The organism is Pseudomonas sp. NFR02, from assembly GCF_900119375.1.
Classification (GTDB): Bacteria; Pseudomonadota; Gammaproteobacteria; order Pseudomonadales; family Pseudomonadaceae; genus Aquipseudomonas; species Aquipseudomonas paracarnis.
Map to the genome: position 1 here is coordinate 55,942 of NZ_FPJJ01000002.1, position 55,592 is coordinate 111,533.

Genomic DNA, 55,592 nt, shown 5'->3' on the forward strand with positions numbered 1-55,592 from the left:
CACCAGGAAGGGGCCGAAATACACCAGACGTTGCTGTTCCTGATAAGTGGAGGCAGGTACAAACACCACAGTGAGTTTTTGCGGGTTATCCACCGCTGTGGTCATCCCGGGAATACTGCTTGCCACCATTCTGCGGACCCGCGCACGGATGTTGTCGGGATCCAGGCGGGGATCATGCTTGATAAACACGGAGGCAGATGCAGGTTGGACCGGCTCTCCTGGCGCAATGCGCTCGGGCAACACCACATGCACGCGTGCGACAATAACGCCATCGATCTTGGACAAGGTGGTTTCAAGCTCTTGGGATAAGGCATAGATGTAGCGGGCACGCTCTTCCAGGGGGGTGGAAATGACCCCTTCCTTGCGAAATGTATCCCCCATGGTGGTCCGGGCAAGTCGAGGAAGGCCTGCCGCTTCCAAGGTACGTACGGCGCGCCCGATGTCGTTTGTATTGACCGTTACGACGACGCCATCTTTGGCCGGGGTCTTTTGCGCACGAATATGTTTATCAGCCAATTCGGCGACGACCTCATTGGCTTCTTGCTCGGACAATTGGCGATGAAGTTCCACTCGGTCACCGCATCCGCTCAGTATAAAAGCCATGATCAAAACTAAAACGACACGCAGAGAGTTATTCATGCTCAGGACTGCATGTTACTGATCTTGTCGATGCACTGTGTTGTCTTGGCCAGACATTTCACCATGAGTTGTGATGTGAGTTGTGCGCTATATAACTCTCGTGGGTAAGTACTGATGGCCTCAACATCTATACCTTTTTTGGTTGAGCGGATTATTTTTGCGAAGCCATCTCTTGAGTGACTGAGGTGCTTTGAGGCCTCTGTCAAAAGGAGCGAGACTTCAGGCTTGGCAGAAGTCGCGTTGGTGGGGCGTTCAAGCATCGATGTGAAAAAACTGGCATCCATACCGTCTGGCGACTGTTCCTGGGCTGCACGGGTATGTTCCGTACTGCTGCCTTTCTGTGAGAAAGGGTCGTTTGCTATTCGCATGGCGGTTTACTCGATCAAAGTGGGCGCAGCTTTACAGGCGTACACACTGGCCTGTCGGGAGGGGGGATGATTACCTTTCGGACTAGAGAGCCTGAAAGGTAATCGATCACCCGATAATTATTGACCGGACCCCGACCGGATCAACCCTTGAATGTTTTTCACTTCAGCGCTTCTCCAGCCGTTTTTTATGGCATCAGCCTTCATCTTTTCGAAGATGCCTTCGGCGCCATCTTCGCCACCTCCAGCAAATCCTTCTCCTGTGCCTCCGTTAAATTTAGTGAATGGGTTAGACGTGTTTTCCAACGCTCGTGAATAGATCGCACTTGAGGTAATAGTTGACATATAAGGGTCCTTTGTGAATTAAGAATTGTATTCGCTGCCCGTAACATCATCATAGATATGACGCTGTTGACATATTTTGCAGCTATAATTGTGTGGCCTATAAAACGGATGCGTTCCAAAAGTTTTGAGCGGAGGTGTAACGAAATATGATCCTCAATATTTGAGAAACTATCGGCTCTTCATGTGCTGGCTCGTATCATTGATGTTTTGACTATAAGATTTTTGAACCGGGCGTCATCAAGCTTATGCCAATGATATGTTCAATTGTTTCATTTTGTAATACAGCGTGCGCTTCGCAACCCCCAGCTCAATGGCTACGGTATCCACACAGTGGTGGTGACGGTACATCGACTCTTCAATCAACGCTTTTTCAATTTGTTGAAGGCGTGCCTTCAGGTCCGTCTGAGGGGGCGGCTGACGGCAGGCGGGCGCTGAGAGCGGCGGGAGGCCCAGGACGAACCGTTTCGCCGCCGAGCGTAGCTCGCGAACATTACCCAGCCAGGGGTGGCAGAGCAGTTCATGCAACAGGCCGTCAGAAGGCGATGGAGGTGTGCAATTGAACTGGTCTGCTTCTTCCTGAATCATCTGCAGAAACAACGGGATGATGCGCTCGCGCCGATCGCGCAGGGCGGGCAGTTCGATGTTCACGACATTCAGCCGAAAGTAGAGATCACGCCTGAAGGCGCCCTGGTCGACCATGATTTGCAGGGATTGCTGGGCCGATGCAATGACGCGCATGTCCACGGAAATGAACCGAGTCGAACCCAGGCGCTCCACCCCGCGGCACTCCAGCACACGCAGTAGCTTGGCTTGCAGGCTCAAGGGCATGCTGTCGATCTCATCAAGGTACAGAGTACCCAAGTGGGCGGCTTCGACAAATCCAGCCCTTGATTGCACTGCCCCGGTGTAGGCGCCGCTGTTGACACCGAACAGCTGGCTTTCCGCCAGGCTTTCAGGGATGGCCGCACAGTTCACGGCGACAAAATTACCTCGTCGACCCGATAAGCGATGAATCCGTTGTGCAAGCGTATCTTTGCCGGTACCCGTTTCTCCCAACAGCAGGATGTCAACGTTAAGCGCGGCGGTGTTGTTAAGTGTGGTTTCAATTTCCTGACCATCGATGAGTGAAACGTCTGTTGTATTATCCTTCTGGACGTAGGCCGACATCGATGTGTACTCCCTGTTCGCTAGTACTTCACTGTGGAAGGACGGTGTGCAAGCGCCAACTCAGTAGAACGCAGAATATAAAAGTTTTCACGCGGCGAAGAGGTAGTTATGTGCCGGAATAATGTAGGAAAATAACTGTAAGTTTAAGTTTTTAATGTGTTCGGCTTTAGTTTGGTTAATGCGTCGAAAAAGGTAAGTAGGAGGATTCTGAGATATTTGAGTATTTGGATATGTGTTTTTATTTGTAAGCTTAAATGCCGGCCACAAAAAAGCCGATGCAATGCATCGGCTTTTTGTTCGCAGTCAATACTGCGGTGGTGCTTACACGTTAAAGCGGAAGTGCATCACATCGCCATCTTTAACAATGTAGTCCTTGCCTTCCAGGCGCCATTTACCGGCTTCCTTGGCACCGGCTTCACCCTTGAACTGGATGAAGTCGTTGTAAGCGATCACCTCAGCTCGGATAAAGCCTTTCTCAAAGTCGGTGTGGATCACGCCAGCAGCTTGTGGCGCGGTGGCGCCGACCTTGACGGTCCAGGCGCGGACTTCTTCGACACCGGCGGTGAAGTAGGTCTGCAGGTTGAGCATTTCGTAGCCGGCGCGGATCACGCGGTTCAGGCCAGGCTCTTCCAGGCCCAGGGCCTCGAGGAACATGTCCTTTTCTTCGCCGTCATCGAGCTCGGCGATTTCCGCTTCGATCTTGTTGCACACCGGAACAACGATGGCGCCTTCTTCGTCGGCAATAGCCTTGACTACGTCGAGCAGCGGGTTGTTCTCGAAGCCGTCTTCGGCAACGTTGGCGATGTACATCACAGGCTTGGTGGTCAGCAGGTGGAAGCCCTTGATCACGGCCTTCTCATCGGCCCCCATGTTCTTCATCAGGCTGCGCGCAGGCTTGCCTTCGGTGAAGTGCGCGATCAGTTGCTCCAGCAGGCCCTTCTGGACCACTGCATCCTTGTCGCCGCCCTTGGCGTTACGCGCGACTTTCTGCAGTTGCTTTTCGCAGCTGTCGAGGTCGGCGAAGATCAGTTCCAGGTCGATGATCTCGATGTCGCGCTTGGGGTCGACGCTGTTGGAGACGTGAATCACGTTCTCGTCTTCAAAGCAGCGGACCACGTGGGCGATAGCATCGGTTTCGCGGATGTTGGCCAGGAACTTGTTGCCCAGGCCTTCACCTTTCGAGGCGCCGGCGACGAGGCCCGCGATGTCGACGAACTCCATGGTGGTCGGCAGGATGCGCTTGGGATTGACGATGGCCGCCAGTGCGTCAAGACGCGGGTCCGGCATCGGCACGATGCCGCTGTTGGGTTCGATGGTGCAGAAGGGGAAGTTCTCCGCCGCAATACCGGACTTGGTCAGGGCGTTGAACAGGGTGGACTTGCCGACGTTGGGCAGGCCGACGATGCCGCAATTGAATCCCATGGTGTTTCCCCTCGGATAAGAGTCAGGCCTTCTGGCTGTGCAGGTTTTTCATCGCACGGTTCCATTCACCGGCGAAGATATCCGGCAGCACGCCGAGGGCAAAATCGATGCTGGCATCGAGTTTTTCCTGTTCGGCGCGTGGCGCACGACCCAGGACGAAATTTGAAACCATACTGGCAACGCCTGGGTGGCCAATGCCGAGCCGCAGACGGTAAAAATTATTCTGATTGCCCAACTGCGCGATGATGTCACGCAGGCCATTGTGCCCACCATGCCCGCCGCCGAGCTTGAGCTTGGCTACGCCGGGTGGCAAGTCCAGTTCGTCATGGGCCACCAGGATTTCTTCGGGTTTGATCCGGAAGAAGCCCGCAAGCGCCGCGACAGCCTGGCCGCTGCGGTTCATATAGGTGGTGGGAATCAGTAGACGAACATCCTGACCCTGGTGCGAGAAGCGCCCGGTCAGGCCAAAATATTTGCGATCGGCCACCAGGTTGACGCCTTGGGCGTGGGCGATGCGCTCAACAAAAAGGGCCCCCGCGTTATGCCGGGTCTGTTCGTATTCGGCGCCTGGATTTCCCAGGCCAACGATCAGTTTAATGGCAGTCACGACAGGAGCCCTTCCTTTGGAGTTGTGGATAACATCGCCGTACCCAGGTGCGGCGAAAGTGGACGACACTACATCATTTACTCAAGAGTAAACGCCGCGTTATCGCCCGCTTTCTCGCTACGTTTCGGTCCGCGATGTTTCCTCAAGCTCCGGCAATACAGAGTGAATTACTCTGCAGCGCCTTCTTCAGCTTCTTCTGGAGCAACGCGTGGAGCGTGAACGTTGGCAACAGCTTTGTCATCACCGTGAGCCAGTGCGACAAACTCAACGCCTTTAGGGGCCTTGAGGTCGGACAGGTGAACGATGGCGCCGATTTCCAGAGCCGACAGGTCGACTTCGATGAACTCAGGCAGGTCTTTCGGCAGGCAGGTCACTTCGATTTCGTTCAGGACGTGAGAGATCTCGCCGCCTTTCTTGACCGGAGCTTCTTCACCCACAAAGTGCACAGGCACGATGGCGGTCAGTTTCTGGCCAGCTACAACGCGAACGAAGTCAGCGTGCATGATGAACTGCTTGGAAGGGTGACGCTGCATCGCTTTAACGATGACGTTCTGCTTGGCGCCGTCGACGTTCAGCTCGATAACGTGGCTGTAGGCAGCTTCGTTTTCGAACAGCTTGGCGATTTCCTTGGCCAGGATGGTCACGGATTCAGCAGGCTTGTTACCACCGTAGACAACGGCTGGGATGTTGGCGGCGTGACGCAGGCGGCGGCTCGCACCTTTCCCCAGGTCAGTACGCGCTTGGGCGTTCAGAGTAAATTCGTTCATGTTGTATCTCCAAAATAGCCATCATCGAGGGGCGTTTGCGACCAGCGCCGAACTCGATATGGGCAAAAAAGCCCCGCCCCAGCGGAATGCTGGGGCGGGGCGCTTTTCGTCAGTGAGGTGATCCGTTGGTTTGACCCTTAACGGAACATCGCGCTGATCGATTCTTCATTGCTGATGCGGCGAACCGCTTCGGCAACGACCGGTGCAATATCCAGTTGGCGGATACGTGCACAGGCTTGAGCTGCGGCGGACAACGGGATGGTGTTAGTCACCACCAGTTCGTCCAGCACGGAGTTCTCGATGTTTTCGATCGCTCGGCCCGACAGCACAGGGTGTGTGCAGTAGGCGAAGACTTTTGCTGCACCGTGCTCTTTCAAGGCTTTCGCCGCGTGGCACAGCGTGCCGGCGGTGTCGACCATGTCATCAACCAGAATACAGGTACGCCCTTCGACATCACCGATGATATGCATCACTTCAGAGTGATTGGCTTTCTCGCGGCGTTTGTCGATGATCCCGAGGTCCACGCCCAGGGATTTGGCAACAGCCCGTGCACGCACGACGCCACCAATGTCCGGGGACACGATCATCAGGTTTTCAAAGCGCTGGTCTTCGATGTCATCCACCAGGACGGGGGAGCCGTAGATGTTATCTACCGGAATATCGAAGAACCCCTGGATTTGGTCAGCGTGCAGGTCAACCGTGAGCACACGGTCGATACCTACCACGGTCAGCATGTCAGCAACGACTTTCGCGCTGATAGCTACACGTGCGGAGCGCGGACGGCGATCCTGACGGGCATAACCAAAGTAAGGGATTACAGCTGTGATTCGAGTCGCTGAGGAGCGGCGGAAGGCATCAGCCATCACGACGAGTTCCATCAGGTTATCGTTGGTCGGAGCGCAGGTCGGCTGAATAATGAAGACGTCTTTACCGCGGACATTTTCATTGATCTCGGCTGTAATTTCGCCGTCGGAGAATTTACCGACAGAGATGTCACCGAGAGGGATATGCAGCTGACGTACGACACGTCGAGCCAGATCGGGGTTGGCATTCCCCGTAAAGACCATCATCTTGGACACGCGCAGTACCTAGAGGCTGAGGGTAACCTGGATGAGTATTAGAAAATGGCAGGGGCGGCTGGATTCGAACCAACGCATGGCAGGATCAAAACCTGCTGCCTTACCGCTTGGCGACGCCCCTGTATCTGTTGCAACGAGTGCCTAACACTCGGTTCCTTTTAGAGCAGACTTTGCAGCTTGCGATGCAACATCGAAACGTTGCTTCCTTTTGCTACAAACCCTGTAAGGGTCTCTGTAAGAAGGGCCGAGACTTTATCAGCTTCAGCTTTGCTTGGGAAGCCCCCAAACACACAACTTCCAGTGCCGGTTAATTTTGCTTCGGTAAATTTACCTAACAAATTCAAAGCGTTACGTACCTCTGGATAACGCCTTGCTACAACCGTTAAGCAGTCATTTCGACTGTTTCCCTTGGGAACGGGGCGCACTTTAATGGGAGAAGAGTTACGTGTCAACAACGGATCTGAAAAAATTTCTGCTGTACTTACAGATACTTGCGGCACCAGCACGACATACCAAGGTTCTTCGGGCTCTACAGGGGTGAGTTTCTCCCCAACGCCTTCAGCAAATGCGGCGTGCCCCCGCACGAAAACCGGGACGTCGGCGCCCAGCGTGAGGCCCAGCGCAGCAAGGCGATCGTGGTCCCAGCCCAGTTGCCATAAGTGATTGAGGCCCAACAAAGTGGTCGCGGCATTGGAGCTGCCGCCACCGATACCCCCGCCCATGGGCAGGATTTTGTCGATCCAGATATCAATGCCAAGTGGGCAGCCGGATTGTGCCTGAAGTTTTTTGGCTGCCCGCACAATCAGATTGCTGTCGTGGGGCACGCCGTCGAATTCGGTGTGCAGTTGGATTACGCCATCCTCACGCACGGCAAAGGTCAGCTCATCGCCGTAGTCGAGAAACTGAAACAGCGTCTGCAACTCGTGGTAGCCATCTTCACGACGGCCAAGGATGTGCAGCATCAGGTTGAGCTTGGCCGGGGAGGGCAGGGTCAATTTTTGTGCGGACACGTTATTGCCCCAGTTTGCGCGGTTGCCAGTCCTTGATCACCAGCGTGACATCAAGGTCGGTGCCATGCAGCTTGATACGTTCGGGAAGCCAATAGCCGCTTTGCTCCACGTAGCTCAAATATTCGACCTGCCAGCCATCCTGCTCCAGGGTGGCGAGGCGGCTGTCGCCATTGAGGCTCAGCCGGCTCTTGCTGTCAGGTGCCGGCAGGCCGCGGACCCACCAGACCAGATGAGAGACGGGCAGCTTCCAGCCAATCTGCTGCTCCAGCAGTTCTTCCGGAGAGGTTGCCTCGTAGCGGCCCTGATTGGCCACTTCCAGGCTTACTTGCCCTGGCCTGCCAGTCAGGCGGGCTGCGCCACGACCCAGGGGGCCCGAGAGGCGAATGTCGTAGTAGTCCTGGCGTTGCAGCCAGAACAGGGTGCCGCTGCCGGAGTCTTTCGGCGCACGCACCCCGACCTTGCCCTCGATCTGCCAGCCATCGATGCTGCTGAGCTGGTCCTTGTGTTGTTTCCATTGTGCCGGGTTGCCCTGGCCTTCAACGGATTCACGGCTGCCGATGCCCGCGCAACCGGCGAGCAGGGCGATGAAACTGAAAACGATAATGTGGCGCAAGAACATAAGCTTAAAGGGTCTCGGATCCGGTCAGGCGCTTGATGGTGCTGCGCAGGATAGGGCTGTCGGGTTGTTCCTTGAGGAATTTTTCCCAGATTTGTCGGGCTTCGCGCTGCTTGCCATTGGCCCAGAGCACTTCGCCCAGGTGTGCGGCAACTTCCTGGTCCGGGAAACGCTCCAGCGCCTGGCGCAGCAAGCGCTCGGCCTCGTCGAGGTTGCCCAGGCGGTAATTCACCCAGCCCAGGCTGTCGAGTACGGCCGGGTCTTCCGGGTTGAGCGCGTGGGCTTGTTCGATCAGCACCTTGGCTTCGGCGTAGCGCGTGGTGCGATCGGACAAGGTGTAGCCCAGGGCGTTAAGGGCCATGGCGTTGTCCGGGTCACGCTTGATAATCAGGCGCAGGTCTTTCTCCAACTGCGCCAGATCATTGCGTTTTTCCGCCTGCATGGCTCGGGTGTACAGCAGGTTCAAATCGTCGGGGTATTGCAGCAACGCCTGTTGCAATAACTTCCAGGCGCGTTCGCCCTGCTTGTTGGCCGATAAGGTCTCTGCCTGGATCAGGTACAGCTGGATGGCATAGTCCGGCTCGGCATCGCGGGCCGCGGCCAGGCGTTTTTCCGCTTCGTCGGTGCGGCCATTGCTCATCAGGATGTCGGCTTGGCGCAACTGCGCTGGCAGATAATCATTGCCGGGGCCGACTTGGGCGTATTCAAGCAGGGCCGCCTGCGGGTCGTTGCGCTCTTCAGCGATGCGGCCCAGGTTCAAGTGCGCCGAATCCACGTGGCTGTCACGTTCGATCAGCTCTTGCAGGTAGCCCTTGGCCTCGTCCCAGGCCTTGGCTTCCAGGCACACCAATGCCAGGGAATAACGCAGTTCGTCGTCGTCCGGGTATTGCTGGACCAGGTTGGCGAACTGCACTTTGGCGTCTTCCATACGGTCCTGCTCAACCAGCATGCGTGCATAGGTCAGGAGCAGGCGCTTGTCGCCGGGGTATTTCTTGATGCTTTTTTCCAGCAGCGGAATCGCTTCCTTGCCGCGGTTAAGGCTTTGCAGCAGGCGTGCACGCAACAGGATCGGCGCGATTTCGCCTTCTTCCGGCGGGTTCTGTTCCAAGAGGTTGAGCGCGGCGTCGGCTTCATCGTCCTGTTGCAGCAGCAGGGCCTTGCCGAAAATCAACTGGCTGTTCTTTGGATGCTTTTGCAGCAGGCGATCGAAACTCTTCATCAGGCCGTTGCGCGTGTCCTGGTCGGTGTCGGCGGCCGACAGCGCAAGAAAGTCAAAATGTGTGTCGCCCTTGCCCTGCAGAACCTTCTCCATATAGACCATGGAGTCGTCATAGCGCCCGGCACGCGCCAGTTGCACCGCCGCGGCGCGTTGGGCTTCCAGATCATCCGGCGCGTTTTTGGCCCAGATCAGCGAGGTGTCCAGCGCTGCCTGGTCGGCGCCCAGGTATTCGGCGATGCGAAACGCTCGCTCGGAAATCCCCGGGTCCTGGGTGTTGATGGCCTGGGTCACGTAATTATCCAGTGCAATATCGAAGCGATTGCGCTGGCCGGCCAGTTCAGCGGTCAGCAGGCTGTAGATCGTTTCTTCACTGAACGAGGAATAAACCTTGGGTTTTTCAGGGGCTGGAGTGCTGTCTTCCACCGGCGACGTAGCGTCCGGCGACACGGGTGCCATGGCCTGGCAGCCGCTGAGGAAGACAAAAGCGAGGAGCAACGCGGAAGATCTATTCATATAGGAAGAGGACGACTAACCTGCGGTCGGATCATCATGACACAAGCCTTCGGCCAAACATAACCGGGGCACTCGGAATACGACTATTGCTGCCTTTTGCCTTTCCTTTGTAGGCGCGAGCTTGCTCGCTCCTACAAAAGTGCATTGATAGGCATAAGATATAGGGACAATAGACGACGGTGGTTGTTCTGGATCTTTCGAAGTAGGACAATTGTCGGCTTCCCGACATCATCAGCGATATTGAATGGCCTTCCTCGCACTCGGTATTAACCACAAGACTGCCTCCGTAGACGTGCGCGAGCGCGTGGCGTTTACGCCAGAGCAGTTGGTTGAGGCCCTGCAGCAGCTCTGCCGGCTTACCGACAGCCGCGAAGCTGCGATTCTTTCAACCTGCAATCGCAGCGAGCTCTATATAGAGCAGGAACATCTCTCGGCGGATGTGGTGCTGCGCTGGCTGGCCGATTATCACCATTTGAGCCTCGATGACCTGCGCGCCAGCGCTTATGTGCATGAAGAGGATGCGGCAGTTCGTCACATGATGCGCGTGGCGGCCGGTCTCGACTCGCTGGTGTTGGGTGAACCGCAGATTCTCGGCCAGATGAAGTCCGCCTACGCCGTGGCGCGTGAGGCCGGCACCGTCGGCCCATTGCTGGGCCGCCTGTTCCAGGCCACCTTCAATTCCGCCAAGCAAGTGCGTACCGATACGGCCATCGGCGAAAACCCGGTGTCCGTGGCTTTTGCCGCTGTGAGCCTGGCCAAGCAGATTTTCAGCGACTTGCAGCGCAGCCAGGCCCTGCTGATCGGCGCTGGTGAAACCATCACCCTGGTAGCCCGTCACCTGCACGATCTTGGCGTGAAGCGCATCGTGGTCGCCAACCGCACCCTGGAGCGCGCCAGCATTTTGGCCGAGCAGTTCGGTGCGCATGCGGTGCTGCTGTCGGACATTCCCGCTGAACTGGTACGCAGTGATATCGTCATCAGTTCCACCGCCAGCCAATTGCCGATCCTGGGCAAGGGCGCGGTCGAGAGCGCGTTGAAGCTGCGCAAGCACAAGCCGATCTTCATGGTGGATATCGCCGTTCCCCGGGATATCGAGCCCGAAGTCGGCGAGTTGGACGACGTTTACCTCTATAGCGTTGATGATCTGCATGAAGTGGTCGCTGAAAACCTCAAGAGCCGGCAGGGTGCCGCCCAGGCCGCCGAGGAAATGGTCAGCACCGGTGCCGAAGATTTCATGGTGCGCCTGCGTGAACTGGCGGCAGTGGATGTGCTCAAGGCGTATCGTCAGCAGGGTGAACGCCTGCGTGATGAAGAGTTGCTCAAGGCCCAGCGCATGCTGGCCAATGGCAGTGGCGCCGAAGAGGTGCTGATGCAATTGGCCCGTGGCCTGACCAACAAACTGCTTCACGCGCCTAGCGTCCAGTTGAAAAAGCTTACCGCCGAAGGCCGCCTCGATGCGCTGGCCATGGCCCAGGAACTCTTTGCCCTCGGTGAGGGCGCGTCAGACAGCTCTTCGGATAAAAAACCGCAATGAAAGCGTCACTGCTCAATAAACTGGACGTGCTCCAGGACCGTTTCGAAGAACTGACCGCCTTGCTCGGCGATGGCGAGGTCATTTCCGATCAGACCAAATTCCGTGCCTATTCCAAGGAATACGCCGAAGTTGAGCCCATTGTGGCCACCTATAAAAACCTGCTGAAAGTCCAGGCCGACCTCGAAGGTGCCCAGGCCCTGCTCAAGGACAGCGACCCGGACATGCGTGAAATGGCCGTGGAAGAAGTCCGCGAAGCCAAGGACAAACTCGCTGAGCTTGAGGGTGACTTGCAACGCATGTTGCTGCCCAAGGACCCTAACGACGGACGCAACGTGTTCCTCGAAATCCGCGCCGGCACCGGTGGCGACGAGGCGGCGATTTTCTCCGGCGACCTGTTCCGCATGTATTCGCGTTATGCCGAGCGTCGTGGCTGGCGGGTGGAGATCCTCTCCGAGAACGAGGGCGAGCACGGCGGCTATAAAGAAGTCATCGCCCGGGTTGAAGGCGACAACGTCTATGGCAAGCTGAAGTTCGAGTCCGGTGCGCACCGCGTACAGCGGGTGCCGGCCACCGAGTCCCAAGGCCGTATCCACACCTCGGCGTGCACCGTCGCGGTGTTGCCTGAGCCGGACGAACAGGAAGCCATCGAGATCAACCCGGCGGACTTGCGCGTCGACACTTACCGCTCATCCGGCGCGGGTGGCCAGCACGTTAACAAGACCGACTCGGCGATCCGTATCACTCACTTGCCGTCGGGCATTGTGGTGGAGTGCCAGGAGGAACGTTCCCAGCACAAGAACCGTGCACGGGCCATGTCCTGGTTGTCGGCCAAGTTGAACGACCAGCAGACCAGCGCCGCGGCCAACGCAATTGCCAGCGAACGCAAGCTGCTGGTGGGCTCCGGCGACCGCTCCGAGCGTATCCGCACCTACAACTTTGCCCAAGGCCGGGTTACCGACCATCGGGTCAACCTCACCCTGTACTCCCTCGACGAAATTCTCGCCGGTGGCGTGGATGCGGTGATCGAGCCTTTGCTCGCCGAATACCAGGCCGACCAACTGGCAGCGATAGGTGACTAAATGACCATCATCGCCAGCCTGCTGCGCGCCGCTGACCTGCCCGACTCGCCGACGGCGCGCCTGGACGTGGAGTTGCTGCTGGCCGCTGCCCTGGGCAAATCGCGCAGCTACCTGCATACCTGGCCGGAAAAGATCGTCAGCAGCGAAGACGCGCTGACCTTTTCCGGCTACCTGCAGCGCCGCCGCAGCGGCGAGCCGGTGGCCTATATCCTCGGCCAGCAAGGCTTCTGGAAACTCGACCTGGAAGTAGCACCGCACACCCTGATCCCGCGCCCGGAAACTGAATTGCTGGTGGAAGCTGCCCTGGAATTGCTGCCCGCCACGCCCGCCCAGATCCTGGACCTGGGCACCGGCAGCGGTGCCATCGCCTTGGCCCTGGCCAGCGAACGGCCGGCCTGGCAGGTCACGGCGGTCGACCGTGTGCTGGAGGCCGTGGCCCTGGCCGAGCGCAATCGTCAACGCCTGCACCTCACTAACGCCACGGTGCTCAACAGCCACTGGTTCAGCGCCCTGCAAGGCCAGCGCTTCGACCTGATCATCAGCAACCCGCCCTACATTGCCGACAATGACCCGCACCTGGCGGCCGGCGATGTGCGCTTCGAACCGGCCAGTGCGCTGGTGGCGGGGCACGATGGCCTGGACGATTTGCGCCTGATCACCCTAGAGTCTCCTGACCACCTGAACGACGGAGGCTGGCTGTTGCTCGAGCACGGTTACGACCAGGCCCAGGCCGTGCGCGAATTGTTGCTGAACCAGGGTTTCGAAGGCGTACATAGCCGCATCGACCTCGGCGGTCACGAACGCATCACCTTGGGGCGCCGCCCGTGCTGACCGATCAGGAGCTGTTGCGCTATAGCCGGCAGATTCTGTTGCAGCCTGTCGACATCGACGGCCAATTGCGCCTGAAGCAGAGTCGCGCGTTGATCGTCGGCCTGGGTGGCCTGGGCGCTCCGGTGGCGCTTTACCTGGCCGCTGCCGGGGTGGGCGAATTGCACCTGGCGGATTTCGATACAGTCGATTTGACCAACCTGCAACGCCAGATCATCCATGACACTAACAGCGTGGGGCAGACCAAGGTCGATTCGGCCATGGGGCGCCTGAGGGCGATCAACCCTGAAGTCACCCTGGTCGCCTATCGTGCTGCGCTGGATGCCGACTCGCTGGCCGCTGCGGTCAACGCAGTGGACCTGGTGCTCGATTGCAGCGACAACTTCTCTACCCGCGAGGCGGTCAACGCGGCCTGCGTCGCCGCCGGCAAACCCCTGGTCAGTGGCGCGGCCATTCGCCTTGAGGGGCAGTTGTCGGTATTCGACCCCCGTCGCGCCGACAGCCCCTGTTACCACTGTTTGTACGGGCACGGCAGCGACACGGAACTGACCTGCAGCGAAGCCGGCGTCGTCGGGCCGTTGGTGGGGGTGGTTGGCAGCCTGCAAGCGCTGGAAGCCTTGAAGCTGCTGGCCGGTTTTGGTGAGCCGCTGGTGGGGCGCCTGTTGTTGATCGATGCGCTGACCACGCGTTTTCGCGAGTTGCGCGTCAAGCGTGACCCAGGCTGCAGCGTCTGCGGGACACAGCATGGTTAAGGGCGCGCCTATTGGTGTGTTCGATTCCGGCATCGGCGGCCTCACGGTGCTGGAAGAAATCCAGCAGTTGTTGCCCCACGAGTCACTGTTGTACGTGGCTGACTGCGGGCACATTCCTTATGGCGAGAAAACGCCGGCGTTCATTCTTGAGCGTTCTCGCTCGGTCGCTGAGTTTTTCCGCGAGCGGGGCGCCAAGGCCTTCGTGATTGCCTGCAACACGGCCACGGTCGCCGCGGTGGCCGATTTGCGCCAGCACTACCCCGACTGGCCGCTGGTAGGCATGGAGCCTGCGGTCAAACCTGCTGCCGCGGCCACGCGCAGTGGCGTGGTGGGTGTGCTCGCCACCACCGGCACCCTGCAAAGCGCCAAGTTCGCCGCCTTGCTCGACCGCTTCGCCACCGATGTACGGGTGATTACCCAGCCGTGTCCAGGCCTGGTGGAGCTGATTGAAGCCGGCGACCTCAACAGCCCGGCCTTGCGCGCCCTGCTGCAAGGCTATGTCGAGCCGCTGCTCAGCGCCGGTTGCGACACCATCATCCTGGGTTGCACTCATTACCCCTTCCTCAAGCCACTCCTGGCGCAGATGCTGCCCCCCAGCATCATCCTCATTGATACCGGCGCCGCCGTGGCGCGCCAGCTCAAGCGCTTGCTGGGTGAGCGCGACCTGCTGGCCGTTGGCGAACCTGAACCTGCACAGTTCTGGACCAGCGGCGATCTGTGTCATCTAAGAAATATCCTACCGACACTTTGGAAACATCCTGGAGTTGTGCGAAGCTTTGGCTCGTGAAAATTTCGTGAAATAACACTGAAAAAAAGCTGAACTTCTGGCTATGCGTCGGCTTCTATAGCCCGTTAGCCTGTACATAACCCAATTATTCCGTTTGCAAAGGACGTTTCACATGAAGCGCTTGTTCTGTTTGGCTGCGATTGCGGCCGCTATGTTGGGACACTCTGTTTCAGCCCAGGCCGCCGGCCTGGAGTTCGGCTTGGGGAGCACCAGCGATTCGACGCTGACCTACCGCCTGGGCCTGACCTCCGATTGGGACAAAAGCTGGATGCAGAGCAATGTCGGCCGACTGACCGGCTACTGGAGCGGCGCCTATACCTATTGGGAAGGGGACGACCGTGCAGGCGCCAGCAGCCTGTCGTTCTCGCCGGTGTTTGTGTATGAGTTTGCCGGCGAGTCGGTCAAGCCCTACATCGAAGCCGGTATCGGCGTGGCGTTGTTCTCTCGCACTCGGCTGGAAGACAACAACATCGGCCAGTCCTTCCAGTTCGAAGACCGCCTGGGTTTCGGCCTGCGGTTCAACGGCGGGCATGAAGTGGGCATTCGTGCCACGCATTATTCCAATGCCGGCATCAGCAGCAATAACGATGGGGTAGAGAGCTACTCGCTGCACTACACCATGCCGCTCTAATCTCAAGAACACTTGGCCCCCCTGTGGGCGGGCTTGCTCGCGAAAGCGGTGTATCAGCTAGCACATACTTAGACTGACCCACCGCATTCGCGAGCAAGCCCGCTCCCACACAAGCCCGTGATCGTCACGAAGTTCGGGGTCAGCGATAGGCCGTGGTAATACCTTCGCGCTCTTCAAGGCATTCCGGCGCCCCCATCTCGAACTCCCGGCAAATCAACGGCCGAAGCTCATAGATCGTGCACATCATCGTGTCGCGGTCCAGCGCTGCGCACCAGCCGTCGTCCAGGCGCAGCATCACCTCGCCCCCCCAATCGTCGGTATCGATAAAGCGTTGCGGCACGCCGGTGTCGGTGATCAGCATGACTTCCAGCTGGCAGCAACAGGCCGCGCACGTCGAGCAGGTGACGGGTTCGGTGATTTGAATGTGAGGGATGTTGGTCATAGGCGCGCAGTGTAAGGCAAGTGCGCTAGACGCGTATGAATGCTCGGACGGGCGTCAGTATTCCAGCCTCTGTGCAACCCCGTGCAACAGCGGAAAGAGCATGGCCCATAACAGCGCCAGGCCGATCAGTGTTGGGGTGGTGCCGTACGCAAAACTCACGCCTGCCAATTGGCTGCCGGCGTAATAAGACAACGGCCCGCCCACCGCGCCTAGCAGGCTGGCCAGCCACCAGGGCCGTGCGCTCCAGGCCAGGCAATGGCGCAAGGTGGTGGCCAGCAAGGCCCATAACAGTATCAGCCACAGCGGAATCAGTGCCCCCGGCGTATTGAACTCAAACACGCCGAGCCCACGCAGTGCCGTATCGACCAGTGTTCCCAGCACCGTAACGGCCAGAATCACTTGCCCCTCTCTTGCCCAAGCACTTATCCACAGCAAGTGTGCGCCCAGCACCGCGACGCCGATCAGCAACCAACGGCTATCGCCGCCGAGTACGCAGGCAAACCAGCCGCACTGAAACAGCACGGCATTGGCCAGGGATTTAAGCACTGAAACGCCCGAGCAGCGGCGGATTGATGGCCGCCGGTTTGGCCAGCAGCAACTGCGCGGTGCCGATGGTGCGCTCCATAAAGCCGCCTTCGCAGTAGCACAGGTAAAACTCCCACAGGCGCAGGAAGTATTCGTCATAACCGAGTTCCGCAAGACGGCCATGGGCGCGGCGAAAGTTTTCATGCCACAGGCGCAGGGTGCGAGCGTAGTGCAGGCCGAAGTCTTCCATGTGCAGCAGGTTCATGTCGGTGTCGCGGCTGACGATCTGCAGCATGTTTTGCACACAGGGCAGCGCGCCGCCGGGGAAGATGTAGCGCTGGATAAAGTCGACGCTGCGCTTGGCCTGTTCAAAGCGCTGTTCACGTATGGTGATGGCTTGCAGCAGCATCAGGCCGTCGGGCTTGAGCAACTGGGCACATTGTTTGAAATAGGTGGGCAGGAAACGATGGCCCACCGCTTCAATCATTTCGATCGACACCAGCTTGTCGTACTCACCGGTGAGGTCGCGGTAATCGCTCAGCAGCACGGTCACTTGATCTTGCAGGCCCAGCGCCTCGATACGCTGGGCGGTGTAGGCGAACTGCTCCTTGGACAAGGTCGTGGTGGTGACCCGGCAACCATAATGCTGCGCCGCATACAACGCCATGCTGCCCCAGCCGGTACCGATTTCCAGCAGATGGTCGCTGGGCTTGAGCGCCAGTTTCTGGCAGATGCGCGCTAATTTGTTCAGTTGTGCCTGTTCCAGGGTGTCATCGGGGGTCAGGAATTGCGCGGCCGAGTACATCATGGTGGGGTCGAGAAATTCTTCGAACAGGTCGTTGCCCAAGTCGTAATGGGCGGCGATGTTTTTTTGCGAGCCTTTGCGTGTGTTGCGGTTGAGCCAGTGCAGGCCCTGAGTGAACGGCCGCGCCAGGCGTGCCAGGCCACCTTCCATGGCGTCGAGCACCTCCAGGTTGCTGACCATCACCCGCACCACGGCGGTGAGGTCGGGGCTGGTCCAGTAACCATGGATAAACGCTTCGCCGGCGCCGATCGAGCCATTGGCCGCCACCAGCCCCCATACCGCCGCGTCGAGAATCTGAATCTCGCCCAGCAGGTGCGCTTCCCGTGCGCCGAAGACTTGCCGCTCGCCATCCTCGATGATCACCAACTGGCCGTGGCGCAATTGGCTGAGCTGGCGCAACACGCCTTTGCGCAACAGCGCAGCGGTCATGCCGTTGACGTTCAGGCGGTTAGCCTTGACCGATAAGCTAGGGGATTTCATGGTGGCGATCCTTGGTATACCCGACTGCGGTGCGAGAGGCGCCATCGGCGGCCTGGTGGGAAAAAATCGGTGTGCGTTTGAGCAGCAGGCGCAAGGCTTGCCAGTAGATCGCAAGGCCGGTCTTGGCGGTCATCCAAGGAAAGCGCCACAGATAGCGATGCAGGCTGGCGCGGCTCAGTGCCTGTTTTTCCAGGCTCAAGGTGGCGTCGAAGACTTTTTGCGTGCCCTGCCAATCGGCCATATGCACGCCGAGCCTGGCTGCGGGCGGGCTGAAACTCATGCGGTATTCCAGCTCGCGAGGCAAAAACGGCGACACATGGAAGGCCTTGGCCACGGCGAAATGCTGGTGCTCATCGGCGCCCAGTGCCTGGGCGGGCAGCACGTAGTGATAGCGCTCGCGCCATGGGGTGTTGGTCACTTCACACAGGATCGCGGCCAGTTGCCCGTCAGCCTCGAAGCAGTAGAAGAAACTCACCGGGTTAAAAGCCAGGCCCCAACTGCGGGCCTGGGTCAGCAGGCAGATAGCGCCCTGGGGTGTTTGCCCCAGGGCCTTGCCGACTTCCTGGCGCACGGCATCGCTCAGGCTCATGCCGTGGCGTGTGAATTCACGCAGGTAATCCTGCTGGCGGAAACCGAAGGGCGCCAGGCGCCCCGTGCCGGCCAGCGGCGAGAGCCCCAGTACTTCGTCCTCTTCGCTGAGGTCCAGGTACAGCAGGCCGATGCGGTAGCGAAAGGCGTGGGCCTTGGGCTTAAACCGCCGATGGGCGATCCAGCCGCTGTACAGGGCGCTGTTCACAGGGTTTCCCCAAACGCCTGGGCCACGCGCAGAGCGCTGACCACGCCGTCTTCGTGAAAGCCGTTGGCCCAGTAGGCCCCACAGTAGAAGGTATTGCGCACGCCGTTCAATTCTTCCCAGCGTGCCTGTGCGGCGACTGCGGCCAGGCTGTATTGCGGATGGGCGTAGGTGTAGCGCGCCAGGATCTTCAGCGGGTTGATCATCGGCGTCTGGTTGAGGCTGACGCAAAAGGTAGTGGCGCTGTCGATGCCTTGCAGGATGTTCATGTCATAGGTGACGGCGGCCTGTTGTTGCACGTTGCCCGTCAGCCGATAGTTCCAGCTGGCCCAGGCCAGTTTGCGATCGGGCAGCAGGCGTGTGTCGGTGTGCAGCACCACGTCGTTTTCGGCGTAGGGCAGGGCGCCGAGGATCTGCTGTTCGGCCTGGCTGGGGTCATCGAGCAAGGCCAGGGCCTGATCGCTGTGGCAGGCGAATACCACGCGGTCGAAGGTTTCGCTGCCGGCCGGGCTGTGGATAACTACACCTTCGTCGCTGCGTTGCACCTTATGCACAGGGCAGTTGAGTCGTATCTGTTCGCGAAAGCTGCGGGTCAGCGGCTCGATATAACAGCTGGAGCCGCCTTCGATCACGCACCATTGCGGGCGGTTGCTCACCGAGAGCAAGCCGTGGTTCTTGAAGAAACGCACAAAAAACTGCAGCGGAAACTTGAGCATATCGGCCAGGGACATCGACCAGATGGCCGCACCCATCGGCACGATGTAATGCCGGATAAACCGCGGCCCATAGCCGCCGGCGGTGAGGTAATCGCCCAGGGTCATGTCGGCGCTGATGCGCTGCTCTTGCAAGTCCAGGGGCGCCTGGCGATTGAAGCGCAGGATATCGCGCAACATGCCCCAGAACCCCGGTGACAGGATGTTGCGGCGCTGGGCAAACAGGCTGTTGAGGTTGTTGCCGTTGTACTCAAAGCCAGTGCTTTGGTCACACACCGAAAAGCTCATCTCGGTGGGTTTGAACCTGACCCCGATCTGCTCCAGCAGACGGATGAAGTTGGGGTAGGTCCAGTCGTTGAACACAATGAAGCCCGTGTCCACCGCATAGCTTTTGCCGTCGACCGTCACCTTGGCCGTGTGGGTATGCCCGCCAATGCAGTCACTGGCCTCGAACAGCGTAATGTCGTGTCGACGGCTGAGCAGGTAGGCGCTGGTCAGCCCGGCGATGCCGCTGCCGATAATGGCGATCTTCACAGGTCGTCCTTCTTCGGTGGCGGGCTGCGCAGCATGCGTTTGCCGATGATCAGTTGCGCGCGGTTGGGCAGCTTCGACAGCGGCCACAAGGTGGCAATGAACAGGGCCGGAAAGGCGATTTCCAGCGGGCGTTTTTCCAGCTTGGCGAAGATGTGTTTCGCGGCTTTGTCGGCCGGCCAGCTCAGGGGCATCGGGAAATCATTGCGCTCGGTCAGCGGCGTGTCGACGAAGCCTGGGCTGATCACCGTGACATTGATGTTTTCTGGCGACAGGCCGATACGCAGGGATTCGAACAAGTAACGCAGGCCGGCCTTGGACGCGCCGTAGGCTTCGGCGCGAGGCATGGGCAGGTAGGTCACGGCACTGGCCACGCCCACCAGATGCGGGGTACGCCCGGCGCGCAACAGCGGCAGCGCGGCCTCGATGCAATAACTGCTCGCCAGCAGGTTGGTACGCACCACGTGCTCGATGATCGAGGCGTCAAATTGCCGGGCGTCGACGTATTCACAAGTGCCGGCGTTGAGGATCACCGTGTCCAGCGAACCCCAGACCTCGCTGATACGCTCACCGATCTCGCGCACGGTCTGGCTGTTGGTCAGGTCGCCGGCCACCACCAGCACCTGGCCTGGATATCGAACGGCGAGGGCATCCAGCGGGCCTTGGGTGCGGGAACTCAGGGCCACTTGGGCGCCGCTCTCGAGCAACTCCACGGCCAGCGCCGCACCGATACCACTGCTGGCGCCGGTCAGCCAATAACGACGGGGCGGTGTAAGGCTCATCCCATTCTCCTTTTCAGCCAACGAATAACGCGACCCAGTAGGGGGACATGTTCATAGAGCAGGGCGCCGGCATCGAAGTAGTCGCGATGGCGGTAAACCTTGTCGTGCCACATCAAATGGGAACAGCCTGGCACCTCGATCACCTGGCCGCCGGCCAGGCGTGGGTGACGAAAACGCATAGTCCAGCGCAGGTAGCCCTCGCCTTCGGCCACGGTATCGAAGCCGTGGAAGTCAAAATTCAGCTCGCTGACGTTGCTGTACAAGTCGGCAAAGTAACGCTGCAACGCTGGCAGGCCCTGAACTTCATGCAGGGGGTCGGCGAAGGCGACGTCCTCGCTGTACAGGCGGCCGAGCAGGTGCAGGTTGTGCTTGTCCAGCGTGGCGAAGGTGGGGGCGAACTGGCGCAGGAAGTCACTCATGTTCGGCCATCTCCTGACGCGAAGGCAGCCGGCGAAATGCGGCCAAGGCGCGCTCGCGAGACTGTTTCAAATCGACGATGGCACGCGGGTAATCCGCCACGCCGAACAGGCCGCCAGCCGCTTCGGGGTTGTGCACTTGTTTTTTATTCAGCGCGGCCAGTTCCGGGAGCCAGCGTTTGATGAACACGCCGTCGCCGTCGAATTTTTCCGATTGGCTCAGCGGGCTGAATATCCGGAAATACGGCGCCGAGTCGGTGCCGGTGGACGAACTCCACTGCCAGCCGCCGTTGTTGGCCGCCAGATCACCGTCGATCAGGTGGCGCATGAAGAAGCGCTCGCCTTCGCGCCAGTCGATCAGCAGGTTTTTGGTCAGGAACATCGCCACCACCATGCGCAGGCGATTGTGCATCCAGCCGGTTTCCAGCAATTGGCGCATGGCCGCGTCGATGATCGGCAAGCCGGTGCGCGCCTGTTGCCAGGCGGCCAGGTCTTCGGGCGCCTTGCGCCAGGCCAGCGCTTCGGTTTCCGGGCGAAACGCGCGGTGGCGGGAAACCCGTGGGTAGCCGACCAGGATGTGCTTGTAGAACTCGCGCCACAGCAGCTCGTTGATCCAGGTGATGGCGCCGATGTCGCCGCTTTCGAACTCGCCCTGGTTGGTTTGCAGCGCGGCGTGCAAGCACTGGCGCGGCGAAACCACACCGGCGGCCAGGTAGGCAGAAAGCTGACTGGTGCCGGGCTTGGCCGGGAAGTCGCGTTCGTCCTTGTAATAGCTGATCTGCTGATCAGCGAAGGCATCGAGGCGACGGCGCGCCTCGTCTTCGCCAGCGGGCCAGAGGGCACGCAAGGTTTCGCTGGGTGTCTGGAACCCTTCGACTGCCGTCGGCACAGGGTCGCTTTTCACGCCAGGCTCGGCCTGGGCCTTTGGCGTCGGCACCACGCGGGGCAGGGCGCTGTGCAGGCGGCTGTAGCAGACCTTGCGGAACTGGCTGAACACCTGGAAGTAGGTGCCGGTCTTGGTCAGCACACTACCCGGCTGGAAAAACAGTTGGTCCAGGTAGCTGTGGAAGGTCACGCCGTCAGCTTCCAGGGCCTGGGCCACGGCGCTGTCGCGGCGGCTCTCGTGAATGCCGTATTCCTCGTTGACGTGTACCGACTCCACCGACAGCTCGCGGCACAGTTGGCTCAGTACCGTCGGCGCCTGGTCCCAGGTCGCGGCGTGGCGGATTAACAGGGGGATGTTGAGGTTGTCCAGTGCCTGGCTCAGGTGCTGCAAGTTGCGCAGCCAGAAATCGACTTTGCACGGCGCGTCATCATGCGCCTGCCATTGCTCGGGCGTGATCAGGTAAACAGCCGCGACGGGGCCGCGCTGGCTCGCGGCCGCCAGGGCAGTGTTGTCGTGCAGGCGCAAGTCGGTGCGCAACCAGATCAGATGCATTCAGACAATTCCACGCTGGATCAATAATTGATGGGCCGACAACAGGTCCTCGGCCACGGACAACTCAGGGATGTCCTGGGTTAATACGCCCAACTCGGCGTGGTGGATGCACACCGTTGGTCCGGCAATCACGGTTGGGCAACGGATGCCGCCCAGCAGTTTGCTGAGTGCCGGCACCTGCAACGCCTTGCTCGAATACAGCAGCACCGCACGCGGTTGCAGGTGTTCCACCGCCAGGGCGAGTTCGCCCACCGGCAGCGGCCAATCGAACACTTCCACCGGGCAATCGGCACTGCTGGCCAGCCAGGCGCTGAGCCACAGGTGGGGTTCCAGGGGCAGGTCGGAATGATTGACCAGCAACAGCGGCGCGCCGTGGAGTTGACGATTGTTGTGATAGATCCGTGCGCCAAACTTGCTGCGCAGCCAGGACAGGAAGAACACCCGCTCCATCTGCGCGCCGAACTGGCCCTGCCAGCGTTGTTCCAGCTCGTTGAGCAGCGGCAGCATCAGTTGCTCGCACAAGGTGCGTGGCGGGTAGAGCGCCATGGCCTGGTTGAAGGCGTCATCGACCCGGCGCTCGGCCAGTTCACTGATGGCACTCACCAAATGCTGGCGCAGGCTCTGCCACTCGTTTTCCATCGGCTCCGGGCTACCTTGGGCGGAGTCGATCAGCCCTTTGACCTGGCTGACCGGCACGCCGCGATTGAGCCAGGTGAGGATGGCCTGGATGCGTTGTACGTGTTCGGCGCTGAACAACCGATGCCCTTTGGGCGTGCGCTGGGGCACGATGAGGCCGTAGCGGCGCTCCCACGCGCGCAGCGTCACCGCATTCACGCCGGTCTGGCGCGCCACCTCGCGGATCGGCAGCCAGCCGTTTTCCAGGGCCAGAGCGATGTCTTCGCCGGGTTCGTCGAGCAGGGCAGGTTTCATGGGTTAGATCGCATTACGCAGGCTGAGGTTTTCCGGGTGCGGTTGCAGGTAGGCCTGCTGCGCGATGTAGCGGTCCGGATGTTGGCGAAAGTGGTGCTTGAGCAGGGTCAGCGGCACCACCAGTGGCACGATGCCGTGGCGGTATTGGCCGATGACGGTCTGCATTTCCTGTTTTTCATCGGCGCTGATGGCCTGCTTGAGGTAGCCACTGATGTGTTGCAGCACATTGGTATGGGTACCGCGAGTCGCGCATTTTTTCAGGCCCGCCATCAGTTCGCTGAAATAGCCGTCGGCCAAAGCTTGCAGGTCAATGCCCTTGCCCATGCTGCCGAGCAAGTGGCCCAGGCTTTTGTAATGCGCCGGGCTGTGGGCCATCAGCAGGTACTTGTAGCGCGAGTGAAACGTCAGCAAGCGGTGACGGGTAAGGCCGTCGGCCAACAGTTGCTGCCAACTGGCGTACACGAATACGCGGGTGAGGAAGTTTTCTCGAAGCACCGGGTCGTTCAGGCGACCGTCCTCTTCCACCGGCAGGTTGGGGTGGCGGGCACAAAACGCCTGGGCGTAAATACCGCGCCCGCCACCGTCGACGGGCGTGCCGTTGTCGCGGTACACCTTGACCCGCTCCAGCCCGCAAGACGGTGACTTTTGCATGAAAATGTAGCCGCACAGGTCGGTATGTTCCCGGGCCATTTGCTGGCCGTAATCGTCCAGTGGCTGAGTGACATTGAGCGCAGGGTTTACGCTGCCCACAGCCTGCGGTTGGTTGGGATCGCCGACCAGGCGGATCGCTTGCCGAGGAATGCCCAGGCCGATGGCAACTTCAGGGCACAACGGGACAAAATCGAAGTAGTCACTGAGGGTCTGGCTGCATAGCAGGGACTGTTTATGACCGCCATTGAAGCGCACGTTCTCACCCAGAAGGCAGGCGCTGATGGCGATCTTCGGTTTCACATGGCTGGACATAAGCAAACCTCTGCAAGAATCCTGTACAAGCTAAAAATCTTGTACAACTAAATCTCATCATAGGCTCGATGTTGTACAAGTCAAATAATTTGTACAGGTTTGTGCCGCCGCTTTATTTCCAGCCGATTTTCCAGTCTTCAGCGTTTTTCAGGGTCTGCCAGGGCAGGCGTTCGGCGCGCCGAGTCAGGATGGCCTGCAGTTCGATGTCCAGCACCGTGCCCTCGTCGTCACGGAACAACTCGGTGACCAGGAAGTGTTTTTCCTTGTGGCGAGGATGAGCTGCCGTCCATTTTGACAGCAGCAGTTTGGCGGGGTTGATGCGGTTCATTGCAGGTGCTCGATCAAGCGTCGCGCCGCTTCCTGGCCACTCAACCAGGCACCTTCCACCCGACCGGACAGGCACCAGTCGCCGCAAACGAACAAGCCCAGGTCGGCGTCGGCCAGCACACCGAACTCATGGCTGCTGGAGGGGCGTGCGTAGAGCCAGCGATGCGCCAGGCTGAACGACGGCGCGGGCATGGCGCTGTGCAGCAATTCGGCAAAGGCGCCGTGCAGGTGTTCGATCACCGCTTCCTTGGGCAGGTCCAGGTGGGCCTTGCTCCAGGCGCTGGTGGCGTGCAGCACCCAGGTGTCGAGGGTGGTGTCGCGCCCAGGCTTGCTGCGGTTGCGCGCCAGCCAGTCGAGGGGGCTGTCTTGCACGAAGCAGCCTTCCATCGGCGTATCCAGGGGCTTGTCGAACGCCAGGGCGATGGCCCAGGTCGGGTCCATTTTCACTCCGGCGGCGGCGCTCGCCAGCTTGGGCGCGGCGGCCAGCAGGGCGGTGGCTTGGGGCGCCGGCGTGGCAATGATCACGTGACTGAAAGGGCCGTGATTGCCGCCGTCCGCGTCGAGCAGGTTCCAGTGCTGCGTGCCCTGGAAGACTTCGGTGATGCGGCAACCGAACTCCACCGGCAAGTCGTCGAGCAGGGCGCGGGTGATGGCGCTCATGCGCGGTGTGCCCACCCAGCGGATCTGCTCATCGGGGGAGGGCGTCAATTGCCCGGACTTGAAGTTATACAGCTGGGGCTTCCACTGCTCGGCCCAGCCGTTGGTTTGCCAGCGCTGCACTTCGTTGACGAAGCGCCGGTCGCGGGCGGTGAAATATTGCGCGCCCATGTCCAGCGCGCCGGCGTCGCTGCGCTTACTGGACATGCGGCCACCGCTGCCGCGGCTTTTATCGAAGAGTTGTACTGCGTGCCCGGCGTCTTGTAACGCTCGGGCGGCGGAGAGACCGGCGATGCCGGTACCAATGATCGCGATGGGAACAGTCATGGGAGGCCTCGTTTTACCGTTGGGTACAGACTACGCCGACACCAATAGCTGTACAATATTGTTTTTTGGTATAAGTTTTGGCGTGCCTGATTGTGTGGCGTGACCTATGGTTAAGCTAAGGCTTGAACCCCCGTCACGCTCAATTATCAAATTGATCCCTGCTTATAAAATAGACCAGTGAGCGGCGGCGAACGTTACATGAGGAGAGTCCCATGCATATTTTGCTGACCGGCGGTACCGGCTTGATCGGTCGCCAACTCTGCAAGCACTGGCTCGCGCAAGGCCATCGCCTGACGGTGTGGAGCCGGCAACCGGAAACGGTCGCCCAGGTGTGTGGTGCGCAGGTGCTCGGGGTGGCTCGTCTACAAGAGGTGATTGGCGCGGTGGACGCGGTGGTCAACCTGGCAGGCGCGCCTATCGCCGACCGGCCTTGGACCCACAAGCGCAAGGCAGTGCTGTGGAACAGTCGCATTCACCTCACCGAAACCTTGCTGGCCTGGATGGAAAGCCTGGAGCAAAAACCGGCGGTGCTGATCTCCGGTTCTGCGGTGGGTTGGTACGGCGACGGCGGCGAGCGCGAACTGACCGAAGCCAGCGGCCCGGTGCTGGATGACTTCCCCAGCCAGTTGTGTATCGCCTGGGAGGAAACCGCCCAGCGTGCCGAAGCCTTGGGCATTCGCGTGGTGCTGGTGCGTACGGGGTTGGTGCTGTCTGCCGAGGGCGGCTTTTTGTCGCGCCTGCTGCTGCCGTTCAAACTGGCGCTGGGCGGGCCGGTTGGCAATGGACGGCAGTGGATGCCCTGGGTGCATATCAAGGATCAAATCGCCCTGATTGATTTTCTTCTGCACAAGCAAGACGCCAACGGTCCTTATAATGCCTGCGCGCCACACCCGGTGCGCAACCGCGAATTTGCCAAGACCTTGGGCCAGGTGCTGCACCGCCCGGCGTTCATGCCGATGCCGGCATTTGCGTTGAAGGTTGGCCTGGGTGAGTTGTCCGGCTTGTTGCTGGGCGGGCAAAAGGCTTTGCCTGAACGGCTGCAGGCCGAAGGTTTCACTTTCCAGTTCACTGAGTTGCGTGCGGCTCTGGACGACTTGTCCAGCCGCCTCTAAAGATAGGATGTTGCATGACCGATCACGCGTTGTTACTGGTCAACCTGGGTTCGCCAAAGTCCACTTCAGTGGCCGATGTGCGCAGCTACCTCAATCAGTTCCTGATGGACCCTTATGTGATCGACTTGCCGTGGCCGGTGCGGCGCTTGCTGGTGTCGCTGATCCTGATCAAGCGCCCCGAGCAATCGGCCCATGCCTATGCGTCGATCTGGTGGGACGAAGGTTCGCCGCTGGTGGTGCTGAGCCGCCGCCTGCAACAGCAGATGACCGCGCAGTGGACCCAGGGCCCGGTGGAACTGGCGATGCGTTACGGCGAACCGTCCCTGGAAACGGTCCTGACGCGCCTGGCCGCCCAGGGTATTCAAAAAATCACACTGGCGCCGTTGTACCCTCAATTTGCCGACAGCACCGTCACCACGGTGATAGAGGAGGCCAAGCGAGTGGTGCGCGACAAGCAACTGAATGTGCAGTTTTCGATCCTGCAACCGTTCTACGATCAGCCTGAGTACCTCGATGCGCTGGCGGCGAGTGTGCGCGCTTATGTGGAGCAGGATTACGATCACTTGCTGCTCAGTTTCCATGGTTTGCCTGAGCGTCACCTGACCAAGCTCGACCCTACCGGCCAGCACTGCTTCAAGGACGCCGACTGCTGCAAGAACGCATCCCCTGAAGTGCTTGCCACCTGTTACCGCGCGCAGTGCTTCAGCGTGGCGCGGGATGTGGCCGAGCGGCTGGGTTTGCCGGAGGGCAAATGGTCGGTGGCGTTCCAGTCCCGCCTGGGCCGGGCCAAGTGGATCGAACCCTACACCGAGGCGCGCCTTGAGGCATTGGCCCAGCAAGGGGTGAAGAAGCTGCTGGTGATGTGCCCGGCGTTCGTCGCCGACTGTATTGAGACGTTGGAGGAAATTGGCGATCGCGGTCGCGAGCAATTTCGTGAAGCGGGGGGCGAGGAGTTGGTGTTGGTGCCTTGCCTGAATGACGAGCCGCAGTGGGCGGCGGCGCTTAATACCCTGTGCGAACGGGCGCCGGTTGCCTTGTAATCGAGCCCTGCGGTGATCCAATTGTGGGAGCTGGCTTGCCTGCGATGGCGGCCTAACCGCGACGCTTCCCTACTTGACCCCCCGCGGACCAACTGTGGGAGCGGGCTTGCTCGCGAAGGCGGCATGGCAGTCAACACAGTTGGATTGTGTACATATCCATTCCTGCGGTAACGGCTGCTTAGGGTTCCGCTTTTACAGCGGGTCACTTTGGAAAAGAGCCGGAATGCCGGCCCAGCCCAAAGTAACCAAATGGCTCTTGCCCCACCACTCGGCACCTCGCCTAGGCTCGGTGTGCCCGAACACAGGCTTGAATCCGTGGGCCGCCGCCACGCGCCATCCATGGCGCGGGGCGGCTAACCCGGCGTCCTGCCGGGTTACCCACGAATTCAAGCCTGCGTTCGGCCAGCGTGGTTTAACGGGGCGCCTGAGATCAAGATCACAAGCAGATCAAGATCAAGAGCGGCTCGCTTCGCATCGTGATTACCTATGGTCATCGCAGGCAAGCCACACATTTTGACTGTATCTACAGATTAAGGGTCAGGCTAACCGTGAAGTTGCGCGGCTCGCCGGGGTTGACCCAATAGTTGCTGTAGGACCGCTCGTAGTACTTTTCATTGAACAGGTTGTTGAGGTTCAGCCCCACCGTCACGTTCTGCGTGGCCTTGTAATGGGCCAGCAAATCCACGGTGTGGTAGGCGGGCAGTTCGAAGCCTGTGCCGGCTTCGCCTGAGCGGTCACCTACATAGGTGAACGCTGCGCCCAGGTCTGAGCCACGCAATGCGCCGTCCTGGAATTCATACACACCCAACACACTGCCGCTGCGCTTGGCCACGCCGAGAATGCGGCTGCCCGTGGGGATGATTTTGTCGCCCTTGGTCACTTCAGCGTCGATGTAGGCCAAGGCGCCGATCACGCGGACTGCGTCGGTCACTTGCCCGGTTACTTGCAGGTCGAAGCCCTGGCTGCGGGCCTTGCCCATGGCGCGGTTGAGGTTGGTCGTCGGGTCCAGGGTCAGCACGTTTTCCTTTTCGATATGAAAGGCCGCCAGGGTGGCGCTGAGGCGGTCGTCAAACAGCTCGCTCTTGACCCCCACCTCATAACCCACGCCTTCTTCGGGCTTGAAGGACTTGCCACCGGCATCCAGGCCGCTATTGGGCTTGAACGACGTGGAGGCGTTGGCAAACACGCCGACTTCTGGCGTGAGCTGGTAGAGCAGGCCGGCGCGCTGAGTGAAGGCGTCGTGGGTTTGGCGGCCCTTGGCGTGGTTGCGGGTGAAGTCGTCGGTGCTTTGTTCGAAGTGTTCGAAGCGCGCACCGATCATGCCGCGCAGGCGGTCGGTGAAGATGATCTGGTCTTGCAGGTTCAGTGCGTGGCTTTTGGTTTGTTCGAAGAAGTCAGTGCCGGAGCGTATGCCGTTGGGTTTGGGCTGGCCGTACACCGGTTTGTAGATGTCGATGGGATAGTCGCTAGCGATCGTCGTCACACGCTCTTTCTTGCGGTAATCCTCGTATTCGGTGCCGATCAACAGCTCATGTTGCCAACTGCCGATATCGAACACCCCGCGCAGTTCCAGCTGGGTGATGCTGTCATGCCAACCGGTGGAGCGTTCACGGTAGCGGCGATTGACGCTGTGGCCGTCTGCGTTCAACGCTCGGCTTTCCGAAGCATCGCCCCACAGGCTGCCTTGCTTGTAATGGCTGGCCAGGCGCAGTTTCCAGGCGTCGTTGAGGTGGTGTTCCAACGCCGCCTGAATGCGGTTGTTGTGGTTGCGGATATTGCCGTCGTTGGGCTCGCCGAGGAAGGTGGAATGGGACATGCCGGTGTTGGCGACGATGCCCCGGTCGAAGGTGGAGCTGTGGCGCACGAATTCGCTTTCCACCAGCAGCGTGGTGTCCGGGTCCAGTTGCCAGCTGAAGGAGGGCGCGACGAACACACGCTTGGCGTCGACGTGATCGCGAAAGCTGTGGTTGTCTTCAACGGCCAGGTTCACTCGCGTCAGCACGCGCCCCTCGCTGTCCAGCGGCGTATTCACATCCAGCGCCGTGCGGTAGCGGTCCCAACTGCCTGCGCTGGTTTGCAGCGTGGTGAAGGCCTCGGGCTGAGGTTTCTTGGTGACGATATTCACCGTGCCGCCGGGATCGCCACGCCCATAAAGGCTGGCGGCGGGGCCTTTGAGCACTTCAATGCGCTCGATATTCGCCGCGTCCGGGGTGCTGGGGTAACCACGGTTGGCGCTGAAACCATCCTGGTAGAACTCGGATGTGGTGAAGCCGCGCACGCTGTATTCGTAGAGGGTCAGGCCGCCGAAGTTGTTTTGCTTGGACACACCGCCTGCGAATTCCAGGGCGCGTTCAACGCTGGTACTGCCCAGGTCTTTGAGTACCGTGGCCGGAATCACGCTGATCGACTGCGGGATGTCGCGCAAGGCCGTGTCGGTCTTGGTCGCACTGGCAGAGCGGGTGGCACGGTAGCCGTCGACCGGACCGGTAGCGGATTCATAGGCGTCGGAAGTGACGCTGATGGTGTCCAGTTCCAGGGTGTTTTCTTCGGCGTAGGCAGGGTCGAGCAGCAAACCCAGGGCCAGGCCGGCCAAGGGCACAAACTTTCGAGACGACATGATAGAGCGTTCCAATAGCGATATTGAAACAATATAACATGCCTAATGAGAATGAATCGCTAAGAAATATGGCCTTACAAGCGCCCGCGAACGGGCGCTTGGGTCGCGACGGTTATTGCTCTTCTTTCACTGGCGCGGTCGCCGGTGGTGGGCGCAGGCCGATTTCCGCCGACAGTTTGATCTCCTTGCCGTTGCGCATCACCAGGATCGCCACCTTGTCGGTCGGCTTGATCCGCGCCACCTGGTTCATGGACTTGCGGCCATCACCCGCCGGCGCGCCGTCGATGCTGAGGATCACATCGCCCAGTTGCAGGCCGGCTTTCTGCGCCGGGCCGTCGCGGAAGATCCCCGCTACCACGATGCCTGGACGCCCGGTCAGGCCAAATGACTCGGCCAGTTCCTTGGTCAAAGGCTGTACTTCAATGCCCAGCCAGCCGCGAATCACCTGGCCGTGCTCAATGATCGACTTCATCACTTCCATCGCCAGCTTTACCGGGATGGCAAAACCAATGCCCTGTGAACCGCCAGACTTGGAAAAAATCGCGGTGTTGATGCCAGTCAGGTTGCCATTGGCGTCCACCAGCGCACCGCCCGAGTTGCCGGGGTTGATCGCCGCGTCGGTCTGGATGAAATCTTCGTAGCTGTTAAGGCCCAACTGGTTACGCCCGGTGGCGCTGATGATGCCCATGGTCACCGTTTGCCCCACTCCGAACGGGTTGCCGATGGCCAGCGCCACATCGCCCACGCGCAAACCGTCGGAGCGGCCGAGGGTGATGGCCGGCAGGTTCTTCAGATCAATCTTGAGTACCGCCAGATCCGTTTCCGGGTCGCTGCCCACCACACGGGCCAGGGTTTCGCGGCCGTCACGCAGGGCCACCACGATCTGGTCGGCGCCCGTGGTCACGTGGTTGTTGGTGAGGATGTAGCCTTCGGGGCTCATGATCACGCCGGAGCCGAGGCTGGATTCCATGCGGCGCTGCTTGGGGCCGTTGTCACCGAAGTAGCGGCGAAATTGCGGGTCTTCAAACAACGGATGCGCAGGTTTGTTGATGACCTTGGTGGTGTACAGGTTGACCACCGCCGGAGCGGCGATGACCACGGCATCGGCATAGGTCACCGGCCCTTGCACCACTGTGTTGGTCTGCGGCGCCTGTTGCAGGTTCACATCCAGTGTGGGCAGGCCCACCCACTGGGGATAACGCTGGATAATCAGCATCGCGATCAGCACGCCAGCCAACAATGGCCATCCAAAAAAACGCAGTGCCTTGAGCATCAAGTAAGTCCTGACAGGTTGCAGGGGGCGGGAGAGCGCCCATAATGTCGCGCATTATACGAGGCTGTGACGCCTGCGAACGGGATATTTAGGAGTCTTTTATGGCCGTGCCCCTTACTACCCTCGTCGAGGAAGCCGACCGCTACCTCGGCAGCGCCAAAATTGCCGATTACTGCCCCAATGGCCTGCAGGTCGAGGGCCGGCCCCAAGTGATGCGCATCGTCAGCGGCGTGACCGCCAGCCAAGCCCTGCTGGACGCCGCTGTCGAAGCCAAGGCCGACCTGGTGCTGGTGCACCACGGTTACTTCTGGAAGGGCGAAAACCCATGCATCACCGGCATGAAGCAGCGCCGCCTCAAAACCCTGCTCAAGCATGACATCAGCCTGCTGGCTTACCACTTGCCCCTGGACCTGCACGCCGATGTCGGCAACAACGTGCAACTGGCTCGCCACCTGGACATCACCGTCGAAGGCCCGCTGGACCCCGGCAACCCAAAAATCGTCGGCCTGGTCGGCTCCCTGGCCGAGCCCTTGTCACCCCGCGACTTCGCCCGCCGCGTGCAGGAAGTGATGGGCCGCGAACCGCTGCTGATCGAAGGCAGCGAGATGATTCGCCGCGTCGGCTGGTGTACCGGTGGCGGCCAGGGCTACATCGACCAGGCGATTGCCGCGGGTGTCGATTTGTACCTGAGCGGTGAAGCGTCCGAACAGACCTTCCACAGCGCCCGGGAAAACGACATCAGCTTCATCGCCGCCGGCCATCACGCCACCGAACGCTATGGCGTGCAGGCGCTAGGCGACTATCTGGCGCGACGCTTTGCCCTGGAGCATCTGTTCATCGACTGCCCCAATCCGATCTAAAGCACAGCATGAACACCGTGGACGCTGGCTTGCCTGCGATGGCATCACCTCGGTCAGCCTGAAGGAGCACGGCGCCTGTATCGCAGGCAAGCCAGCTCCCACATTGAGCGAGTTGGGCGCCAAACTCGGCGGCATATTCATATACCGTTTCGGTCTAGCTGGCTCCCTAAATAGAAGAAGTTGCTGTGCTAGCATGCCTCGCTCGAACACGGCCCGCTGGCCGTCCACAAGATCGTTTTTCCGTGAGTAACCATGGTCGACAAACTGACGCATCTGAAACAGCTGGAGGCGGAAAGCATCCACATCATCCGCGAGGTCGCCGCCGAGTTCGATAACCCGGTGATGCTCTACTCGATCGGTAAAGACTCCGCCGTGATGCTGCATCTGGCACGCAAGGCCTTCTTCCCAGGCAAACTGCCATTTCCGGTGATGCACGTCGACACTCGCTGGAAATTCCAGGAGATGTACAAGTTCCGCGACAAGATGGTCGAGGAGCTGGGTCTGGACCTCATCACTCACATCAACCCCGATGGCGTGGCGCAGAACATCAACCCGTTCACCCACGGCAGTGCCAAGCACACCGATATCATGAAGACCGAGGGCCTCAAGCAGGCGCTGGACAAGCATGGTTTCGACGCAGCATTCGGCGGTGCCCGTCGCGATGAAGAGAAATCCCGTGCCAAAGAGCGCGTGTACTCGTTCCGCGACAGCAAGCACCGTTGGGACCCGAAGAACCAACGCCCGGAGCTGTGGAACGTCTACAACGGCAACGTCAACAAGGGCGAGTCGATCCGCGTGTTCCCGCTGTCCAACTGGACCGAGCTTGACATCTGGCAGTACATCTACCTGGAAGGCATCCCGATCGTGCCGCTGTACTTCGCCGCCGAGCGCGAGGTGATCGAGAAGAACGGCACGTTGATCATGATCGACGACGACCGCATCCTCGAGCACCTGTCCGACGAAGACAAAGCCCGTATCGTCAAAAAGAAAGTACGTTTCCGCACCCTTGGCTGCTACCCGTTGACGGGTGCGGTGGAGTCCGAAGCCGAGACGCTGACGGACATCATTCAGGAAATGCTCCTGACGCGAACTTCCGAGCGCCAGGGCCGTGTCATCGACCACGATGGTGCAGGCTCGATGGAAGATAAAAAACGTCAAGGCTATTTCTAAGGGGCTGTCATGTCGCATCAATCTGATTTGATCAGCGAGGACATCCTCGCCTACCTGGGCCAGCACGAGCGCAAAGAGATGTTGCGCTTCCTGACCTGCGGCAACGTCGATGACGGCAAGAGCACCCTGATCGGGCGCCTGCTGCACGACTCCAAGATGATCTACGAAGATCACCTGGAAGCCATTACCCGCGACTCGAAGAAGTCCGGCACCACCGGTGACGATATAGACCTGGCGTTGCTGGTCGATGGCCTGCAGGCCGAGCGTGAGCAGGGCATCACCATCGATGTTGCCTACCGCTATTTCTCCACCGCCAAGCGCAAATTCATCATCGCCGATACCCCCGGCCATGAGCAGTACACCCGCAACATGGCCACCGGTGCGTCTACCTGTGACCTGGCGATCATCCTGATCGACGCCCGCTACGGCGTGCAGACCCAGACCCGTCGTCACAGCTACATCGCCTCGTTGCTGGGCATCAAACACATCGTGGTGGCCATCAACAAGATGGACATCAACGGCTTTGACCAAAGCGTATTCGAGTCGATCAAGGCCGATTACCTGAAGTTCGCCGAAGGTATCGCCTTCAAGCCGAGCACCCTGGCCTTCGTGCCGATGTCGGCGCTCAAGGGCGACAACGTGGTGAACAAGAGCGAGCGTTCGCCCTGGTACACCGGCCAGTCGCTGATGGAGATCTTGGAGACTGTCGAGATCGCCAACGACCGCAACTACACCGACCTGCGTTTCCCGGTGCAATACGTCAACCGCCCGAACCTGAACTTCCGTGGGTTTGCCGGCACCCTGGCGAGCGGCATCGTGCACAAGGGTGACGAAGTGGTGGTATTGCCGTCGGGCAAGAGCAGCCGCGTCAAATCCATCGTCACCTTTGAAGGTGAGCTGGAACACGCAGGCCCAGGCCAGGCCGTGACCTTGACCATGGAAGATGAGATCGACATCTCCCGTGGCGACCTGTTGGTGCATGCCGACAACGTGCCGCAAGTGACCGACGCCTTCGATGCCATGCTGGTGTGGATGGCTGAAGAACCGATGCTGCCGGGCAAGAAATACGACATCAAACGCGCCACCAGCTACGTGCCGGGTTCCATCACCAGCATCGTGCACCGCGTGGACGTAAACACCCTGGCCGAAGGCCCGGCGAGTTCGCTGCAGCTCAACGAAATTGGCCGGGTCAAGGTCAGCCTGGACGCCGCCATCGCCCTGGACGGTTACGACAGCAACCGCACCACCGGCGCGTTCATCGTGATCGATCGTTTGACCAACGGCACGGTCGCCGCGGGCATGATCATCGCGCCACCGGTGGGTCATGGCGGCGCTGCGCAGCACGGCAGCCTGGCGCATGTCGCCACCGAAGAGCGCGCCTTGCGTTTCGGCCAGCAGCCGGCCACGGTGTTGTTCAGCGGCTTGTCGGGCGCAGGCAAGAGCACTCTGGCCTATGCGGTCGAGCGCAAGCTGTTCGACATGGGCCGTGCGGTGTTCGTACTGGACGGCCAGAACCTGCGTCACGACCTGAACAAAGGGTTGCCGCAGGACCGTGCCGGGCGTACCGAGAACTGGCGTCGTGCCGCTCATGTGGCGCGTCAGTTCAATGAAGCCGGCCTGTTGACCCTGGCAGCCTTCGTTGCGCCGGATGCCGAAGGCCGTGAACAGGCCAAGGCGCTGATTGGTGCGGACCGACTGCTGACCGTCTACGTGCAGGCATCGCCGTTGGTGTGCGCCGAGCGTGACCCGCAAGGTTTGTACGCGGCCGGTGGGGATAACATCCCTGGCGAATCCTTCCCGTATGACGTGCCGCTGAATGCCGACCTTGTGATCGACACCCAGGCGTTGTCGCTGGAAGACAGCGTCAAGCAAGTGCTGGAACTGTTGCGTCAGCGCGGCGCGATCTAAGCTTTATTGCCGCACAAAAAAGCCCGCCACCGGTTACCCGGTGGCGGGCTTTTTACATATTCTCAAATATGGACTCGGTCAATGTGGGAGCTGGCTTGCCTGCGATGGCGGACTGTCAGTTTATTGATCCTTAGCTGATCCACCGCTATCGCAGGCAAGCCAGCCCCCACATTAAATTGCATCCACATGTTGATCAGCGGCTGGCCGGAAAGTCTTTGTGCAGCTGTTCCAACAATGCATCCTTGTCTTGCCACAACTGGTTGATCCAGCCCTGGAACGCCAGTCGATATTCCCCATCCTGCTCATAATTCTTGCCGATGAATTCGGCCGGTATCTGCACCTCTTCAAAGTGCACCACCACGTCCTTCACGTTACCGCACAGCAAATCCCAATAACCTGGGCGCCCGGCGGGGTAGTGGATGGTCACATTGATCAGTGACTTGAGCTGCTCGCCCATGGCATCCAACACAAACGCAATGCCGCCCGCCTTGGGTTTAAGCAGGTAGCGAAACGGTGACTGCTGCTGCGCATGCTTGCCCGGCGTAAAGCGTGTGCCTTCGGCAAAGTTGAAAATCCCCACGGGGTTGTCGCGAAACTTCGCACAGGTCTTGCGCGTGGTTTCCAGGTCTTTGCCTTTCTTCTCCGGGTGCTTCTCCAAATAAGCCTTGCTGTAGCGCTTCATGAAGGGGAAGCCCAGCGCCCACCACGCCAGACCAATCACCGGTACCCAGATCAGCTCTTGCTTGAGGAAGAACTTCAGGGGGCGAATGCGCCGATTGAGCACGTACTGCAACACCATGATGTCGACCCAGCTCTGATGGTTGCTGGTCACCAGGTACGAGTGCTGGTAGTCCAGGCCCTCAAGGCCAGTCAGGTGCCAGCGCGTACGGCGCACCAGGTTCATCCAACCCTTGTTGTTGGTGACCCAGGCTTCATGGGTGTGGTTCATCAGCCATTCGCTCAGGCGCTTGGCGAACGGCAGCGCCTTGAACAGCGCCACGATAAACAGGAACGAACACAGCAGGATCGTGTTCAGCGCCAGCAACAGCGAAGCGATCACCCCGCGCACGGCGGCAGGTAGAAAATCCAGCATTTAGATATCCATGGGTCGGTTGGCGGCTTGGATCGCCGTCAGGGCGATGGTGTACACGATGTCGTCCACCTGGGCGCCTCGTGGCAGGTCATTGACCGGTTTGCGCAGGCCCTGGAGCATCGGCCCCAGGCTCACGCAATCGGCGCTGCGTTGTACGGCTTTGTGGGTAGTGTTGCCGGTGTTCAGGTCCGGGAATACAAAGACGGTGGCCTTGCCTGCCACCTGGCTGTTGGGCGCCAGTTGTCGGGCGACGTTTTCGTTGGCGGCAGCGTCGTATTGCAACGGGCCGTCGATCAGCAGCGAGCTTTGTTGTTCGTGGGCGAGCAGGGTGGCTTCGCGGACTTTTTCCACCTCCTCGCCGCTGGCCGAGTCACCGCTGGAATAGCTGATCATCGCCACCCGTGGCGTGATGCCGAACGCGGCCGCCGAGTCGGCGCTTTGCAGGGCGATTTCCGCCAGTTCCGCAGCGCTTGGGTGCGGGTTCATCACGCAGTCGCCGTACACCAGTACCTGCTCGGGGAACAACATAAAGAACACCGACGACACCAAGGTGCAGCCCGGCGCGGTCTTGATCAGTTGCAGGGCAGGGCGAATGGTATTGGCGGTGGAGTGAATAACGCCGGAGACCAGGCCATCCACTTCGTCGAGAGCGAGCATCATGGTGGCGATCACCACGGTGTCTTCCAGTTGTTGCTCGGCCATGGGCGCATTGAGGCTTTTGCTCTTGCGCAAGGCGACCATCGGCTCCACGTAGCGTTGGCGAATCAGGTCGGGGTCGAGAATCTCCAGGCCTTCGGGCAGGTCGATACCCTGGGCGCGGGCGACTGCCTCCACATCCGCAGGCTTGGCCAGCAGCACGCAACGGGCAATGCCGCGGGCCTGGCAGATGGCGGCGGCCTGTACGGTCAGCGGCTCGCTGCCTTCGGGCAACACGATGCGTTTGTTGGCGGCCTGGGCGCGTTGGATCAACTGGTAACGGAACACCGCCGGCGACAGGCGCATCTCCCGCGGCGTGCCGCAACGCTGGTGCAGCCAGCGCGCATCGAGGTGGCTGGCGACGAAGTCGGTGATGATTTCCGCACGCTCGCGGTCATCGATAGGGATTTCCTTGTTGAGGCTATTGAGCTGGTTGGCGGTGTCATAGGAGCCGGTGCTCACCGACAACACCGGCAACCCGGCCTGGAAGGCGCCCCGGCACAGATCCATGATGCGTGGGTCGGGCAGGGTGTCGCTGGTCAGCAGCAGCCCGGCCAGCGGCACGCCATTGATGGCGGCCAGGCTGACGGCGAGGATGATGTCATCGCGATCTCCCGGGGTCACCACCAACACGCCGGGTTTGAGCAGCTCGACAGTGTTACGCATGGTGCGTGCGCAAATGATGATCTTGGTCATGCGCCGGCTTTCGTAGTCGCCGGCGTTGAGGATCTGCGCGCCCATCAGGTCGGCCACGTCGCGGGTGCGCGGGGCATTCAGCTCGGGTTGGTAGGGGATGCAGCCGAGCAGCCGGAAATCGCCGCTGCGCAACAGCGGCGAATGCTCTTTGAGGCGCGCCGAGAAGGCTTCCATGCTTTCGTCGGTGCGTACCTTGTTGAGGATTACGCCCAGCACTTTCGGGTCTTTGGGACCGCCAAACAGTTGGGCCTGCAATTCCACACGGCCGGAAAGCTCGGTGAGCACTTCATTTTCCGGCGCCGAGACCAGGATCACTTCGGCGTCCAGGCTCTTGGCCAGGTGCAGGTTGACCCGTGCCGCGTAGCTGGCGCTGCGGGTCGGCACCATGCCTTCGACGATCAGCACGTCTTTGCCTACGGCTGCCTGTTGGTAAAGGGTGATGATCTCTTCGAGCAGCTCATCGAGCTGGCCGTCGCCGAGCATGCGCTCCACGTGAGCCAGGCCCAGGGGCTGCGGCGGTTTCAGGCCGTGGGTGCGCGCCACCAGCTCGGTGGAGCGTTCCGGCCCGGTATCGCCAGGGTGTGGCTGGGCGATGGGTTTGAAAAAACCGACTTTCAGGCCGGCCCGTTCCAGGGTGCGCACCAGCCCAAGGCTGATGGAGGTCAGACCCACACCAAAATCGGTGGGCGCGATAAAAAAAGTCTGCATGCGAATTCTCTGGAGGTGCATGGCTTGGGTGGCGCTCTATGGGTGAGTGCCTACCGCGAATCAGGCGCCAAGGTTATCGTTATTCGTGCCCTTGCGCACACCAGCCGCACGCAAAGGCCTGGCCTATTTTTTCAAGGCGTTGCGCGGGGTCGAGCACCCAGGGGCGCGACTGCCAGGGCGGTTGGTGGCGCAGGTGCTGGGTGTGGCCGCAGGACAGCTCGGCCACCCAGTGGCCATCGTCGTCCTGATGAAAACCTGTGATCGTGACCGTTGATCGGCCCCGTCCGTCCGGGTTCCGTTCGCTTTCGGGCAAATCCTTGTTTAGACTTGTCCGTTCTTCATTCTTTTGCAAAAGGTCTCGCCCCATGACGATCGCCGCTAACAAGGCTGTCTCCATCGACTATACCCTGACCAACGACGCTGGTGAGGTCATCGACAGCTCCGCCGGCGGCGCGCCGCTGGTTTACCTGCAAGGCGCAGGTAACATCATCCCGGGCCTGGAAAAGGCTCTGGAAGGCAAGAACGTCGGTGACGAACTGACCGTCGCCGTAGAACCTGAAGATGCCTACGGCGAATACTCCGCCGAACTGGTCAGCACCTTGAGCCGCAGCATGTTCGAAGGTGTTGATGAGCTGGAAGTGGGCATGCAGTTCCACGCTTCCGCGCCGGACGGCCAAATGCAGATCGTCACCATCCGCGACCTGGACGGCGACGACGTTACCGTTGACGGCAACCACCCTCTGGCTGGCCAGCGCCTGAACTTCCAAGTGAAGATCGTGGCCATCCGCGACGCTTCCCAGGAAGAAGTGGCTCACGGCCACGTCCACGGTGAAGGCGGTCATCACCATTGATTGTGGTTTGATCAATCGGTATCAAAAACGCCCCGACTGGTTCGGGGCGTTTTTTTGCCTTGAGAATATTCCCGGTCAACTTTCTGTAGGAGCGAGCTTGCTCGCGAAAAACCTGAGAACCCCTCGGGCGCCAGGCTTCCCGCGTCATCGTTAACGATCTTCGCGAGCAAGCTCGCTCCTACAGTTTTCAGGGGGCAAACAAAAATGCCCCGGACCTTTCGGTACGGGGCATTTCTTAACTGTTACGCAACCTGGGCTACGTGGCAGTTGTTACCACTTAGGCTGCAGCAGGAACGCTCAGAGCCTTGATGTGGCCATTCAGGCGGCTCTTATGGCGAGCGGCCTTGTTCTTGTGGATGATGCCTTTATCGGCCATACGGTCGATAACAGGCACAGCCAGAACGTAAGCTGCTTGAGCTTTTTCAGCGTCTTTGGTGTCGATGGCTTTGACTACATTCTTGATGTAGGTGCGAACCATGGAACGCAGGCTGGCGTTGTGGCTGCGACGCTTCTCAGCCTGTTTTGCACGTTTTTTGGCGGAAGGTGTGTTGGCCACCGTCGAGCTCCTCGAAAGACTTTTTAGGAAATAGCAAACAAAATAGGCCGCGAATCATGCCGATGACTTGACGGGTTGTCAAGGGCGGCTGATGCGAACTGCTGAGTGGTCGATCTGAAGAGGCGGGTGATTTATTTCCGGCGCTTGACCTGTAAACTCGCGAGCTTTGGCTCTGTGCTGTTGCAGGCGCGCAGTATCGCATAAGTGGGCGCGTAGTTCGCCTGCTCTTTATCTATAGGCGCAAACTCTTTCAATGAATCTGCTCAAATCGTTGGCTGCCGTCAGCTCTATCACGATGATTTCCAGGGTGTTGGGGTTCGTGCGTGACACCCTGCTGGCCCGCATCTTTGGCGCCAGCATGGCCACGGATGCGTTCTTTATTGCCTTTAAACTGCCCAACCTGTTGCGGCGGATCTTTGCCGAAGGCGCGTTTTCCCAGGCGTTCGTGCCGATTCTGGCCGAGTACAAGACCCAGCATGGCGAGGAGGCGACCCGTACGTTTATCGCCTACGTCTCAGGTTTGCTGACGCTGGTGCTGATGCTGGTAACCATCGTCGGGATGCTCGCCGCGCCCTGGGTGATCTGGGCCACGGCGCCCGGTTTTGCCAATACGCCGGAAAAGTTCGCGCTGACCACTGATCTGCTGCGGGTGACCTTTCCTTATATATTGCTGATTTCCCTGTCTTCGCTCGCCGGGGCGATCCTCAATACCTGGAATCGTTTCTCGGTACCGGCCTTTGTGCCGACCTTGCTGAACGTCAGCATGATTATTTTTGCGTTGTTCCTTACGCCGTATTTCGATCCGCCCGTCATGGCCCTGGGCTGGGCGGTCCTGGCCGGCGGCCTGGCACAGTTGCTGTACCAGCTGCCGCACCTGAAAAAAATCGGCATGCTTGTACTGCCGCGCTTGAACCTCAAGGATTCCGGCGTCTGGCGCGTGATGCGCAACATGCTGCCGGCGATCCTCGGGGTGTCGGTCAGTCAGATTTCCCTGATCATCAACACCGCGTTCGCCTCGTTGCTGGTATCCGGCTCGGTGTCGTGGATGTACTACGCCGACCGCCTGATGGAATTGCCATCCGGTGTGCTGGGCGTGGCGTTGGGCACCATCCTGCTGCCGACCCTGGCGCGTACCTACGCCAGCAAGGATCGCCAGGAATACTCACGCATACTCGATTGGGGCCTGCGCCTATGCTTTCTGCTGGTGTTGCCGTGCGCCCTGGCCCTGGGCATCCTCGCCGAACCGTTGACGGTCTCGCTGTTTCAATACGGGCAGTTCGACGCCCATGACGCCTTGATGACCCAGCATGCGCTGGTCGCCTACTCCGTCGGTCTGCTCGGCATTATCGTGATCAAAGTGCTGGCGCCCGGCTTCTACGCTCAGCAAAACATCCGTACCCCGGTGAAAATCGCGATTTTCACCCTGGTGGTTACGCAACTGCTCAACCTGGTGTTTATCGGCCCGCTGGCCCACGCCGGCCTGGCTTTGGCGATCAGCGCGGGGGCATGTATAAACGCAGGCCTGCTGTTTTACCAATTGCGTAAACAGCAGATGTACCAACCACAGCCCGGCTGGGGCGTGTTTGCGCTCAAGCTGCTGGTGGCGGTCGCCGCGATGTCGGTTGTGCTCTTTGCCCTGATGCACCTCATGCCGGCCTGGGACCAAGGTAATATGCTGGAGCGCTTCATGCGCCTGGGTGTATTGGTGGTCGCGGGCGTGGCGGTGTACTTCGGGATGTTGCTGTTGCAGGGTTTCCGCCTGCGTGATTTCAATCGCAAGTCGTTGGGATAGAGACTTTGCCGCGATAAAACGGTTGTTTTATCGATTCGACCCATTTGGCCTGCGCAGTTGCCTGTCGTCCGGGGCTGGGTGTGGTTATAATCGACCACTTTATGAGCAAGAAGCGCGTTATGCAGCTGGTTCGAGGTCTCCACAACCTGCGCCCCGAGCATCGGGGCTGCGTCGCCACTATTGGCAACTTTGACGGTGTTCACCGTGGCCACCAGGCTATCCTGGCTCGGCTGCGCGAGCGTGCGGTCGAGTTGGGCGTGCCCAGCTGCGTGGTGATTTTTGAGCCACAACCGCGGGAGTTCTTTACCCCCGAAACCGCGCCGGCCCGCTTGGCGCGCTTGCGGGACAAGCTGCAGCTGTTGGCGGAGGAGGGCGTGGACCGTGTCCTCTGCCTGGCATTCAACCAGCGTTTGCGCAGCCTCAGCGCCGCCGAGTTCGTCGACCGCATCCTGGTGGACGGCTTGGGTGTACAGCACCTGGAGGTCGGCGACGACTTCCATTTCGGTTGTGATCGGGTCGGGGATTTCGATTTCCTGCAACATGCCGGCGTCAATCAGGGTTTCACTGTCGAAGCCGCGCAAACCGTCGAACTGGACGGCCTGCGCGTGAGCAGCACCCAGGTGCGTAACGCCCTGGCCGCCGCCGACTTCGACCTGGCCGAGCGTTTGCTCGGTCGCCCGTTCCGCATTGCCGGACGGGTATTGCACGGCCAGAAGCTGGCGCGCCAATTGGGCACGCCAACCGCCAACGTGCAACTCAAGCGCCGTCGTGTGCCGCTGACCGGGGTTTACCTGGTAAGCGTCGACATCGACGGCCAATCGTGGCCAGGAGTCGCCAATATAGGCGTCAGGCCCACGGTTGCAGGTGATGGCAAGGCCCACCTGGAAGTTCACCTTTTGGATTTTGCCGGTGATTTATACGACCGGCGTTTGACGGTGGTTTTCCACCAGAAGCTGCGTGAAGAGCAGCGTTTCGCCTCCCTGGAGGCGTTGAAAACGGCGATCAATGCGGATGTCGCCGCCGCCCGTGCACTAGCCGCACCTAGCGCCCATCGCTAACCGAAGAGCCTTAAATGACCGACTATAAAGCCACGCTAAACCTTCCGGACACCGCCTTCCCAATGAAGGCCGGCCTGCCACAGCGCGAACCGCAGATCCTGCAGCGCTGGGACAGTATTGGCCTGTACGGAAAGTTGCGCGAAATTGGCAAGGATCGTCCGAAATTCGTCCTGCACGACGGCCCTCCTTATGCCAACGGCACGATTCATATCGGTCATGCGCTGAACAAGATTCTCAAGGACATGATCCTGCGCTCCAAAACCCTGTCGGGCTTTGACGCGCCGTACGTTCCGGGCTGGGACTGCCATGGCCTGCCGATCGAGCATAAAGTTGAAGTGACCTACGGCAAGAACCTGGGCGCGGACAAGACCCGCGAACTGTGCCGTGCCTACGCCACTGAGCAGATCGAAGGCCAGAAGTCCGAATTCATCCGCCTGGGCGTGCTGGGCGAGTGGGACAACCCCTACAAGACCATGAACTTCAAGAACGAGGCCGGTGAAATCCGCGCCTTGGCTGAAATCGTCAAGGGCGGTTTCGTGTTCAAGGGCCTCAAGCCCGTGAACTGGTGCTTCGACTGCGGTTCGGCCCTGGCCGAAGCGGAAGTGGAGTACGAAGACAAGAAGTCCTCGACCATCGACGTGGCCTTCCCGATCGCCGACGACGCCAAGCTGGCCGAGGCCTTTGGCCTGGCAAGCCTGAGCAAGCCAGCGGCCATCGTGATCTGGACCACTACCCCGTGGACCATCCCGGCCAACCAGGCGCTGAACGTGCACCCGGAATTCACCTACGCCCTGGTGGACGTCGGTGATCGCCTGCTGGTGCTGGCCGAAGAAATGGTCGAGTCGTGCCTGGCGCGTTACGAACTAAAAGGTTCGGTGATCGCCACCACCACTGGTTCTGCGCTGGAGCTGATCAACTTCCGTCACCCGTTCTATGACCGTCTGTCGCCGGTGTACCTGGCTGACTACGTCGAGTTGGGTTCGGGTACCGGCATTGTCCACTGCTCGCCTGCCTATGGTGTGGACGACTTCGTGATCTGCAAGAAGTACGGCATGGTCAACGATGACATCATCAACCCGGTGCAGAGCAATGGCGTCTACGTGCCTTCGCTCGAATTCTTCGGTGGCCAGTTCATCTTCAAGGCTGACCAGCCGATCATCGAAAAGCTGCGTGAAGTCGGTGCGTTGATGCAAACCGCCACCATCCAGCACAGCTACATGCATTGCTGGCGTCACAAGACCCCGCTGATCTACCGCGCTACGGCGCAGTGGTTTATCGGCATGGACAAAGAGCCGACCAGCGGCGACACCCTGCGTGTACGCTCGCTCAAAGCCATCGAAGACACCAAGTTCGTCCCGGCCTGGGGCCAGGCGCGCCTGCACTCGATGATCGCCAACCGTCCTGACTGGTGCATCTCCCGCCAGCGTAACTGGGGCGTGCCGATCCCGTTTTTCCTGAACAAGGAAAGCGGTGAGCTGCACCCGCGCACCGTCGAGCTGATGGAAGTCGTGGCCCAGCGCGTTGAACAGGAAGGCATCGAAGCCTGGTTCAAGCTGGACGCCGCCGAGCTGTTGGGCGATGAAGCGCCGCTGTACGACAAGATCAGCGACACCCTCGACGTGTGGTTCGATTCGGGCACCACTCACTGGCACGTGCTGCGCGGTTCGCACCCTATGGGCCACGAGACCGGCCCGCGTGCCGACCTGTACCTGGAAGGTTCGGACCAGCACCGTGGCTGGTTCCACTCGTCGCTGCTGACCGGTTGCGCCATCGACAACCACGCGCCGTACCGCGAGCTGCTGACCCACGGCTTCACCGTCGACGAGACGGGCCGCAAGATGTCCAAATCGCTGAAGAACGTGATCGAACCGAAAAAGATCAACGATACGTTGGGCGCCGACATCATGCGTCTGTGGGTGGCTTCCACCGATTATTCGGGTGAAATCGCCGTGTCGGACCAGATCCTGGCCCGCAGCGCCGACGCCTACCGTCGTATCCGCAATACCGCGCGCTTCATGCTGTCGAACCTGACCGGTTTCAACCCGGCCACCGACCTGCTGCCGGCCGAAGACATGCTCGCGCTGGACCGTTGGGCCGTGGACCGTACCCTGTTGTTGCAGCGCGAGTTGCAGGAACACTACGGCGAATACCGCTTCTGGAACGTCTACTCCAAGATCCACAACTTCTGCGTGCAGGAGTTGGGCGGTTTCTACCTCGATATCATCAAGGACCGCCAGTACACCACCGGCGCCAACAGCAAGGCTCGCCGTTCGGCGCAGACCGCGCTGTACCACATCAGCGAAGCGCTGGTGCGCTGGATCGCGCCGATCCTGGCGTTCACCGCCGACGAGCTGTGGGAATACCTGCCGGGCGAGCGTAACGAGTCGGTCATGCTCAACACCTGGTACGAAGGCCTGACCGAACTGCCGGCCGACTTCGAACTGGGCCGCGAGTACTGGGAAGGCGTCATGGCTGTCAAGGTTGCGGTGAACAAGGAGCTGGAAGTTCAGCGTGCGGCCAAGGCCGTGGGCGGCAACCTGCAAGCCGAAGTCACCTTGTTTGCCGAGGACGGCCTGACTGCCGACCTGGCCAAGCTGAGCAACGAACTGCGCTTCGTACTGATCACCTCCACCGCGAGCCTGGCACCTTTCGCCCAGGCCCCGGCAGATGCCGTGGTCACCGAGGTGCCGGGCCTGAAGCTCAAGGTGGTGAAGTCGGCCTTCTCTAAATGCGCCCGTTGCTGGCACTGCCGTGAAGATGTCGGCGTGAACCCTGAGCACCCGGAAATCTGTGGTCGTTGTGTCGACAACATCAGCGGTGAAGGCGAGGTTCGTCACTATGCCTAATACAGCCAGTCGTTTCGGACGTCTGGGCTGGCTCGTACTGAGCCTGCTGGTGCTGGTCATTGACCAGGTCAGCAAGGCTCACTTCGAGGGCTCCCTGGAAATGTTCCAGCAAATCGTGGTGATCCCGGATTACTTCAGCTGGACCCTGGCCTATAACACGGGTGCCGCCTTCAGCTTCCTCGCTGATGGCGGTGGCTGGCAGCGCTGGCTGTTCGCGCTGATCGCCGTGGTGGTCAGTGCCGTGCTGGTGGTGTGGCTCAAGCGCCTGGGCCGCGACGACACCTGGCTGGCTATCGCGCTGGCCCTGGTGTTGGGCGGCGCGCTGGGTAACCTGTATGACCGCATCGCCCTGGGCCATGTGATCGACTTCATCCTGGTGCATTGGCAGAACCGCCACTACTTCCCGGCGTTCAACTTTGCCGACAGCGCCATCACCGTTGGTGCAATCATGCTGGCGCTGGATATGTTCAAGAGCAAGAAAACCGGAGAAACCGTCAATGACTGATCAGGTATTGGCTGAGCAACGCATCGGCCAGAACACGGAAGTCACTTTGCATTTCGCATTGCGCCTGGAAAATGGCGACACGGTCGACAGCACCTTCGACAAAGCCCCGGCGACCTTCAAGGTTGGCGACGGTAACCTGCTGCCTGGTTTTGAAGCGGCATTGTTCGGGTTCAAGGCGGGCGACAAGCGCAACCTGCAGATCCTGCCGGAAAACGCTTTCGGCCAACCCAACCCGCAAAACGTGCAGATCATCCCGCGTTCGCAGTTCGAAGGTATGGACCTGTCGGAAGGTTTGCTGGTGATCTTCAATGATGCGGCCAATACCGAATTGCCCGGTGTGGTTAAAGCCTTCGATGATGCGCAAGTGACCATCGATTTCAACCATCCGTTGGCCGGTAAAACCTTGACGTTTGATGTTGAAATCATCGACGTTAAAGCGCTCTAACTGACGAAACCGGTTCCTGTGGGGCTGGCTTGTGTGGGAGCTGGCTTGCCTGCGATAGCATCACCTAGGTGTATCTGATACATCGAGTCGTTTGCATCGCGGGCAAGCCCGCTCCCACAGATGCTTATTCTATAGAGCTGAGTTGATCCAATTTCTTGGCCTGCAAGGCACGAGGCACAGCATGCAAATCAAACTCGCCAACCCCCGTGGCTTCTGCGCTGGCGTGGACCGGGCGATCGAAATCGTCAACCGCGCCCTGGAGGTCTTCGGGCCGCCGATTTATGTGCGCCACGAAGTCGTGCATAACAAGTTCGTGGTCGAAGACCTGCGCGCACGCGGTGCGATCTTTGTCGAAGAACTCGATCAGGTACCCGACGACGTTATCGTCATCTTCAGTGCCCATGGCGTGTCCCAGGCCGTGCGTACCGAAGCGGCTGGCCGTGGCCTTAAAGTGTTCGATGCCACCTGCCCGCTGGTGACCAAGGTGCACATCGAGGTGGCCCGTTATAGCCGCGACGGTCGCGAATGCATCCTGATCGGCCATGCCGGTCACCCGGAGGTCGAAGGCACCATGGGCCAGTACGACGCCAGCAACGGCGGCGCCATCTACCTGGTGGAAGACGAAAAAGACGTTGCCAACTTGCAGGTACACAACCCTGATCGTCTGGCTTTCGTCACCCAGACCACCTTGTCCATGGACGATACCAGCCGCGTCATCGACGCCCTGCGCACGCGGTTTCCTGCTATTGGCGGCCCCCGCAAGGATGACATCTGCTACGCCACGCAAAACCGCCAGGATGCGGTCAAGCAACTGGCGGACGAATGCGATGTAGTGCTGGTGGTCGGCAGCCCTAACAGTTCCAACTCCAACCGCCTGCGCGAGCTGGCCGAGCGCATGGCCACACCGGCGTACCTGATCGACGGCGCCGAAGACATGCAGCGCAGCTGGTTCGACGGTGTCGAGCGTATCGGCATCACGGCGGGCGCCTCCGCTCCGGAAGTACTGGTGCGCGGTGTGATCCAACAGTTGCAAGCCTGGGGTGCCACCGGCGCCGATGAGCTGGCGGGCCGTGAAGAAAACATCACGTTCTCCATGCCCAAGGAACTGCGGGTCCGCTCGCTGCTCTGACGGCCAGGGTGCTGGAATAGCCTCGGCATAATGCCTGTTCGGTCTTGTCACTGCGCAGGCTGATGCGCCCGCTGGGGGCCAGCACGATCTGATACAGGCTCTGTGCCTGGTCCTTGTCACACACATGTACGGTGCCGGCACGAAATCCCCCGCCGGCAAACACCGGCTCCCCCAGGCCGCTGAAGCGCACCTGGCTCGTAACCGGGCCATTCCCGGCCACCGACACGCGCCCATTGCCCTCGCGCTCCAGCAATACTGGATCGTCGTCATCCAGGTGGCCGCGCCCACTCACATCCAGTATCACGCGCCATCCCAGGCTCCAGTCCTCGTCCTTTGCATGAATGACCACCGCCCGGTTGCGCGCGATGGCCTCGGTGCGTGCGTAGCGCAGCCCGGAGGCGAGTGCTTGGGCCGCGTTTTGTCGTTGTTGCGATTCAAGCAAGCCCTTGAAACCGGGTACGGCCAGTTGCGCGAGAAAACTGGTGACGATCAGCCCCAGCAGCATTTCAATCAGGGTGAATCCTTTTTGTTTCATGTGCGTTCCCTCCATGGGCACGAGTGGGTTTTCTAGGTATAGCGCTTGGTCCTTGGCGCTGGATGATGGCCTTTATGTCCAAAGTATTTCCCTTTGTTCCGGGAGCAGCGCCGCTCGAAAACCGACGCTAGTCTTGGGTCGCACAGCAGGCCTTGCCTGCTTTTTTCTCCGGCCTTCGACATGGATGACGACGGAAATGCCTGCCTGCCAGAACCGATTCCTGCGCGTTGCGCACTTGCGCCAATCCGGCATGACACTGGTCGAGGTGCTGGTCGCGCTGTTGATTTTGGCGATCGGCCTGATGGGCGCTGCGGTGCTGCAACTCAACGCGCTCAAGTACACCAACAGCGCCAGGATGACCAGCCAAGCCAGTTTTATTGCCTACGACATGCTCGACCGCATTCGCAGCAATGCTGGCGCCGATTACACATGGGGCCGGGCGGAGCTGGCGCCACCCAGCATTGCCACCGCCAGCGTACGTGACCTGGACCTGCACGATTTCGAAGCCAATATCATGGGTTTTGCCGGCGAGGATGCCAAAGGATCAGTGGTGGTGAACGGGCACGAGGTCACCATCAGCATCAGTTGGGCGGATGCTCGGGCAGCAAATCGCCCTGGGGCGCGGGAAACCTTCACCCTGACCAGTCGCATCAGCAATGAACAGGGAGTGTCGCAATGAAGCGTCTTGGGCGAGGTTTCAGCCTGGTGGAAGTGTTGCTGGCGCTCGCCATCGGGTTGGTCATGATACTGGGGGCAAGCCAGATACTGATCAGCTCGCGATTGACCCATGCCAGCCAGCAGGCCGCCATGGTGCTGCAGGATGATGCGCGCTTTGTGCTGAGCAAGATCACCCAGGATATTCGCCAGGCGGGCATGCTGGGGTGTTTGGCCGTGGCGGCTATCGACAATGCTCCGGTTGCCTTTGATCGGCCGATAAGCTGGGAAGCGGCAGGGAGTGCGAAGTCATTGACGCTGGTGACCGCGAATGTCGGCGATGGCGTCGGCAGGCCTGACTGGACAGTGTTGTCCGACTGCAAGGAGGCGGCCAGGGCTTATGCAGGCACGCCACCCGGCGCCGAGCCCGGCCAACTTCGTTTTGGCATACGCCAACTTACCTACACCTACGAATCGGGCCAGTTGAAGATCAGTACCCCGGCGGCGCCGGCCAGGGCGGTATTGATGGATAACGTAAGGGCATTCGACGTCAGCTTCGGCATGGCAGCCACCTCGGCATCAACAGTTGTGGAGCGCTATGACAGCCATCCCGCCGATGAGTCGCTGATACGTAGCGTGCGCATCCTCATGACCCTTCAAGACCCCGCTGGGCGGGTGAAGGACCAGACCTATAGTGTCGTGGCGGCACTGCGAAATCGGCTGGGGTAGGGGCAATGATCATGCATGGCGGCATTCATGTACGGCAGACCGGGATGGTGCTGCTGATCAGTCTGGTGTTCCTGTTGGTGCTGTCGCAAGTGGGACTGTCATCAATACAGGCTGCGGTCTCCCAGCAAAAAGTCGCGAGCAGCCTGTGGCATCGCAATCAATCGTTTCAATCTGCCGAAAGCGGCCTGAGATTGGGGGAGTCGACCGTGCAAAAGGTTGGCCAGGCGATGCCTGTCTGCCACTCGATCATCCGTTGTGCGCCGCCTGCTGAAGCGTCTTCCTTGACGGCGGCCGGGACGAACCCGGTCTCGGCGGTCACCTGGCTCGCCTTGAAGGATGGGTTTTATGGCATTCAATCTCTTGGGGAAGGTGCAGGGCTTGCTCATTTACCCCCCCAAACCTTAGGCACACTTTTTCGTGTCACCTCGGTCGGCCTCGCGGGGCAATCGCGCACGGTGCTGGAGACGGTCTATGCCCGTGTAGAGGAGGGCGGCCGCGTCAAGTTTCGACGGGTCTTATGGCGGCAACTTCAATAAGGAGCAATCGGATGGGCAAGGAGAGCCAGGGTTTTACCCTAATTGAGTTACTGATCGTCGTGGCGATCATCGCGTTGCTGGCCGGGATTGCGTATCCCGGGTACCTCAGCCAGGTGAAGAAGGCGTATCGGGCGCAGATCGTCGCGTTGTTGAGCGAACAGGCCCAGCACCTGGAGCGTTCTTATACGAGGAATGGCACTTTTATTGATGCAGGCGACGTCAGCGCGGGCAATGATCATTATAGAATCAGTGCCGTCCTCAACCCTCAGGATTTTGACCTGCTCGCCACACCCGCTGCGGACTCGGTCATGGCGAACGACGCGTGCGCAGCATTCAGCTTGACCAGCACCGGTATGCGCGGCAACCCGGGAGCAGGGCCTGAAATGTCGCCCAAGGTCTGCTGGGGGCAAGGATGAGCGTACTTGAAGCGTGGGCGCCGGGCGCGCCTTTCCCTGTTTATCGGCTGGATCAAATGATGGCTAAGCAACAGCAAGTGGTGATTGTCGGCGGCGGAGTAATCGGGCTGTTGACGGCGTACAACCTCGCCAGTGAGGGCCAGGCGATCACGCTGCTGGAGCGCGGTGGGCTTGGGCAAGAGTCTTCCTGGGCGGGCGGTGGGATTGTCTCGCCGTTGTACCCGTGGCGCTATAGCCAGGCGGTCACTGCCTTGGCCCATTGGTCCCAGGATTTTTACCCGCAACTGGCGCAACGGCTGTTTGCAGCGACCGGCGTCGATCCAGAGGTACATACCACGGGGTTGTATTGGCTCGACCTGGATGACGAAGCGCAAGCACTGGCCTGGGCTGCCCGTGAAGGGAGACCGTTGAGCAAGGTGGACGTATCTGCGGCCCATGACGCGGTGCCGGTGTTGGGGGGTGGCTATTCTCAGGCGATCTACATGGCCGATGTGGCCAACGTACGCAACCCGCGCCTGGTCAAATCACTGAAGGCGGCCCTGCTGGCGTTGCCGAACGTGACGATTTGCGAGCAATGCGATGTGTCGGGTTTTGTGCTCGGCGACGGCAGGGTGGTGGGTGTGAATACCGCTACGGGCCAGGTTTTGGGGGATCAGGTGGTGCTCGCGGCCGGCGCCTGGAGCGGACAAATGTTGGGTACGCTGGGCTTGGGGCTACCCGTGGAGCCGGTCAAAGGCCAAATGATCCTGTACAAATGCGCGTCCGACTTTTTATCCAGCATGGTCCTGGCCAAGGGGCGTTATGCGATTCCCCGGCGGGATGGGCACATCCTGATCGGCAGCACGTTGGAGCATGAAGGATTCGACAAGACGCCAACCGACACCGCGCTGGAAAGCCTCAAGGCGTCTGCGCTGGAACTGATTCCCGCCTTGGCGGACGCCGAGGTGGTCGGGCATTGGGCCGGTTTACGGCCTGGCTCCCCCGAAGGTATACCGTTTATCGGTGAGGTCCCTGGCTTCAAGGGGTTGTGGCTCAATTGCGGGCATTACCGCAATGGTCTGGTACTCGCACCGGCATCTTGCCAGTTGTTCACCGACTTGCTGCTGGCGCGGGCTCCGATCATCGATCCAGCGCCTTACGCCCCCGCAGGTCGCCTCAACGCTGAATAGACTTTGGCCCTTGTTCCAGATGCGCCTGGGTGCAGTACCATTCCTGGCGTGAACTCAGTGCGCGGTCCTGCGGCAGGTGCACGCCACAGTGGGCGCAACGCACCATCAGGGCCGCATCCGGTTCGGCAGGCCGTTGCTGATGGGAGGCATTTTTTTTGAATTTGCGCCAGAACCATACCGCGGCAGCAATGACGGCAATCCAGAACAGTAGACGAAGCATGATGGGCAGTTTCTCGACAAGGAATGCGCCAGTTTAGCCAAGGTGGTCACGGGCGCACAGGGCAATAAATACTCGCTCATAAAAAAGGGAGCTCCTTCAGAGCTCCCTTTTGCGTTGCGTCGAACAATCAGTCGAACACACCGAAGGTCATGTAGCTGAACCACGAGCGGTCCTGGTTGTTGCCCAGGGCTTGCGGCTCTTCTTCTTCGATCACGTCACCGTTCTCGTCGTGCGGCTTGAGATCCGAAGGAATAGCGTCCTTGGCGTCCTGGTACATCTTGATCACGTCCTGGTTGGCGCGAGTTTCACCCGGCGGCAGTGGTGGACGGGACTCGATCAGGCCCAGGGTGTACTTGCTCAGCCACGAACGGTTGTCCGCTTCGGCAACCTGAGGCACGAACTGGCCGTCTTTCAGGCTAGGGTGGTCGGGGTAGTTGAGCTTCAGGGTTTCCAGGCTGGTCGTCGCCAGTGTGTCCAGGTGCAGACGCTGGTAAGCCTCGGTCATCACGGCCAGGCCGTCACCCACGGACGGGGTTTCCTGGAAGTTTTCCACCACGTAGCGGCCACGGTTGGCGGCGGCCACATAAGCCTGACGGGTCAGGTAGTAGTGGGCCACGTGGATCTCGTACGAAGCCAGCAGGTTGCGCAAGTAGATCATGCGCTGCTTGGCGTCCGGCGCATAGCGGCTGTTGGGGTAGCGGCTGGTCAGCTGGGCGAACTCGTTATAGGAGTCGCGGGCAGCACCCGGGTCGCGCTTGGTCATGTCCAGCGGCAGGAAGCGCGCCAGCAGGCCAACATCCTGGTCGAACGAGGTCAGGCCCTTCATGTAGTAGGCGTAGTCCACGTTCGGGTGCTGCGGGTGCAGGCGGATGAAACGCTCGGCAGCGGACTTGGCAGCTTCCGGCTCGGCGTTCTTGTAGTTGGCGTAGATCAGCTCAAGCTGGGCCTGGTCGGCATAGCGGCCGAACGGGTAACGCGACTCCAATGCCTTCAGCTTCGCTGTGGCGCTGGTGAAGCTATTATTGTCCAAGTCTGTCTGAGCTTGCTGGTACAGCTCGACTTCGCTCAGGTTTTCGTCGACGACGTCCTTTGTTGACGAGCAAGCAGCAGTCATGGCGAGGATGGCGATCAGCAGCAGGTGTTTCACTTGCATGGCGGCTTGCGTCCCTATGACGGCCGCTGTCTTGGGCGGGGCCGTCCTGTTATGATGAGCGCCCCGTTGAAAGCCTCGGGGCAAAAGACGCCGTATTTAACCACAAGCGCGCAGCCGAAACCAAAGGCTACGCCACGCCTAGTCTGAGCATGTCCGATAAAATTGAACTTCGCGCAGAGGTGCCGTCCGAATTGGGCGGCCAACGCCTCGATCAAGTCGCCGCACAATTATTCGCTGAGCACTCGCGCTCGCGCCTTTCCGCCTGGATCAAAGACGGCCGCCTGACTGTGGATGGAGCGGTTATCCGCCCGCGAGACATAGTCCATGGCGGTGCGATTCTTGAGCTGACTGCCGAGCAGGAAGCCCAGGGAGAATGGGTTGCCCAGGACATCGAGCTGGATATCGTCTATGAAGACGACGACATCCTGGTCATCAACAAACCCGCAGGCCTGGTGGTTCACCCGGCCGCCGGGCACGCTGATGGCACCTTGCTCAATGCCCTGTTGCACCACGTGCCGGACATCATCAATGTGCCGCGCTGCGGCATCGTGCACCGTCTGGACAAGGACACCACCGGCCTTATGGTGGTGGCCAAGACCATTCAGGCGCAGACGCAACTGGTTACGCAATTGCAGAGCCGGAGCGTCAGCCGCATCTATGAGTGCATTGTGATCGGCGTCGTTGTGGCCGGTGGCAAAATCAACGCACCCATTGGTCGTCACGGCCAGCAGCGCCAGCGTATGGCGGTGATGGAAGGTGGCAAGCAGGCCGTCAGCCACTACCGTGTGCTGGAGCGTTTCCGTTCCCACACCCATGTGCGGGTCAAGCTGGAAACCGGGCGTACCCACCAGATTCGCGTGCACATGGCGCACATCAACTTCCCGTTGGTCGGCGACCCGGCCTACGGTGGCCGCTTCCGTATTCCGCCGGCGGCCAGCCAGACCATGGTTGAGTCGCTCAAGACGTTCCCGCGCCAGGCACTGCATGCACGCTTCCTGGAGCTGGATCATCCGACGAGCGGTAAGCGCATGAGCTGGGAATCGCCACTGCCAGACGATCTGGTCTGGCTGCTGTCGCTGCTCAAGCAAGATCGCGAGGCGTTTGTCGGATGAGTGACTGGCTGATACCTGACTGGCCCGCGCCGGCTCGGGTAAAAGCCTGCGTCACCACCCGCGCGGGCGGCGTCAGCCTGGCGCCGTTCGACAGCCTCAACCTGGGTGATCATGTCGAGGACAGCCTCGAGGCCGTCCTTGAGAATCGCCGTCGCCTGAGTGAGGCCTTCGATATCCAGCTTGCCTGGTTGCGTCAAGTCCACGGTACTCGCGTGGTTGAGGCCGATCCGGGCCGTACTGTCGAGGCTGACGGTAGTTGGACCAGCACCGCTGGCATCGCCTGCACAGCCATGACCGCTGATTGCCTGCCTGCGCTGTTCTGTGATCGAGCGGGCACCCGGGTTGCCGCAGCCCATGCCGGTTGGCGTGGTTTGGCGGCCGGCGTGCTGGAGGCCGCTTTCGAAAGCCTGGATAGCGCACCCGAAGACGTTCTGGTCTGGCTCGGCCCTGCCATAGGCCCACAAGCCTTTGAGGTCGGCCCGGAAGTGCGTGAGGTGTTCATGCAGCAACTGCCGGCCACCGCTGAAGCCTTTGTTCCCAGCCACAACCCTGGTAAGTACATGGCCGACATTTACCAGCTGGCGCGCCTGCGTCTGGCCGCGCGCGGTGTTAGCGCTGTGTATGGTGGCGGTTTGTGCACTGTGACCGACCCGCGTTTCTTTTCTTATCGCCGAAGCCCACATACGGGCCGATTCGCCTCCCTTATCTGGCTTGAACGCTAGACTGTCCTGATCTGTATCAACCGTCCGCCGCTTGAAACGCCCAGAATCCACCCCATCTATAAGGGTATCTGGCAGGTTTCTTCATTCAGGATGTGTTTGTTCATAGCTCCGGCCTGCTCAAAAGGAAGGTGACTAATGCGTATTGATCGTTTAACCAGCAAATTACAGTTGGCCTTGTCCGACTCTCAATCCTTGGCGGTGGGCCTCGACCACCCGGCCATTGAGCCTGCGCACTTGATGCAGGCACTCCTGGAACAGCAAGGTGGTTCTATCAAACCCTTGCTGATGCAGGTGGGCTTTGACGTTAACAGCCTGCGCAAGGAGTTGAGCAAAGAGCTCGACCAACTGCCGAAAATCCAGAATCCCACCGGTGACGTGAATATGTCCCAGGATCTGGCGCGCCTGCTCAACCAGGCCGACCGCCTGGCCCAGCAGAAAGGTGACCAGTTCATCTCCAGCGAACTGGTGCTGCTCGCCGCCATGGACGACAACAGCAAACTCG

The 55,592-nt window shown here is 60.1% G+C and carries 57 protein-coding genes and 1 tRNA gene (2 of these 58 only partly in view); 26 read left to right on the plus strand and 32 right to left on the minus strand.

Annotated elements, in window-relative coordinates:
* The 11 genes from sctJ to BT199_RS05995 all read right to left on the minus strand — a co-directional run.
* Window positions 1-639 carry the 5' portion of a type III secretion system inner membrane ring lipoprotein SctJ gene (gene sctJ, locus BT199_RS05940; protein WP_014716826.1) on the minus strand. Its footprint begins 162 nt before the window's first position, so only the first 639 of its 801 coding nucleotides appear in the window; its start codon is at window positions 637-639; the stop codon falls past the left edge of the window.
* A 485-nt stretch (window positions 640-1,124) separates the two neighbouring features.
* Window positions 1,125-1,349, minus strand: a complete 225-nt coding sequence (locus BT199_RS05950; RefSeq protein WP_072434141.1) for a type III secretion protein — start codon at window positions 1,347-1,349, stop codon at window positions 1,125-1,127.
* 243 nt (window positions 1,350-1,592) lie between these two features.
* On the minus strand, window positions 1,593-2,516 hold the full coding sequence (locus tag BT199_RS05955; protein ID WP_072434142.1) for a sigma 54-interacting transcriptional regulator: 924 nt from the start codon (window positions 2,514-2,516) through the stop codon (window positions 1,593-1,595).
* 321 nt (window positions 2,517-2,837) lie between these two features.
* Entirely contained in the window at window positions 2,838-3,938 is a 1,101-nt protein-coding gene (gene ychF, locus BT199_RS05960; protein WP_014716830.1) for a redox-regulated ATPase YchF, read from the minus strand.
* A gap of 22 nt (window positions 3,939-3,960) precedes the next feature.
* Window positions 3,961-4,545: an aminoacyl-tRNA hydrolase gene (pth, locus tag BT199_RS05965; protein WP_010213318.1), complete on the minus strand. Its 585-nt coding sequence runs from the start codon at window positions 4,543-4,545 to the stop codon at window positions 3,961-3,963.
* A gap of 167 nt (window positions 4,546-4,712) precedes the next feature.
* Window positions 4,713-5,312, minus strand: coding sequence for a 50S ribosomal protein L25/general stress protein Ctc (locus tag BT199_RS05970; protein ID WP_003188351.1), 600 nt, complete (start codon window positions 5,310-5,312; stop codon window positions 4,713-4,715).
* Window positions 5,313-5,449: 137 nt separating this feature from the next.
* Window positions 5,450-6,391 carry a ribose-phosphate pyrophosphokinase gene (locus tag BT199_RS05975; protein WP_003171603.1) on the minus strand — a complete coding sequence of 314 codons (942 nt, stop codon included), beginning with the start codon at window positions 6,389-6,391 and terminating at the stop codon, window positions 5,450-5,452.
* A 46-nt stretch (window positions 6,392-6,437) separates the two neighbouring features.
* Window positions 6,438-6,512, minus strand: a tRNA-Gln gene (locus BT199_RS05980).
* 37 nt (window positions 6,513-6,549) lie between these two features.
* Window positions 6,550-7,353, minus strand: coding sequence for a 4-(cytidine 5'-diphospho)-2-C-methyl-D-erythritol kinase (ispE, locus tag BT199_RS05985; RefSeq protein ID WP_256575947.1), 804 nt, complete (start codon window positions 7,351-7,353; stop codon window positions 6,550-6,552).
* A 49-nt stretch (window positions 7,354-7,402) separates the two neighbouring features.
* A complete protein-coding gene (gene lolB / locus BT199_RS05990) occupies window positions 7,403-8,020 on the minus strand; it encodes a lipoprotein insertase outer membrane protein LolB (RefSeq protein WP_003188354.1) in 618 nt (205 codons plus the stop codon).
* Between the two features lie 4 nt (window positions 8,021-8,024).
* Complete coding sequence (locus tag BT199_RS05995) at window positions 8,025-9,749, minus strand: tetratricopeptide repeat protein (protein ID WP_014716833.1); 1,725 nt, start codon at window positions 9,747-9,749, stop codon at window positions 8,025-8,027.
* Window positions 9,750-9,993: 244 nt separating this feature from the next.
* On the opposite strand from BT199_RS05995, the gene hemA reads away from it, so the two are divergent.
* The 6 genes from hemA to BT199_RS06025 all read left to right on the plus strand — a co-directional run bounded on the left by hemA (window position 9,994) and on the right by BT199_RS06025 (window position 15,360).
* The gene (gene hemA, locus BT199_RS06000; RefSeq protein ID WP_003188356.1) at window positions 9,994-11,283 is read left to right on the plus strand and encodes a glutamyl-tRNA reductase; all 1,290 of its coding nucleotides are present in this window, start codon (window positions 9,994-9,996) and stop codon (window positions 11,281-11,283) included.
* On the plus strand, window positions 11,280-12,362 hold the full coding sequence (gene prfA / locus BT199_RS06005) for a peptide chain release factor 1 (protein ID WP_014716834.1): 1,083 nt from the start codon (window positions 11,280-11,282) through the stop codon (window positions 12,360-12,362). Before hemA ends, prfA begins: the two co-directional genes overlap by 4 nt.
* Window positions 12,363-13,193, plus strand: coding sequence for a peptide chain release factor N(5)-glutamine methyltransferase (gene prmC, locus BT199_RS06010; protein WP_072434144.1), 831 nt, complete (start codon window positions 12,363-12,365; stop codon window positions 13,191-13,193).
* The gene (locus BT199_RS06015; RefSeq protein WP_072434145.1) at window positions 13,187-13,942 is read left to right on the plus strand and encodes a molybdopterin-synthase adenylyltransferase MoeB; all 756 of its coding nucleotides are present in this window, start codon (window positions 13,187-13,189) and stop codon (window positions 13,940-13,942) included. Before prmC ends, BT199_RS06015 begins: the two co-directional genes overlap by 7 nt.
* On the plus strand, window positions 13,935-14,729 hold the full coding sequence (gene murI / locus BT199_RS06020) for a glutamate racemase (protein ID WP_072434146.1): 795 nt from the start codon (window positions 13,935-13,937) through the stop codon (window positions 14,727-14,729). The genes BT199_RS06015 and murI overlap by 8 nt, the downstream gene beginning before the upstream one ends.
* Before the next feature lie 112 nt (window positions 14,730-14,841).
* The gene (locus BT199_RS06025; RefSeq protein WP_014716838.1) at window positions 14,842-15,360 is read left to right on the plus strand and encodes an acyloxyacyl hydrolase; all 519 of its coding nucleotides are present in this window, start codon (window positions 14,842-14,844) and stop codon (window positions 15,358-15,360) included.
* Between the two features lie 139 nt (window positions 15,361-15,499).
* Here the strand turns inward: BT199_RS06025 and BT199_RS06030 are convergent, their stop codons facing one another.
* From BT199_RS06030 to BT199_RS06085, 12 genes are all read right to left on the minus strand, one after another.
* A complete protein-coding gene (locus tag BT199_RS06030) occupies window positions 15,500-15,802 on the minus strand; it encodes a YkgJ family cysteine cluster protein (RefSeq protein WP_003188364.1) in 303 nt (100 codons plus the stop codon).
* Between the two features lie 54 nt (window positions 15,803-15,856).
* The gene (locus BT199_RS06035; protein WP_072434147.1) at window positions 15,857-16,348 is read right to left on the minus strand and encodes a DUF2878 domain-containing protein; all 492 of its coding nucleotides are present in this window, start codon (window positions 16,346-16,348) and stop codon (window positions 15,857-15,859) included.
* Window positions 16,341-17,612 carry an SAM-dependent methyltransferase gene (locus BT199_RS06040; protein ID WP_020302482.1) on the minus strand — a complete coding sequence of 424 codons (1,272 nt, stop codon included), beginning with the start codon at window positions 17,610-17,612 and terminating at the stop codon, window positions 16,341-16,343. Before BT199_RS06040 ends, BT199_RS06035 begins: the two co-directional genes overlap by 8 nt.
* Entirely contained in the window at window positions 17,599-18,408 is an 810-nt protein-coding gene (locus BT199_RS06045) for a DUF1365 domain-containing protein (protein ID WP_072434148.1), read from the minus strand. Before BT199_RS06045 ends, BT199_RS06040 begins: the two co-directional genes overlap by 14 nt.
* Window positions 18,405-19,652, minus strand: a complete 1,248-nt coding sequence (locus BT199_RS06050; RefSeq protein ID WP_072434149.1) for an NAD(P)/FAD-dependent oxidoreductase — start codon at window positions 19,650-19,652, stop codon at window positions 18,405-18,407. The genes BT199_RS06045 and BT199_RS06050 overlap by 4 nt, the downstream gene beginning before the upstream one ends.
* On the minus strand, window positions 19,649-20,431 hold the full coding sequence (locus BT199_RS06055) for an SDR family NAD(P)-dependent oxidoreductase (RefSeq protein WP_072434150.1): 783 nt from the start codon (window positions 20,429-20,431) through the stop codon (window positions 19,649-19,651). Before BT199_RS06055 ends, BT199_RS06050 begins: the two co-directional genes overlap by 4 nt.
* Window positions 20,428-20,850: a nuclear transport factor 2 family protein gene (locus BT199_RS06060; protein WP_014716844.1), complete on the minus strand. Its 423-nt coding sequence runs from the start codon at window positions 20,848-20,850 to the stop codon at window positions 20,428-20,430. The genes BT199_RS06055 and BT199_RS06060 overlap by 4 nt, the downstream gene beginning before the upstream one ends.
* A complete protein-coding gene (gene phrB, locus BT199_RS06065) occupies window positions 20,843-22,285 on the minus strand; it encodes a deoxyribodipyrimidine photo-lyase (RefSeq protein WP_072434151.1) in 1,443 nt (480 codons plus the stop codon). Before phrB ends, BT199_RS06060 begins: the two co-directional genes overlap by 8 nt.
* On the minus strand, window positions 22,286-23,215 hold the full coding sequence (locus tag BT199_RS06070) for a MerR family transcriptional regulator (RefSeq protein WP_032903986.1): 930 nt from the start codon (window positions 23,213-23,215) through the stop codon (window positions 22,286-22,288). It lies immediately after the preceding gene.
* A 3-nt stretch (window positions 23,216-23,218) separates the two neighbouring features.
* Window positions 23,219-24,178, minus strand: a complete 960-nt coding sequence (locus BT199_RS06075; RefSeq protein ID WP_072434152.1) for a YbgA family protein — start codon at window positions 24,176-24,178, stop codon at window positions 23,219-23,221.
* A 112-nt stretch (window positions 24,179-24,290) separates the two neighbouring features.
* Window positions 24,291-24,506: a TIGR02450 family Trp-rich protein gene (locus tag BT199_RS06080; RefSeq protein WP_014716848.1), complete on the minus strand. Its 216-nt coding sequence runs from the start codon at window positions 24,504-24,506 to the stop codon at window positions 24,291-24,293.
* The gene (locus BT199_RS06085; RefSeq protein WP_072434153.1) at window positions 24,503-25,489 is read right to left on the minus strand and encodes an NAD(P)/FAD-dependent oxidoreductase; all 987 of its coding nucleotides are present in this window, start codon (window positions 25,487-25,489) and stop codon (window positions 24,503-24,505) included. The genes BT199_RS06080 and BT199_RS06085 overlap by 4 nt, the downstream gene beginning before the upstream one ends.
* Window positions 25,490-25,701: 212 nt before the next feature.
* Between BT199_RS06085 and BT199_RS06090 the strand changes: the two genes are divergently transcribed.
* Together BT199_RS06090 and hemH are read left to right on the plus strand one after the other, a co-directional pair.
* Window positions 25,702-26,601, plus strand: coding sequence for a TIGR01777 family oxidoreductase (locus BT199_RS06090; protein ID WP_072434154.1), 900 nt, complete (start codon window positions 25,702-25,704; stop codon window positions 26,599-26,601).
* Between the two features lie 14 nt (window positions 26,602-26,615).
* Window positions 26,616-27,641 (plus strand): ferrochelatase, encoded by a 1,026-nt coding sequence (hemH, locus tag BT199_RS06095; RefSeq protein WP_014716851.1) that lies wholly within the window; start codon window positions 26,616-26,618, stop codon window positions 27,639-27,641.
* A gap of 523 nt (window positions 27,642-28,164) precedes the next feature.
* Here hemH and BT199_RS06105 read toward each other — a convergent pair.
* Window positions 28,165-30,258, minus strand: a complete 2,094-nt coding sequence (locus tag BT199_RS06105) for a TonB-dependent siderophore receptor (RefSeq protein ID WP_072434155.1) — start codon at window positions 30,256-30,258, stop codon at window positions 28,165-28,167.
* Window positions 30,259-30,370: 112 nt separating this feature from the next.
* Window positions 30,371-31,531 carry a Do family serine endopeptidase AlgW gene (gene algW, locus BT199_RS06110; protein WP_003188388.1) on the minus strand — a complete coding sequence of 387 codons (1,161 nt, stop codon included), beginning with the start codon at window positions 31,529-31,531 and terminating at the stop codon, window positions 30,371-30,373.
* Window positions 31,532-31,632: 101 nt separating this feature from the next.
* Between algW and BT199_RS06115 the strand changes: the two genes are divergently transcribed.
* The 3 genes from BT199_RS06115 to cysN all read left to right on the plus strand — a co-directional run bounded on the left by BT199_RS06115 (window position 31,633) and on the right by cysN (window position 35,469).
* Window positions 31,633-32,391, plus strand: coding sequence for a Nif3-like dinuclear metal center hexameric protein (locus BT199_RS06115; RefSeq protein WP_014716853.1), 759 nt, complete (start codon window positions 31,633-31,635; stop codon window positions 32,389-32,391).
* 252 nt (window positions 32,392-32,643) lie between these two features.
* Entirely contained in the window at window positions 32,644-33,561 is a 918-nt protein-coding gene (gene cysD, locus BT199_RS06120; protein ID WP_016971196.1) for a sulfate adenylyltransferase subunit CysD, read from the plus strand.
* Window positions 33,562-33,570: 9 nt separating this feature from the next.
* Complete coding sequence (cysN, locus tag BT199_RS06125; protein WP_003188392.1) at window positions 33,571-35,469, plus strand: sulfate adenylyltransferase subunit CysN; 1,899 nt, start codon at window positions 33,571-33,573, stop codon at window positions 35,467-35,469.
* Window positions 35,470-35,662: 193 nt separating this feature from the next.
* Here cysN and BT199_RS06130 read toward each other — a convergent pair whose 3' ends face one another.
* The 3 genes from BT199_RS06130 to BT199_RS06140 all read right to left on the minus strand — a co-directional run bounded on the left by BT199_RS06130 (window position 35,663) and on the right by BT199_RS06140 (window position 39,029).
* Window positions 35,663-36,562: an acyltransferase gene (locus BT199_RS06130; RefSeq protein ID WP_014716856.1), complete on the minus strand. Its 900-nt coding sequence runs from the start codon at window positions 36,560-36,562 to the stop codon at window positions 35,663-35,665.
* Window positions 36,563-38,662: a phosphate acetyltransferase gene (gene pta, locus BT199_RS06135; protein WP_003188396.1), complete on the minus strand. Its 2,100-nt coding sequence runs from the start codon at window positions 38,660-38,662 to the stop codon at window positions 36,563-36,565.
* A gap of 79 nt (window positions 38,663-38,741) precedes the next feature.
* Window positions 38,742-39,029 (minus strand): DUF3565 domain-containing protein, encoded by a 288-nt coding sequence (locus BT199_RS06140; protein WP_072434156.1) that lies wholly within the window; start codon window positions 39,027-39,029, stop codon window positions 38,742-38,744.
* Here BT199_RS06140 and BT199_RS06145 point away from each other — a divergent pair.
* Window positions 39,028-39,513: an FKBP-type peptidyl-prolyl cis-trans isomerase gene (locus tag BT199_RS06145; protein WP_003188398.1), complete on the plus strand. Its 486-nt coding sequence runs from the start codon at window positions 39,028-39,030 to the stop codon at window positions 39,511-39,513. The genes BT199_RS06140 and BT199_RS06145 overlap by 2 nt on opposite strands.
* A 277-nt stretch (window positions 39,514-39,790) precedes the next feature.
* Here the strand turns inward: BT199_RS06145 and rpsT are convergent, their stop codons facing one another.
* The gene (gene rpsT, locus BT199_RS06150; protein ID WP_003188401.1) at window positions 39,791-40,069 is read right to left on the minus strand and encodes a 30S ribosomal protein S20; all 279 of its coding nucleotides are present in this window, start codon (window positions 40,067-40,069) and stop codon (window positions 39,791-39,793) included.
* Between the two features lie 253 nt (window positions 40,070-40,322).
* Between rpsT and murJ the strand changes: the two genes are divergently transcribed.
* The 6 genes from murJ to ispH all read left to right on the plus strand — a co-directional run bounded on the left by murJ (window position 40,323) and on the right by ispH (window position 47,844).
* Window positions 40,323-41,861, plus strand: coding sequence for a murein biosynthesis integral membrane protein MurJ (gene murJ / locus BT199_RS06160; RefSeq protein ID WP_014716857.1), 1,539 nt, complete (start codon window positions 40,323-40,325; stop codon window positions 41,859-41,861).
* A gap of 119 nt (window positions 41,862-41,980) precedes the next feature.
* Window positions 41,981-42,919: a bifunctional riboflavin kinase/FAD synthetase gene (gene ribF / locus BT199_RS06165; RefSeq protein WP_003188404.1), complete on the plus strand. Its 939-nt coding sequence runs from the start codon at window positions 41,981-41,983 to the stop codon at window positions 42,917-42,919.
* 14 nt (window positions 42,920-42,933) lie between these two features.
* Window positions 42,934-45,765: an isoleucine--tRNA ligase gene (gene ileS, locus BT199_RS06170; protein WP_072434157.1), complete on the plus strand. Its 2,832-nt coding sequence runs from the start codon at window positions 42,934-42,936 to the stop codon at window positions 45,763-45,765.
* A complete protein-coding gene (gene lspA / locus BT199_RS06175; protein WP_014716859.1) occupies window positions 45,758-46,270 on the plus strand; it encodes a signal peptidase II in 513 nt (170 codons plus the stop codon). Before ileS ends, lspA begins: the two co-directional genes overlap by 8 nt.
* A gap of 7 nt (window positions 46,271-46,277) precedes the next feature.
* Window positions 46,278-46,715 (plus strand): FKBP-type peptidyl-prolyl cis-trans isomerase, encoded by a 438-nt coding sequence (locus BT199_RS06180; RefSeq protein ID WP_169855857.1) that lies wholly within the window; start codon window positions 46,278-46,280, stop codon window positions 46,713-46,715.
* 181 nt (window positions 46,716-46,896) lie between these two features.
* Window positions 46,897-47,844 carry a 4-hydroxy-3-methylbut-2-enyl diphosphate reductase gene (gene ispH / locus BT199_RS06185; protein ID WP_003188409.1) on the plus strand — a complete coding sequence of 316 codons (948 nt, stop codon included), beginning with the start codon at window positions 46,897-46,899 and terminating at the stop codon, window positions 47,842-47,844.
* Here ispH and BT199_RS06190 read toward each other — a convergent pair.
* Window positions 47,798-48,379: a GspH/FimT family pseudopilin gene (locus BT199_RS06190; protein WP_072434158.1), complete on the minus strand. Its 582-nt coding sequence runs from the start codon at window positions 48,377-48,379 to the stop codon at window positions 47,798-47,800. The two genes, ispH and BT199_RS06190, sit on opposite strands and share 47 nt — an antisense overlap.
* Before the next feature lie 196 nt (window positions 48,380-48,575).
* Between BT199_RS06190 and pilV the strand changes: the two genes are divergently transcribed.
* From pilV to thiO, 5 genes are read left to right on the plus strand one after another with little or no spacing between them, the layout of a single operon-like run.
* Window positions 48,576-49,058: a type IV pilus modification protein PilV gene (pilV, locus tag BT199_RS06195; RefSeq protein ID WP_058410765.1), complete on the plus strand. Its 483-nt coding sequence runs from the start codon at window positions 48,576-48,578 to the stop codon at window positions 49,056-49,058.
* Window positions 49,055-49,762 carry a PilW family protein gene (locus BT199_RS06200; protein WP_014716862.1) on the plus strand — a complete coding sequence of 236 codons (708 nt, stop codon included), beginning with the start codon at window positions 49,055-49,057 and terminating at the stop codon, window positions 49,760-49,762. The genes pilV and BT199_RS06200 overlap by 4 nt, the downstream gene beginning before the upstream one ends.
* Window positions 49,763-49,767: 5 nt before the next feature.
* Window positions 49,768-50,298, plus strand: coding sequence for a pilus assembly PilX family protein (locus BT199_RS06205; protein WP_072434159.1), 531 nt, complete (start codon window positions 49,768-49,770; stop codon window positions 50,296-50,298).
* Between the two features lie 11 nt (window positions 50,299-50,309).
* Entirely contained in the window at window positions 50,310-50,714 is a 405-nt protein-coding gene (locus tag BT199_RS06210; protein ID WP_072434160.1) for a type IV pilin protein, read from the plus strand.
* 59 nt (window positions 50,715-50,773) lie between these two features.
* The gene (gene thiO, locus BT199_RS06215) at window positions 50,774-51,883 is read left to right on the plus strand and encodes a glycine oxidase ThiO (protein ID WP_072434161.1); all 1,110 of its coding nucleotides are present in this window, start codon (window positions 50,774-50,776) and stop codon (window positions 51,881-51,883) included.
* Here the strand turns inward: thiO and BT199_RS06220 are convergent.
* Window positions 51,870-52,103, minus strand: a complete 234-nt coding sequence (locus BT199_RS06220; RefSeq protein WP_014716865.1) for a PP0621 family protein — start codon at window positions 52,101-52,103, stop codon at window positions 51,870-51,872. The genes thiO and BT199_RS06220 overlap by 14 nt on opposite strands.
* A gap of 127 nt (window positions 52,104-52,230) precedes the next feature.
* Window positions 52,231-53,256: an outer membrane protein assembly factor BamD gene (locus BT199_RS06225; RefSeq protein WP_003188421.1), complete on the minus strand. Its 1,026-nt coding sequence runs from the start codon at window positions 53,254-53,256 to the stop codon at window positions 52,231-52,233.
* A gap of 149 nt (window positions 53,257-53,405) precedes the next feature.
* Here BT199_RS06225 and rluD point away from each other — a divergent pair, with 149 nt between their 5' ends.
* The 3 genes from rluD to clpB all read left to right on the plus strand — a co-directional run.
* Window positions 53,406-54,368: a 23S rRNA pseudouridine(1911/1915/1917) synthase RluD gene (gene rluD / locus BT199_RS06230; RefSeq protein ID WP_003188422.1), complete on the plus strand. Its 963-nt coding sequence runs from the start codon at window positions 53,406-53,408 to the stop codon at window positions 54,366-54,368.
* On the plus strand, window positions 54,365-55,090 hold the full coding sequence (pgeF, locus tag BT199_RS06235) for a peptidoglycan editing factor PgeF (protein WP_072434162.1): 726 nt from the start codon (window positions 54,365-54,367) through the stop codon (window positions 55,088-55,090). The genes rluD and pgeF overlap by 4 nt, the downstream gene beginning before the upstream one ends.
* Before the next feature lie 135 nt (window positions 55,091-55,225).
* On the plus strand, window positions 55,226-55,592 hold the beginning of the coding sequence (gene clpB / locus BT199_RS06240) for an ATP-dependent chaperone ClpB (RefSeq protein ID WP_014716867.1). Its footprint extends 2,198 nt past the window's final position; only the first 367 of its 2,565 coding nucleotides appear in the window; it begins with the start codon at window positions 55,226-55,228; the stop codon falls past the right edge of the window.

What these genes read in the sequence shown, in the direction of transcription:
- BT199_RS05950 (WP_072434141.1), bottom strand. Translation starts at nt 1,349, where the DNA reads ATGTCAACTATTACCTCAAGTGCGATCTATTCACGAGCGTTGGAAAAC.
- BT199_RS05955 (WP_072434142.1), bottom strand. Translation starts at nt 2,516, where the DNA reads ATGTCGGCCTACGTCCAGAAGGATAATACAACAGACGTTTCACTCATC.
- ychF (WP_014716830.1), bottom strand. Translation starts at nt 3,938, where the DNA reads ATGGGATTCAATTGCGGCATCGTCGGCCTGCCCAACGTCGGCAAGTCC.
- BT199_RS05970 (WP_003188351.1), bottom strand. Translation starts at nt 5,312, where the DNA reads ATGAACGAATTTACTCTGAACGCCCAAGCGCGTACTGACCTGGGGAAA.
- ispE (WP_256575947.1), bottom strand. Translation starts at nt 7,353, where the DNA reads ATGCTGCACATCCTTGGCCGTCGTGAAGATGGCTACCACGAGTTGCAG.
- lolB (WP_003188354.1), bottom strand. Translation starts at nt 8,020, where the DNA reads ATGTTCTTGCGCCACATTATCGTTTTCAGTTTCATCGCCCTGCTCGCC.
- BT199_RS05995 (WP_014716833.1), bottom strand. Translation starts at nt 9,749, where the DNA reads ATGAATAGATCTTCCGCGTTGCTCCTCGCTTTTGTCTTCCTCAGCGGC.
- hemA (WP_003188356.1), top strand. Translation starts at nt 9,994, where the DNA reads ATGGCCTTCCTCGCACTCGGTATTAACCACAAGACTGCCTCCGTAGAC.
- prfA (WP_014716834.1), top strand. Translation starts at nt 11,280, where the DNA reads ATGAAAGCGTCACTGCTCAATAAACTGGACGTGCTCCAGGACCGTTTC.
- prmC (WP_072434144.1), top strand. Translation starts at nt 12,363, where the DNA reads ATGACCATCATCGCCAGCCTGCTGCGCGCCGCTGACCTGCCCGACTCG.
- murI (WP_072434146.1), top strand. Translation starts at nt 13,935, where the DNA reads ATGGTTAAGGGCGCGCCTATTGGTGTGTTCGATTCCGGCATCGGCGGC.
- BT199_RS06025 (WP_014716838.1), top strand. Translation starts at nt 14,842, where the DNA reads ATGAAGCGCTTGTTCTGTTTGGCTGCGATTGCGGCCGCTATGTTGGGA.
- BT199_RS06030 (WP_003188364.1), bottom strand. Translation starts at nt 15,802, where the DNA reads ATGACCAACATCCCTCACATTCAAATCACCGAACCCGTCACCTGCTCG.
- BT199_RS06040 (WP_020302482.1), bottom strand. Translation starts at nt 17,612, where the DNA reads ATGAAATCCCCTAGCTTATCGGTCAAGGCTAACCGCCTGAACGTCAAC.
- BT199_RS06055 (WP_072434150.1), bottom strand. Translation starts at nt 20,431, where the DNA reads ATGAGCCTTACACCGCCCCGTCGTTATTGGCTGACCGGCGCCAGCAGT.
- BT199_RS06060 (WP_014716844.1), bottom strand. Translation starts at nt 20,850, where the DNA reads ATGAGTGACTTCCTGCGCCAGTTCGCCCCCACCTTCGCCACGCTGGAC.
- phrB (WP_072434151.1), bottom strand. Translation starts at nt 22,285, where the DNA reads ATGCATCTGATCTGGTTGCGCACCGACTTGCGCCTGCACGACAACACT.
- BT199_RS06070 (WP_032903986.1), bottom strand. Translation starts at nt 23,215, where the DNA reads ATGAAACCTGCCCTGCTCGACGAACCCGGCGAAGACATCGCTCTGGCC.
- BT199_RS06075 (WP_072434152.1), bottom strand. Translation starts at nt 24,178, where the DNA reads ATGTCCAGCCATGTGAAACCGAAGATCGCCATCAGCGCCTGCCTTCTG.
- BT199_RS06080 (WP_014716848.1), bottom strand. Translation starts at nt 24,506, where the DNA reads ATGAACCGCATCAACCCCGCCAAACTGCTGCTGTCAAAATGGACGGCA.
- BT199_RS06085 (WP_072434153.1), bottom strand. Translation starts at nt 25,489, where the DNA reads ATGACTGTTCCCATCGCGATCATTGGTACCGGCATCGCCGGTCTCTCC.
- BT199_RS06090 (WP_072434154.1), top strand. Translation starts at nt 25,702, where the DNA reads ATGCATATTTTGCTGACCGGCGGTACCGGCTTGATCGGTCGCCAACTC.
- hemH (WP_014716851.1), top strand. Translation starts at nt 26,616, where the DNA reads ATGACCGATCACGCGTTGTTACTGGTCAACCTGGGTTCGCCAAAGTCC.
- BT199_RS06105 (WP_072434155.1), bottom strand. Translation starts at nt 30,258, where the DNA reads ATGTCGTCTCGAAAGTTTGTGCCCTTGGCCGGCCTGGCCCTGGGTTTG.
- algW (WP_003188388.1), bottom strand. Translation starts at nt 31,531, where the DNA reads ATGCTCAAGGCACTGCGTTTTTTTGGATGGCCATTGTTGGCTGGCGTG.
- BT199_RS06115 (WP_014716853.1), top strand. Translation starts at nt 31,633, where the DNA reads ATGGCCGTGCCCCTTACTACCCTCGTCGAGGAAGCCGACCGCTACCTC.
- cysD (WP_016971196.1), top strand. Translation starts at nt 32,644, where the DNA reads ATGGTCGACAAACTGACGCATCTGAAACAGCTGGAGGCGGAAAGCATC.
- cysN (WP_003188392.1), top strand. Translation starts at nt 33,571, where the DNA reads ATGTCGCATCAATCTGATTTGATCAGCGAGGACATCCTCGCCTACCTG.
- BT199_RS06130 (WP_014716856.1), bottom strand. Translation starts at nt 36,562, where the DNA reads ATGCTGGATTTTCTACCTGCCGCCGTGCGCGGGGTGATCGCTTCGCTG.
- pta (WP_003188396.1), bottom strand. Translation starts at nt 38,662, where the DNA reads ATGCAGACTTTTTTTATCGCGCCCACCGATTTTGGTGTGGGTCTGACC.
- BT199_RS06145 (WP_003188398.1), top strand. Translation starts at nt 39,028, where the DNA reads ATGACGATCGCCGCTAACAAGGCTGTCTCCATCGACTATACCCTGACC.
- BT199_RS06140 (WP_072434156.1), bottom strand. Translation starts at nt 39,029, where the DNA reads ATGGGGCGAGACCTTTTGCAAAAGAATGAAGAACGGACAAGTCTAAAC.
- murJ (WP_014716857.1), top strand. Translation starts at nt 40,323, where the DNA reads ATGAATCTGCTCAAATCGTTGGCTGCCGTCAGCTCTATCACGATGATT.
- ribF (WP_003188404.1), top strand. Translation starts at nt 41,981, where the DNA reads ATGCAGCTGGTTCGAGGTCTCCACAACCTGCGCCCCGAGCATCGGGGC.
- ileS (WP_072434157.1), top strand. Translation starts at nt 42,934, where the DNA reads ATGACCGACTATAAAGCCACGCTAAACCTTCCGGACACCGCCTTCCCA.
- lspA (WP_014716859.1), top strand. Translation starts at nt 45,758, where the DNA reads ATGCCTAATACAGCCAGTCGTTTCGGACGTCTGGGCTGGCTCGTACTG.
- ispH (WP_003188409.1), top strand. Translation starts at nt 46,897, where the DNA reads ATGCAAATCAAACTCGCCAACCCCCGTGGCTTCTGCGCTGGCGTGGAC.
- BT199_RS06190 (WP_072434158.1), bottom strand. Translation starts at nt 48,379, where the DNA reads ATGAAACAAAAAGGATTCACCCTGATTGAAATGCTGCTGGGGCTGATC.
- pilV (WP_058410765.1), top strand. Translation starts at nt 48,576, where the DNA reads ATGCCTGCCTGCCAGAACCGATTCCTGCGCGTTGCGCACTTGCGCCAA.
- BT199_RS06200 (WP_014716862.1), top strand. Translation starts at nt 49,055, where the DNA reads ATGAAGCGTCTTGGGCGAGGTTTCAGCCTGGTGGAAGTGTTGCTGGCG.
- BT199_RS06205 (WP_072434159.1), top strand. Translation starts at nt 49,768, where the DNA reads ATGATCATGCATGGCGGCATTCATGTACGGCAGACCGGGATGGTGCTG.
- BT199_RS06210 (WP_072434160.1), top strand. Translation starts at nt 50,310, where the DNA reads ATGGGCAAGGAGAGCCAGGGTTTTACCCTAATTGAGTTACTGATCGTC.
- thiO (WP_072434161.1), top strand. Translation starts at nt 50,774, where the DNA reads ATGGCTAAGCAACAGCAAGTGGTGATTGTCGGCGGCGGAGTAATCGGG.
- BT199_RS06220 (WP_014716865.1), bottom strand. Translation starts at nt 52,103, where the DNA reads ATGCTTCGTCTACTGTTCTGGATTGCCGTCATTGCTGCCGCGGTATGG.
- BT199_RS06225 (WP_003188421.1), bottom strand. Translation starts at nt 53,256, where the DNA reads ATGCAAGTGAAACACCTGCTGCTGATCGCCATCCTCGCCATGACTGCT.
- rluD (WP_003188422.1), top strand. Translation starts at nt 53,406, where the DNA reads ATGTCCGATAAAATTGAACTTCGCGCAGAGGTGCCGTCCGAATTGGGC.
- pgeF (WP_072434162.1), top strand. Translation starts at nt 54,365, where the DNA reads ATGAGTGACTGGCTGATACCTGACTGGCCCGCGCCGGCTCGGGTAAAA.